Origin of the sequence: Gramella sp. AN32 (assembly GCF_023718305.1) — a bacterium.
Taxonomy (GTDB): domain Bacteria; phylum Bacteroidota; class Bacteroidia; order Flavobacteriales; family Flavobacteriaceae; genus Christiangramia; species Christiangramia antarctica.
This window is the reverse complement of the sequence record NZ_QEYO01000019.1, coordinates 1-57,671: the sequence shown is the minus strand read 5'-3', so window position 1 is coordinate 57,671 and position 57,671 is coordinate 1. Positions and strand designations below refer to the sequence as shown.

54 protein-coding genes and 3 tRNA genes (1 of these 57 running past the window's edge) are annotated in these 57,671 nt (G+C 38.4%); 31 read left to right on the top strand and 26 right to left on the bottom strand.

The features are described 5' to 3' along the window. From DHD80_RS16755 to DHD80_RS16745, 3 genes are all read left to right on the top strand, one after another. A protein-coding gene (locus DHD80_RS16755; protein ID WP_251742613.1) for a DUF1573 domain-containing protein crosses the window boundary here: on the top strand, window positions 1–218 show its 3' end. Its footprint begins 247 nt before the window's first position; the window shows 218 of its 465 coding nt (coding positions 248–465); the start codon falls outside the window, past its left edge; the stop codon is at window positions 216–218. 9 nt (window positions 219–227) lie between these two features. Then, complete coding sequence (yajC, locus tag DHD80_RS16750) at window positions 228–521, top strand: preprotein translocase subunit YajC (protein ID WP_251742612.1); 294 nt, start codon at window positions 228–230, stop codon at window positions 519–521. A gap of 140 nt (window positions 522–661) precedes the next feature. Beyond that, window positions 662–1,879, top strand: coding sequence for a hypothetical protein (locus tag DHD80_RS16745; RefSeq protein ID WP_251742611.1), 1,218 nt, complete (start codon window positions 662–664; stop codon window positions 1,877–1,879). A gap of 6 nt (window positions 1,880–1,885) precedes the next feature. Here the strand turns inward: DHD80_RS16745 and DHD80_RS16740 are convergent, their stop codons facing one another. Both DHD80_RS16740 and pepT read right to left on the bottom strand, forming a co-directional pair. Continuing rightward, a complete protein-coding gene (locus tag DHD80_RS16740; protein WP_251742610.1) occupies window positions 1,886–2,473 on the bottom strand; it encodes a YdeI/OmpD-associated family protein in 588 nt (195 codons plus the stop codon). Between the two features lie 15 nt (window positions 2,474–2,488). After that, entirely contained in the window at window positions 2,489–3,730 is a 1,242-nt protein-coding gene (pepT, locus tag DHD80_RS16735; protein WP_251742609.1) for a peptidase T, read from the bottom strand. 100 nt (window positions 3,731–3,830) lie between these two features. Here pepT and ggt point away from each other — a divergent pair, with 100 nt between their 5' ends. From ggt to guaB, 11 genes are all read left to right on the top strand, one after another. Then, a complete protein-coding gene (gene ggt / locus DHD80_RS16730; protein ID WP_251742608.1) occupies window positions 3,831–5,534 on the top strand; it encodes a gamma-glutamyltransferase in 1,704 nt (567 codons plus the stop codon). Between the two features lie 115 nt (window positions 5,535–5,649). Then, window positions 5,650–8,520: a TonB-dependent receptor gene (locus DHD80_RS16725; protein WP_251742607.1), complete on the top strand. Its 2,871-nt coding sequence runs from the start codon at window positions 5,650–5,652 to the stop codon at window positions 8,518–8,520. Between the two features lie 132 nt (window positions 8,521–8,652). Then, window positions 8,653–9,675 (top strand): quinone-dependent dihydroorotate dehydrogenase, encoded by a 1,023-nt coding sequence (locus tag DHD80_RS16720; RefSeq protein WP_251742606.1) that lies wholly within the window; start codon window positions 8,653–8,655, stop codon window positions 9,673–9,675. Window positions 9,676–9,689: 14 nt separating this feature from the next. After that, a complete protein-coding gene (locus DHD80_RS16715) occupies window positions 9,690–10,304 on the top strand; it encodes a LysE family translocator (RefSeq protein ID WP_251742605.1) in 615 nt (204 codons plus the stop codon). Window positions 10,305–10,725: 421 nt separating this feature from the next. After that, window positions 10,726–11,589: a hydroxymethylglutaryl-CoA lyase gene (locus tag DHD80_RS16710; RefSeq protein ID WP_251742604.1), complete on the top strand. Its 864-nt coding sequence runs from the start codon at window positions 10,726–10,728 to the stop codon at window positions 11,587–11,589. Window positions 11,590–11,720: 131 nt separating this feature from the next. After that, window positions 11,721–12,932 (top strand): DUF4856 domain-containing protein, encoded by a 1,212-nt coding sequence (locus tag DHD80_RS16705; RefSeq protein ID WP_251742603.1) that lies wholly within the window; start codon window positions 11,721–11,723, stop codon window positions 12,930–12,932. A gap of 51 nt (window positions 12,933–12,983) precedes the next feature. Next, window positions 12,984–14,114 (top strand): imelysin family protein, encoded by a 1,131-nt coding sequence (locus DHD80_RS16700; RefSeq protein WP_251742602.1) that lies wholly within the window; start codon window positions 12,984–12,986, stop codon window positions 14,112–14,114. Beyond that, entirely contained in the window at window positions 14,115–15,479 is a 1,365-nt protein-coding gene (locus DHD80_RS16695; protein WP_251742601.1) for an HTTM domain-containing protein, read from the top strand. After that, window positions 15,460–17,925, top strand: coding sequence for a TonB-dependent receptor (locus tag DHD80_RS16690; protein ID WP_251742600.1), 2,466 nt, complete (start codon window positions 15,460–15,462; stop codon window positions 17,923–17,925). Before DHD80_RS16695 ends, DHD80_RS16690 begins: the two co-directional genes overlap by 20 nt. A gap of 10 nt (window positions 17,926–17,935) precedes the next feature. Then, the gene (locus DHD80_RS16685) at window positions 17,936–18,313 is read left to right on the top strand and encodes a DUF1232 domain-containing protein (protein WP_251742599.1); all 378 of its coding nucleotides are present in this window, start codon (window positions 17,936–17,938) and stop codon (window positions 18,311–18,313) included. Between the two features lie 84 nt (window positions 18,314–18,397). Next, window positions 18,398–19,870, top strand: a complete 1,473-nt coding sequence (guaB, locus tag DHD80_RS16680; protein ID WP_251742598.1) for an IMP dehydrogenase — start codon at window positions 18,398–18,400, stop codon at window positions 19,868–19,870. A gap of 430 nt (window positions 19,871–20,300) precedes the next feature. On the opposite strand, the gene DHD80_RS16675 is transcribed toward guaB, so the two are convergent. Together DHD80_RS16675 and DHD80_RS16670 are read right to left on the bottom strand one after the other, a co-directional pair. Then, window positions 20,301–20,834, bottom strand: coding sequence for an OmpH family outer membrane protein (locus DHD80_RS16675; RefSeq protein WP_251742597.1), 534 nt, complete (start codon window positions 20,832–20,834; stop codon window positions 20,301–20,303). Between the two features lie 64 nt (window positions 20,835–20,898). Next, window positions 20,899–21,357, bottom strand: a complete 459-nt coding sequence (locus DHD80_RS16670) for an SRPBCC family protein (protein ID WP_251742596.1) — start codon at window positions 21,355–21,357, stop codon at window positions 20,899–20,901. Window positions 21,358–21,539: 182 nt separating this feature from the next. On the opposite strand from DHD80_RS16670, the gene DHD80_RS16665 reads away from it, so the two are divergent. From DHD80_RS16665 to DHD80_RS16655, 3 genes are read left to right on the top strand one after another with little or no spacing between them, the layout of a single operon-like run. After that, window positions 21,540–22,406: a peptidyl-prolyl cis-trans isomerase gene (locus DHD80_RS16665; protein WP_251742595.1), complete on the top strand. Its 867-nt coding sequence runs from the start codon at window positions 21,540–21,542 to the stop codon at window positions 22,404–22,406. Further along, window positions 22,384–23,814, top strand: a complete 1,431-nt coding sequence (locus DHD80_RS16660; RefSeq protein WP_251742594.1) for a peptidylprolyl isomerase — start codon at window positions 22,384–22,386, stop codon at window positions 23,812–23,814. The genes DHD80_RS16665 and DHD80_RS16660 overlap by 23 nt, the downstream gene beginning before the upstream one ends. A 5-nt stretch (window positions 23,815–23,819) precedes the next feature. After that, window positions 23,820–24,770, top strand: coding sequence for a MoxR family ATPase (locus DHD80_RS16655; protein WP_251742593.1), 951 nt, complete (start codon window positions 23,820–23,822; stop codon window positions 24,768–24,770). On the opposite strand, the gene DHD80_RS19935 is transcribed toward DHD80_RS16655, so the two are convergent. Then, a complete protein-coding gene (locus DHD80_RS19935) occupies window positions 24,767–24,892 on the bottom strand; it encodes a hypothetical protein (RefSeq protein ID WP_279347060.1) in 126 nt (41 codons plus the stop codon). The genes DHD80_RS16655 and DHD80_RS19935 overlap by 4 nt on opposite strands. Before the next feature lie 190 nt (window positions 24,893–25,082). On the opposite strand from DHD80_RS19935, the gene DHD80_RS16650 reads away from it, so the two are divergent. Further along, entirely contained in the window at window positions 25,083–27,350 is a 2,268-nt protein-coding gene (locus DHD80_RS16650; RefSeq protein WP_251742592.1) for an aconitate hydratase, read from the top strand. Window positions 27,351–27,462: 112 nt separating this feature from the next. Here DHD80_RS16650 and DHD80_RS16645 read toward each other — a convergent pair whose 3' ends face one another. Then, window positions 27,463–27,885: a hypothetical protein gene (locus DHD80_RS16645; protein WP_251742591.1), complete on the bottom strand. Its 423-nt coding sequence runs from the start codon at window positions 27,883–27,885 to the stop codon at window positions 27,463–27,465. A 1,103-nt stretch (window positions 27,886–28,988) separates the two neighbouring features. Here DHD80_RS16645 and DHD80_RS16640 point away from each other — a divergent pair. Continuing rightward, a complete protein-coding gene (locus DHD80_RS16640) occupies window positions 28,989–29,765 on the top strand; it encodes a LexA family transcriptional regulator (RefSeq protein ID WP_251742590.1) in 777 nt (258 codons plus the stop codon). Between the two features lie 38 nt (window positions 29,766–29,803). Continuing rightward, window positions 29,804–30,367, top strand: coding sequence for a TlpA disulfide reductase family protein (locus DHD80_RS16635; RefSeq protein ID WP_251742589.1), 564 nt, complete (start codon window positions 29,804–29,806; stop codon window positions 30,365–30,367). Here the strand turns inward: DHD80_RS16635 and DHD80_RS16630 are convergent. From DHD80_RS16630 to DHD80_RS16610, 5 genes are read right to left on the bottom strand one after another with little or no spacing between them, the layout of a single operon-like run. After that, window positions 30,364–31,500: a lycopene cyclase family protein gene (locus DHD80_RS16630; protein WP_251742588.1), complete on the bottom strand. Its 1,137-nt coding sequence runs from the start codon at window positions 31,498–31,500 to the stop codon at window positions 30,364–30,366. The genes DHD80_RS16635 and DHD80_RS16630 overlap by 4 nt on opposite strands. 14 nt (window positions 31,501–31,514) lie before the next feature. Further along, window positions 31,515–31,964, bottom strand: a complete 450-nt coding sequence (locus DHD80_RS16625) for a sterol desaturase family protein (RefSeq protein ID WP_251742587.1) — start codon at window positions 31,962–31,964, stop codon at window positions 31,515–31,517. 12 nt (window positions 31,965–31,976) lie between these two features. Continuing rightward, the gene (locus DHD80_RS16620) at window positions 31,977–32,816 is read right to left on the bottom strand and encodes a phytoene/squalene synthase family protein (RefSeq protein WP_251742586.1); all 840 of its coding nucleotides are present in this window, start codon (window positions 32,814–32,816) and stop codon (window positions 31,977–31,979) included. 38 nt (window positions 32,817–32,854) lie between these two features. Next, window positions 32,855–34,348, bottom strand: coding sequence for a phytoene desaturase family protein (gene crtI / locus DHD80_RS16615; protein ID WP_251742585.1), 1,494 nt, complete (start codon window positions 34,346–34,348; stop codon window positions 32,855–32,857). 6 nt (window positions 34,349–34,354) lie between these two features. Next, window positions 34,355–35,257: a MerR family transcriptional regulator gene (locus DHD80_RS16610; RefSeq protein WP_251742584.1), complete on the bottom strand. Its 903-nt coding sequence runs from the start codon at window positions 35,255–35,257 to the stop codon at window positions 34,355–34,357. A gap of 166 nt (window positions 35,258–35,423) precedes the next feature. Between DHD80_RS16610 and DHD80_RS16605 the strand changes: the two genes are divergently transcribed. Further along, entirely contained in the window at window positions 35,424–36,866 is a 1,443-nt protein-coding gene (locus DHD80_RS16605; RefSeq protein ID WP_251742583.1) for a M28 family peptidase, read from the top strand. 98 nt (window positions 36,867–36,964) lie between these two features. Next, a complete protein-coding gene (locus tag DHD80_RS16600) occupies window positions 36,965–37,996 on the top strand; it encodes an endonuclease/exonuclease/phosphatase family protein (protein WP_251742582.1) in 1,032 nt (343 codons plus the stop codon). Window positions 37,997–38,154: 158 nt separating this feature from the next. Here the strand turns inward: DHD80_RS16600 and DHD80_RS16595 are convergent, their stop codons facing one another. The 5 genes from DHD80_RS16595 to DHD80_RS16575 all read right to left on the bottom strand — a co-directional run bounded on the left by DHD80_RS16595 (window position 38,155) and on the right by DHD80_RS16575 (window position 39,227). Further along, on the bottom strand, window positions 38,155–38,391 hold the full coding sequence (locus DHD80_RS16595; RefSeq protein WP_251742581.1) for a GIY-YIG nuclease family protein: 237 nt from the start codon (window positions 38,389–38,391) through the stop codon (window positions 38,155–38,157). 63 nt (window positions 38,392–38,454) lie between these two features. Next, on the bottom strand, window positions 38,455–38,691 hold the full coding sequence (locus tag DHD80_RS16590) for a GIY-YIG nuclease family protein (RefSeq protein WP_251742580.1): 237 nt from the start codon (window positions 38,689–38,691) through the stop codon (window positions 38,455–38,457). A gap of 15 nt (window positions 38,692–38,706) precedes the next feature. Then, a tRNA-Leu gene (locus DHD80_RS16585) sits at window positions 38,707–38,790 on the bottom strand. 171 nt (window positions 38,791–38,961) lie between these two features. After that, a tRNA-Lys gene (locus DHD80_RS16580) sits at window positions 38,962–39,034 on the bottom strand. A gap of 120 nt (window positions 39,035–39,154) precedes the next feature. Continuing rightward, window positions 39,155–39,227: transfer RNA gene (locus DHD80_RS16575), tRNA-Lys, on the bottom strand. 176 nt (window positions 39,228–39,403) lie between these two features. Between DHD80_RS16575 and DHD80_RS16570 the strand changes: the two genes are divergently transcribed. Further along, window positions 39,404–39,925: a shikimate kinase gene (locus tag DHD80_RS16570; protein ID WP_251742579.1), complete on the top strand. Its 522-nt coding sequence runs from the start codon at window positions 39,404–39,406 to the stop codon at window positions 39,923–39,925. Here the strand turns inward: DHD80_RS16570 and DHD80_RS16565 are convergent. Genes DHD80_RS16565 through DHD80_RS16555 form a run of 3 tightly spaced genes read right to left on the bottom strand, consistent with a single transcriptional unit; the run spans window position 39,917 to window position 41,375 of the window. Continuing rightward, window positions 39,917–40,414, bottom strand: a complete 498-nt coding sequence (locus DHD80_RS16565; protein WP_251742578.1) for a phosphoribosyltransferase family protein — start codon at window positions 40,412–40,414, stop codon at window positions 39,917–39,919. The genes DHD80_RS16570 and DHD80_RS16565 overlap by 9 nt on opposite strands. Before the next feature lie 3 nt (window positions 40,415–40,417). Continuing rightward, entirely contained in the window at window positions 40,418–40,996 is a 579-nt protein-coding gene (locus tag DHD80_RS16560) for a TPMT family class I SAM-dependent methyltransferase (protein WP_251742577.1), read from the bottom strand. After that, on the bottom strand, window positions 40,986–41,375 hold the full coding sequence (locus tag DHD80_RS16555; protein WP_251742576.1) for a S4 domain-containing protein: 390 nt from the start codon (window positions 41,373–41,375) through the stop codon (window positions 40,986–40,988). Before DHD80_RS16555 ends, DHD80_RS16560 begins: the two co-directional genes overlap by 11 nt. Window positions 41,376–41,455: 80 nt before the next feature. Between DHD80_RS16555 and DHD80_RS16550 the strand changes: the two genes are divergently transcribed. Next, window positions 41,456–42,409 carry an FKBP-type peptidyl-prolyl cis-trans isomerase gene (locus DHD80_RS16550; protein ID WP_251742575.1) on the top strand — a complete coding sequence of 318 codons (954 nt, stop codon included), beginning with the start codon at window positions 41,456–41,458 and terminating at the stop codon, window positions 42,407–42,409. Between the two features lie 54 nt (window positions 42,410–42,463). On the opposite strand, the gene DHD80_RS16545 is transcribed toward DHD80_RS16550, so the two are convergent. The 3 genes from DHD80_RS16545 to DHD80_RS16535 all read right to left on the bottom strand — a co-directional run bounded on the left by DHD80_RS16545 (window position 42,464) and on the right by DHD80_RS16535 (window position 45,020). Continuing rightward, a complete protein-coding gene (locus DHD80_RS16545; RefSeq protein WP_251742574.1) occupies window positions 42,464–43,063 on the bottom strand; it encodes a PorT family protein in 600 nt (199 codons plus the stop codon). 121 nt (window positions 43,064–43,184) lie between these two features. Further along, entirely contained in the window at window positions 43,185–44,138 is a 954-nt protein-coding gene (locus DHD80_RS16540; RefSeq protein ID WP_251742573.1) for a transketolase C-terminal domain-containing protein, read from the bottom strand. Window positions 44,139–44,153: 15 nt separating this feature from the next. Beyond that, a complete protein-coding gene (locus DHD80_RS16535; protein WP_347709978.1) occupies window positions 44,154–45,020 on the bottom strand; it encodes a transketolase in 867 nt (288 codons plus the stop codon). Between the two features lie 143 nt (window positions 45,021–45,163). On the opposite strand from DHD80_RS16535, the gene tgt reads away from it, so the two are divergent. The 7 genes from tgt (at window position 45,164) to DHD80_RS16500 (ending at window position 54,072) form a co-directional block, all read left to right on the top strand. Then, window positions 45,164–46,294: a tRNA guanosine(34) transglycosylase Tgt gene (gene tgt, locus DHD80_RS16530; RefSeq protein WP_251742571.1), complete on the top strand. Its 1,131-nt coding sequence runs from the start codon at window positions 45,164–45,166 to the stop codon at window positions 46,292–46,294. 9 nt (window positions 46,295–46,303) lie between these two features. Beyond that, on the top strand, window positions 46,304–47,380 hold the full coding sequence (locus tag DHD80_RS16525; RefSeq protein ID WP_251742570.1) for an LptF/LptG family permease: 1,077 nt from the start codon (window positions 46,304–46,306) through the stop codon (window positions 47,378–47,380). A gap of 92 nt (window positions 47,381–47,472) precedes the next feature. Beyond that, window positions 47,473–48,426 carry an acetyl-CoA carboxylase carboxyltransferase subunit alpha gene (locus tag DHD80_RS16520; protein ID WP_251742569.1) on the top strand — a complete coding sequence of 318 codons (954 nt, stop codon included), beginning with the start codon at window positions 47,473–47,475 and terminating at the stop codon, window positions 48,424–48,426. A 168-nt stretch (window positions 48,427–48,594) separates the two neighbouring features. Further along, window positions 48,595–50,151 (top strand): replicative DNA helicase, encoded by a 1,557-nt coding sequence (dnaB, locus tag DHD80_RS16515; protein WP_251742568.1) that lies wholly within the window; start codon window positions 48,595–48,597, stop codon window positions 50,149–50,151. A 61-nt stretch (window positions 50,152–50,212) separates the two neighbouring features. Beyond that, on the top strand, window positions 50,213–51,466 hold the full coding sequence (locus tag DHD80_RS16510) for an asparagine synthetase B (RefSeq protein WP_251742567.1): 1,254 nt from the start codon (window positions 50,213–50,215) through the stop codon (window positions 51,464–51,466). Window positions 51,467–51,469: 3 nt separating this feature from the next. Beyond that, a complete protein-coding gene (locus DHD80_RS16505) occupies window positions 51,470–51,901 on the top strand; it encodes a secondary thiamine-phosphate synthase enzyme YjbQ (RefSeq protein WP_251742566.1) in 432 nt (143 codons plus the stop codon). Continuing rightward, window positions 51,901–54,072: a cation:proton antiporter gene (locus tag DHD80_RS16500; RefSeq protein WP_251742565.1), complete on the top strand. Its 2,172-nt coding sequence runs from the start codon at window positions 51,901–51,903 to the stop codon at window positions 54,070–54,072. The genes DHD80_RS16505 and DHD80_RS16500 overlap by 1 nt, the downstream gene beginning before the upstream one ends. A gap of 57 nt (window positions 54,073–54,129) precedes the next feature. On the opposite strand, the gene rplT is transcribed toward DHD80_RS16500, so the two are convergent. The 4 genes from rplT to thrS all read right to left on the bottom strand — a co-directional run bounded on the left by rplT (window position 54,130) and on the right by thrS (window position 57,381). Then, window positions 54,130–54,474: a 50S ribosomal protein L20 gene (gene rplT, locus DHD80_RS16495; RefSeq protein WP_251742564.1), complete on the bottom strand. Its 345-nt coding sequence runs from the start codon at window positions 54,472–54,474 to the stop codon at window positions 54,130–54,132. Window positions 54,475–54,575: 101 nt separating this feature from the next. Then, window positions 54,576–54,773 (bottom strand): 50S ribosomal protein L35, encoded by a 198-nt coding sequence (gene rpmI, locus DHD80_RS16490; RefSeq protein WP_251742563.1) that lies wholly within the window; start codon window positions 54,771–54,773, stop codon window positions 54,576–54,578. Between the two features lie 82 nt (window positions 54,774–54,855). Continuing rightward, the gene (gene infC / locus DHD80_RS16485; protein ID WP_347709979.1) at window positions 54,856–55,407 is read right to left on the bottom strand and encodes a translation initiation factor IF-3; all 552 of its coding nucleotides are present in this window, start codon (window positions 55,405–55,407) and stop codon (window positions 54,856–54,858) included. 21 nt (window positions 55,408–55,428) lie between these two features. After that, the gene (gene thrS / locus DHD80_RS16480) at window positions 55,429–57,381 is read right to left on the bottom strand and encodes a threonine--tRNA ligase (RefSeq protein WP_251742562.1); all 1,953 of its coding nucleotides are present in this window, start codon (window positions 57,379–57,381) and stop codon (window positions 55,429–55,431) included. Window positions 57,382–57,671: the final 290 nt, after the last annotated feature.

The following is a 57,671-nucleotide window of genomic DNA, read 5'->3' as shown; positions in this document are numbered from 1 at the left end:
CAAATGCAACCAGCACCTGTGGATGTACTGTGCCAACATATCCTAAGAATGAAACTATCGCCCCTGGTGAAAAAGGTGAGATGTTAGTGAAGTTTAATGGCTCTGGGAATGGACAGGTTACAAAAACAGTTACGGTTAGTTCAAATACTGAAAACGGAAAAGATCAGATTAAAATAAAAGCTTTTATCGAAGCTGGTGAAACCGAAAACGCAAGCTAGAAAGCATTTATGGATCAATTAACACAGTTTGCACCAATTATTTTAATGTTTGTGGTAGTGTATTTTTTTATGATACGTCCACAGATGAAAAAAGCGAAACAGGAAAAATCTTTTGCCGAGTCTCTTAAAAAGGGAGATCGCGTGATCACTAAAAGTGGGATGCACGGTAAGGTTATTGATTTCAGCGAAAAAAATAATTCGGTGATTATTGAAACCGGAGCAGGAAAAATTACTTTTGACAGGTCTTCCATTTCGATGGATATGTCCAGAAAGTTAAATGAGCCTGTAAAGGAAAAGAAATAGAATTTCAAAATTTCAAATTACAAACCCTTCGTTTTTACGAGGGGTTTTTCTATTATAATAAATTGAACTTTAATGCTACGCAACCATTTTAGAATTATTGCATCTTTTTGATACAGCTAACCTTATAACACGTATTCGACATGAGAAAATTATGCTACCTTTTTTGTTTTTTAATCACAGTATTTCTTATTTCGTGCGAATCAGACTCGATTTCAGAGTCTGGTACTACCCCGGAAAATTCATTTGAACCATCGCCTGATAGTTCCGAAGGTGAATCTGGAGATTATGTCAGCGGTGATTCTGGAGAGCCTTCCGGTTCCGGCCAGGACGATGGATTCGAACCTGGAAAAATTACAGCGGGGGAATGGAATGATTTAAATAACTGGGAATTTTGGGGCGATATTACCAATAACCAGGAATTTTCTGAAATCACGAGCAGTTGGGATTTTTATACTCAAAAACGAATTTCTGTAGCGGTTAACGATGAATCTGGCAATCCTTTGAATAATGTAAAGGTTGAACTTCAGAATAAAAATAATACGACTGTATGGACTGCGATAACAGATAATTTTGGTACAGCTGAATTATGGCCTGCAATTTTCGCTCAGGATGCTGCTGAAATTTCAGAATTAAGTTTCATAGTAAACGGTGAAAAATTGAACCAATCTGTGATCGGCTTTAGTGAAGGGATCAACAAGTTAACAATAGCGACAAACCAGGAACCTGCTAATAAAATAGAAATTAGCTTTGTAGTGGACGCCACAGGTTCGATGAGCGACGAATTGGAATTTCTAAAGGAAGACCTTAAAAGTGTTATTAGCAAAGTAAAAGAAGTTGATAATTCTTTAAAAATATATACTTCAACTGTTTTTTATCGCGATGTTGATGATGAATATGTGACGAAATTTTCAAATTTCACCAGTGATATCAATACAACGGTAAATTTTATCAACGCACAAAGCGCAAATGGCGGTGGGGATTTTCCGGAAGCAGTGCATTCAGCTTTAGATATTGCGATAAACGATTTCCAGTGGTCACAGAATGCAAAATCAAGGATCGTTTTCTTATTATTGGATGCACCACCGCATGATGATGGGCAAATTATTGATCAGCTTCATCGAGATATCCGCGTGGCTGCGGGAAAAGGTATAAAACTTATCCCGGTGACGGCAAGTGGCATCAATAAAGAAACTGAATTTTTAATGAGAAATTTCGCTATTGCGACCAATGGGACTTATGTCTTTATTACGAATGACAGTGGTATAGGAAATGATCATTTAGAAGCCACTGTAGGTGATTATGAAGTTGAATTGTTAAATGAATTAATGGTGCGCCTTATCACGAAATATTCTGAATAAGAATTTTTAGCAATTTTTGTATTTATCATTGAGGCCCATTCCTGCTCTTATCATGGGGAGAATCTTTTCCAGTCTTTTTTGTTTGGTTTCTTCCCGCTTTGCATGTGAGATATAATCTGCATAGTCACGCTGCTTTCCCGGGCTTAAACCCTCAAAAGACTTTTGTAAGTCGGTATCCTTTTTTAATTCTGAATTCAATTCTTTGGGGATAATTACTTTGATGGTTGATTTTATCACTTTACCCTCCCGTTGATTTTGTGTTGCTTCCAAAATATAAGGCCTAACTTTTTCCGGATCGATGGGCTCATCTTTGGTGAATTTAATTTGCCTCATTGCTTTTGTTTTACCTTCCTGGGCATTGACCAAAAGAGTGGTATTTTCCTTTAATAAAGCTCCGTTAAAGAACATGATCCCTCCGTGGTTCTTATGTGCACCTAAACCCACCACATTTTTTCCGTTTAAGGTATAGACCAAAGTACTCCATTTAATCGATGCTTTTAATCCCGTACTAAGGATCATTTCATGAAGACCTCTTAATTCGTTTTCCCAGTATGTATGTTTGGATAAATATTCTTCGGGTGTTTTAATGGCCATGATCCAGGTTTTTAATTATTCATATTTCTTCGCAGTAAGTTCAACTAATTTAACGATAACTTCTGAAGCTTTTTGCATGCTTTCCACCGGCACATATTCATACTTCCCGTGAAAATTATGTCCGCCGGCAAAAATATTCGGGCAGGGAAGTCCCTTATAGCTAAGCTGTGCCCCATCAGTTCCACCACGAATAGCTTTAATAATAGGTTCCACGTGAACTGCCTCCATGGCATTTTTAGCCAGTTCTACAATGTGCATGACCGGTTGTACCTTTTCTTTCATATTGAAATACTGATCTTTAATTTCAATTTGAACACAATCCCGCTCATATTGTTTACAAATTTCCTCAACAAGGTCGATCATCACTTGCTTGCGGGCTTCAAAATGCTTTTTATCGTGATCCCGAATAATATACTCCAAAACAGTTTCTTCAACATCGCCTTTGATACTACTTAGGTGAAAAAACCCCTGCCTCTCTTCGGTATGTTCAGGAGTTTCTAGCCTTGGTAGTGAATTGATAAAATCCTGGGCGATATATATGCTATTGATCATTTTATCCTTGGCGTATCCGGGATGCACGCTTTTTCCCTGAACGCGCACTACTGCGCCTGCGGCATTAAAATTTTCGTATTCCAGTTCTCCAATCTGGCTTCCATCCATGGTATAAGCCCATTCAGCCCCAAATTTATCAACATCAAATTTGTGGGCCCCACGCCCAATTTCTTCATCGGGAGTAAAACAGATTCTAATTTTTCCATGAGGAATATCCGGGTTATTGACCAAATATTCCATGGCAGTAATAATTTCAGTAATTCCTGCTTTATCATCAGCTCCCAGGAGGGTATTGCCATCTGTCGTGATAAGAGTTTGCCCTTTGTATTGTTCAAGGTCATCAAAATATTCTGGAGAAAGGATTATATCTTTTTCTTTATTCAGGATAATATCTTTTCCATCATAATTTTCAATGATTTGAGGATTCACATGGGTTCCTGAAAAATCCGGAGTAGTATCAAAGTGAGAAACAAAACCAATAACGGGTACCTGATGGCCAACTGTTGAAGGAAGTGTGGCCATTATATAGGCATTTTCATCTATAATCACATCTGCCAGGCCTATTTGCTTCAGTTCTTCAACCAAAAGGTTGGCAAGATCCCATTGTTTCTCTGTGCTGGGAGTAGTTGTGCTTTTAGGATCACTTTGTGTATCAATTTTCACGTAGCGTAAAAATCGATCTATAATATGTTGTTTATTGGTCATTCTGGTTAGATTTTTTTAGAAGAAAAATATAAGCTATTTTACGAATAATAATTGCCTTCAGGCAAATATAAATTAACCCCTAATTCTTTCTCTTAAACTTATGAAAAAACTATTTCTCCTCCTTCTGCTGGTATTCATACACTCGTGCGATAAGCCTGAACAAATTGATCATACAAGAGATACTGAAAGGTTTGGACTAGTCGCCAATAAAGCAATAGTTGTTTCTGCCAGGGAAGAAGCTTCTAAAATTGGATTATCTATCCTACAAAAGGGTGGAAATGCCTTTGATGCGATGGTGGCTACAGAAATGTCCCTGGCGGTTGCCTATCCTTTTGCCGGGAACCTTGGTGGTGGTGGCTTTATGGTCTACCGTATGGAAAATGGAGAAAAAGGAAGTTTAGATTATCGAGAAAAAGCTCCCCTTGCCTCTTCCAAGAAAATGTATCAGGATGAGCAGGGAAATGTAACCCCTGAAAAAACCAAGCTGGGAGGTTTGGCTGTAGGTGTTCCCGGTACGGTTTCTGGAATTTTTGCAGTTCACAAGAAATTTGGTTCGTTACCTATGGAGGAAATATTGGCGCCCGTAATTGATTTGGCCCGTAATGGCTATGTGGTTACAGCGCACCAGGCTGAAACTCTAAAAAAATACAGTGAAAATTTTATTAGTGAGAATAACGATACCATTCTGTTTGCCAAATCTTACGCGGCGGGTGATACCCTAAAAAATCCTGCCCTGGCCAATACGCTGGAGAGGATCGTGAAAAATGGAAAAAAGGAATTTTATGAAGGTGAAACCGCCAAGCTTATGATTGAATACCTTAAAGTTCATGGTGGTATCATGACTATGCAGGACCTTAAGCTATATCAGGCCGTGTGGAGGGATCCGGTAACCTTTAATTATAAAGATCTCGGGATTATCTCTATGCCGCCACCTTCCAGCGGGGGTATTGTCATGGGGCAAATCCTGAAAATGGCAGAGCCATATCCTTTAGAAAAGTATGGGCATAATTCAATAAAAACTATCCAGGTTCTTACCGAAGCGGAACGCAGGGCTTATGCTGATAGGAGTTTTTATCTTGGGGATCCTGATTTTGTTAAAATTCCATCTGATACTTTACTGAGTGATTCTTATTTAAAAGGACGCATGGATAATTTCAGTTTTTCAAAAGCTACTTCTTCTAAAGAAATTGAGCATGGAGAGATTGCTGGTTATGAAAGCATGGAAACAACACATTATTCTATCATAGATCAATTTGGAAATGCGATCGCTGCCACGACTACGCTTAATGGTGCTTATGGTTCTAAACTTTATGTAGATGAACTGGGTTTTTTCCTGAATAATGAGATGGATGATTTTAGCGCAAAACCCGGGTCTCCTAATATGTTTGGTCTAATAGGGGCAGAGGCAAATTCTATAGCTCCAGGTAAGAGAATGCTTAGTTCCATGACTCCTACCATTGTGGAAAAGAATGGTGAGCTCTGGCTTACTTTGGGCTCTCCCGGAGGATCTACAATAATTACCTCGGTGCTTCAAACCATCCTGAATGTTTCAGAATTTGGGATGACCATGCAGGAAGCGGTCAACGCCCCTCGTTTTCATCACCAGTGGTTGCCCGATGTTGTTCTTTTTGAAACTGATAGTTTTGATGAAAATCTGCTCGATTCGTTAAAGCTCAAAGGGTATAAGGTGAATGAGGGGGAATCCATGATCATAGGAAAAGTAGATGCGATCAGGGTTCTGCCAAGTGGCAAACTGGAAGGTGGAGCAGATAAAAGAGGGGACGATACTGCTTTGGGATTTTAATCTGATTAAAAACTTAATCAAGTTAAATTATATGGTTTTTTCAAAATGACCTGTATAATTTTTGGTCTTTATTAAAACATTAAGGTATATTGGAAATGAACCAAACCAAAGAATTATGAAAAACAAGTACTTAATGTTCCTCTTTATGCTCACCGGGTGGCTAATGCAGGCACAAGTCCAGGAAGTTACCGGAACTATTGTAGATGAGCAGTCCCAGCCCCTGCCGGGAGTTACTGTCTCAATTAAAGGGACAAACCAGGGAACTATTACCGATTTTGATGGTAATTATACTATTGAAGCAGCTTTGGGACAAACGCTGGTATTCACTTTTGTAGGTTTTGACGCCCGTGAAATTGAAATAGACCGCTCGGTCATAAATGTAACCTTGACCTCTGGTATGGCTTTAGACGAAGTGGTGCTAGTAGGCTCTAGAAGTCGGGCAAGAACCGTAACCAATTCTTCGGTGCCGGTAGATGTACTGGATATGCAGGAAATATCGATCGCCGTTCCGCAGGTAAACCTCAACCAGATGCTTAATTATGTAGCACCTTCATTTTCCTCAAATACACAAACAATTTCAGATGGGACAGATCACATTGATCCTGCATCTCTTAGAGGTTTAGGGCCAGATCAGGTACTGGTGCTAATTAATGGTAAAAGAAGGCATAACTCTTCTTTAATAAATGTGAACGGTACTTTTGGCCGCGGTAGTGTGGGAACCGACTTAAATGCTATTCCTGCTGCAGCAATTGGAAGGATAGAGGTGCTTCGGGATGGTGCTGCGGCACAGTACGGTTCAGATGCTATTGCGGGAGTTATCAATATCGTTTTAAAGGATGATGTGAATAAACTAAATTTTGATGTAACAACTGGGGCAAATTTTAGCGAAAATGCAAATGAACAAACCGGGGGCGTAGATGGTGAGACTGTAAATGTCGCAGCCAGCTATGGGATTGAACTGGGTGATAATGGAGGTTTTGTAAGCTTTGCAGGGGATTTTGATTACCGTGAAGATTATAATCGAATGAAAGAATGGGAAGGCAGCATTTTTAATGCCTATAATGCCATCGAAAGAATTGCTTCTAATGCAGGTGCAGATATTGCTAATCTTACCGATGAACAGATAAAGCAGTATGCGCAGAATGTATCTTATTTTGACTCCGGTTTACAGAGTGATATTGCTAATGCTGAGGACAGAACGGCGCTGCAATCCCTCCTGGGCGCGGACGTGACTGAAAATGAACTCGATGCACGCGGCCTTGTGCGTAGCGATTTTAATATGAGGGTAGGGCAGTCTGCACTTCGTGGGGGTAGGCTCTTTGCAAATATGTCCCTGCCTTTGGGCGATGCTGGAACCGAGTTATATTCCTTTGCTGGAATGAGTTCAAGAAAAGGAAATTCTGCCGGTTTCTATAGGTTACCCAACCAAAGTAGAACATTCACTCCTATTTATAATAATGGTTTCTTGCCTGAAATAAATTCCAAGATTAACGATAAATCCATTGCCGTAGGAATACGGGGTAAAGTTTCTGAATGGGATGTCGATTTTAGCAATACCTGGGGAAAGAATGAATTCCTTTATCTTATCTCGAATACTTCTAATGCTTCCCTGTTAAAGGCGAGTCCTACAAGCTTTGATGCGGGAGGATTTTCCTTTGCCCAGAATACTGCCAACCTGGATATATCGCAATTATATGAAGATATTTTTGAAGGGTTAAACATAGCATTTGGAGCAGAATATCGACTAGAAACTTATGAAATTGTAGCCGGTGAAAAAGCGTCGTATGAACAATATACCCAGAATGGAGATGTGGTGCTTCGTGCAGATCAAATGCCTTCTACAGATTTCTTCGGAAGCGCAAGACCTGGAGGCTCCCAGGTTTTTCCTGGATTTAGTCCTAAGAATGAACTTTCCAGGCAGCGAAGTAGTATCGCAGGATATTTTGATGTAGAAGCCGATCTTACCGAAGCTTTTCTGCTCACCTTCGCCACACGTTTTGAAGATTATTCAGATTTTGGTTCAACCATAAATTTTAAAGTTTCCTCAAGATATAAACTAACAGATAATATAAATATTAGAGGGGCGGCCAATACTGGCTTCCGTGCGCCTTCGCTTCATCAGTTGTATTTTAATTCTACTTCCACCATTTTCGATAATGCCGGAAATCCACAGGAAGTTGGAACTTTTTCAAATGATAGCAGGCCGGCACAATTACTGGGCATTCCGCAGCTTAAGGAGGAAACATCCAAAAGTATAAGCTTAGGTTTTGCGGCGAAGCTTCCTGAAGCTAATATGAGCTTAACTGTAGACGGATATTTTGTTGCCATTGATGATAGGATTGTGTATACGGGGCAGTTTCAGGGCCCCGGAACCGGAACCGAGCTGGACAATTTACTAGCTCAGGCTAATGCTACCGCGGCGTCATTTTTTGCCAACGCGATAGATACCGAATCTAAGGGTCTGGATATGGTGCTTACACACAATGCTTATTTCTCTGAAAATGTGCAGCTAAAATCTGATCTTGCCGCTACGCTTTCAAAAACTAAGCAGGTAGGAGGCATTAATGCTTCTCCACAGTTAGAACGTGCAGGACTGGTAGGAACGTATTTTCCAGAAGACAGCCGCATTTATCTTGAAGAAGCGGTGCCAAGAACAAAAGTGAACCTTACCAACAATCTTACGCTTAATAAACTTAATGTCTTCCTGAGAAATGTATATTTCGGCGAAGTAACTGAAGCAGTAACACGTTTGGAGGGTCAGCAGGTTTTTGGTTCCAAACTGGTAACCGATCTTTCGTTGGGATATCAGGCGACAGACGCAGTACGACTTACCATAGGTTCTAATAATATTTTCGATGTGTATCCCGATAGGGCAGAGGAGCAGTTTGAAAACCGCAGTAGCGGGAGATTTGACTGGTCTCGCCGTGCGCAACAGTTTGGAATTGGAGGACGCTTTCTTTTTGCAAGAGTAAGTCTTTCACTTTAAACTGAATAATTAAAAAAAGACTTTACAACTAACCCATCCCGATTCTTTCGGGATGGGTTAGTTTTTTGTTATAGCTACTTCAGAAATTTTCTGAATATATAATTAACTATTTTTGCAGAAATCTGCAAGTTTATGTACAAATCTCTTATACGGCCAGTTCTTTTTAAATTTGATCCAGAAAAAGTGCATTATTTCACTTTCGATTTTTTAAGAAAATTTTGTCAAATTCCTGGTATGCCATCAGTTTTGAGATCGAGATTTTCAGTAAATGATAAAAGGCTTGAGCGGGAAGTTTTCGGGTTAAAATTTAAAAACCCGGTTGGTCTTGCCGCTGGTTTTGATAAGGATGCCAAATTATTTAAAGAACTTTCGGCTTTAGGATTTGGGTTTATTGAAGTGGGCACGGTCACTCCCAAACCCCAGGCAGGAAATGAAAAGAAAAGATTGTTCAGGTTAAAAGCTGATGCCGCTATTATCAACCGAATGGGCTTTAATAACGAAGGTGTTGAAGCCATGGTGTCCAGATTAAAGAAAAATACGAATGTTTTAATTGGCGGTAATATTGGCAAAAATAAGCTCACTCCAAATGCTGAAGCGGTTAAGGATTATGTTTTCAGTTTTGACAAACTTTTTGAGTATGTAGATTATTTCGTGGTGAATGTAAGTTCACCAAACACACCCAATCTAAGGGAACTTCAGGATAAAGAACCTTTAAAAAATCTTTTGAATACACTTCAAAATAGAAATAGGGAGCATACAGCTCCCAAACCAATATTATTAAAAATCGCTCCAGACTTAACTGAAGATCAACTATTGGATATTATTGAGATTGTTCAGGAGACTAAGATAGCTGGGGTCATTGCTACAAATACCACCATTTCCAGAGAAGGATTAAAATCTGAAGCCAAAAATGAAATGGGCGGACTCAGCGGAAAGCCACTCACAAAAAGATCTACGGAAGTGATTCGGTTTTTATCTGAAAAAAGCAACAAATCTTTCCCCATTATTGGCGTGGGCGGAATACACACGGCCGAAGATGCTATTGAAAAATTGGAAGCCGGGGCAAGTCTGGTCCAGTTGTACACCGGTTTTATTTATGAAGGCCCGGCATTGATCAAAGCGATCAATAAAAAGATCCTGGAAAAAGGTTTATAAATTAATTAAAGTGAATGCTGGATCAAATCATTCCGTTTCTAACCGCATCAATAGTACTCACATTATCACCTGGGCCAGACATTATCTATGTTTTGGTACGCTCGATCGCTTACGGATCAAAACAGGGAATAATTACAGCATTAGGTTTAGTCTCCGGAATTTTAATTCACACGAGTTTGGTGGCTTTTGGAGTTTCGGTGATCATCCAGCAATCAGGTTCGATCTTTCTAATTATTAAAATTTTGGGAGCTTCCTATTTGCTCTACCTCGCGTATCAGGTTTATAAAAGCAACCCAAAAATTGTATTTTCTTCTGAAAAAGTAGGAGATAGGAGTTTAGTCCAGCTTTATAAACAGGGATTTATCATGAATGTTTTAAATCCTAAAGTCGGGATATTTTTTCTGGCCTTTTTCCCCGGATTTCTCTGGGATCCTGAGGCCAATACTATATTGCAATTCTATATTCTTGGGTTTTTATTTATGTTCCAGGCCCTAATAATTTTTAGCCTTGTGGCTATACTGGCGCATAAAATTTCTGCCTATATAAAATCGAATCAGAATGCGGGAATCTGGTTAAAATGGATGCAGGTGTGCGTTTTTGTACTAATTGCCATTCTTATACTTCTTTAATCTCAATAATTTCCCGATGCTTTTGCGTCGGGGTTTTCCTCTTCACCTCTCCTTTGGGAGAGATCGGAACTGCTTTTTCGCAGTTCTGGGTGAGGGGAAATATAAAATTCCGGTTTTTGCCCAGAGGCCAAAATAAAACCGGTGAAACCTGCCAGCCGGCAGGCTGGTACCCCTACGGCTTGCCCCGGGCCTGCCAGCCGCAGGCAGGGATAGTCGGTTTAAGAAATTTTTTATTAGGAAGTTTCAATTATTTATAGATTTCTATGATCCACTGTATATTTATTTTCAGGATATCGATTTATTATAAGGATTTATAGGATTCAAAATTTTGAAACAAGTCCATACTCAATTGCGCTGGAATGGCGTTATTTATCACTATTTGAAACTTTAAGGACAATCAAAAAATATTATCTTTGGGCGTATGGCGAAAGTAAAACTTATAGAGTGTCCCAGGGATGCGATGCAGGGGATCAAAGATTTTATTCCAACTAAGGAAAAAACGCAGTACATACAGTCGCTTTTAAGATGTGGCTTTGATACGATAGATTTTGGAAGTTTTGTTTCGCCAAAAGCAATTCCCCAAATGCAGGATACCTCGGAAGTGCTTGCGGGCCTGGATCTTTCCACTACCCAAAGTAAATTACTGGCTATTGTTGCCAATACACGTGGCGCTGAAGATGCCAGCCAGCATCCGGAAATTGATTATTTAGGTTATCCTTTTTCGATTTCAGAAAATTTCCAGATGCGGAATACCCATAAAACCATTGCCGAATCGGTTGAGGTTTTGCAGGAGATTTTAAATATTGCCGATAGTTCGAACAAAGAGGTCGTGGCATACTTATCTATGGGATTTGGAAATCCTTATGGAGATCCCTGGAATGTTGAGATCGTAGGGGAGTGGACGGAAAAACTTTCGGCTATGGGTGTAAAAATTTTATCATTATCAGACACCGTAGGATCTTCTACCCCGGATATTATTGAATATTTATTTGAGAATTTAATTCCCCAATATCCAAATATTGAATTTGGAGCCCATCTTCATACCACCCCAACCAAATGGCATGAGAAAATAAATGCTGCTTTTAAGGCCGGCTGCTTTCGCTTCGATGGAGCTATCCAGGGTTTTGGTGGTTGCCCCATGGCAAAAGATGAACTTACAGGGAATATGCCTTCAGAAAAAATGCTTTCCTATTTCAATACAGCTAATGCCGATTGTAATATCAAAATGACCAGTTTTGAATCGGCTTATAACGAGGCTTCAAAAATGTTTAAAGCTTATCATTAAATTCTTCTATAGCTCTTAAAAAAGCCATCGTAAAAAGTTATTTAAATTTATTCTAAATAATGTTGTGAAGTTTTAATTGTCGTTTTATATTTGCCGGCGAACATTATTTTTAATAAGTCTAAATAAGGAACATGAGAAATTTACTATATGTAGCAGCGGTCACCGCCACATTTTTTACATCTTGTTCATCTGATGATGATATAAATGAGATCGAAGAAAATGAAATTATAATTCCCGCAAATTATACTTTCGAAAGGGATGGGCAGTCTACCGTAGATTATAACGGACAAACTACCAGGCTACAAATGGCTGCTGAATTAAATGCAGCATTTACAGATTTTGACAATTCTTCGGAACAATTACTGCTGGATATGTTTTCAAACACGAATAATGCATTTTCAAATGAAGAGTTAAATGCTTCAGATAAAAGCATAAAATCGAAAATTGCCTCTTCAAATTTGTATTTTTCAACAAATACGGTTGAAAGCAATGAAATTAAGGCCGATTTCGAAGGTTTTATTTCAGAACAAATGACGACTGTGCTGCAGAATAAGGAAGAGGTTGCTGAAGCGGGAGTTGCCGGGCAAATTGCTTCCGGTTCCAGCGTTCGTTATGTAAATGAAAAAGGGTTGGAATTAAACCAGGCTTTTGCCAAGGGTTTAATTGGCGGTTTGCTGGCAGATCAAATTTTAAATAATTATCTCTCTACGGCAGTATTGGATGAAGGGGATAACCGTTCCAATAATGATGATACAATTACAGAAGACGGCCAGGTTTATACGACTATGGAGCACAAATGGGATGAGGCTTACGGTTACCTGGTTGGTGATCCATCCATTCCCGGAAACGATCCGTTTTCTATGTTAAACCAGAGTAACGATCGACTGTTGTTTAGTTATTTAGGGCAGGTAGATGCCGATGAGGATTTCGCGGGTATAGCCGCCGAAACTTTAGAAGCTTTTAAAGTAGGTCGGGCTGCAATTGTTGCCGGGGATTATGAGTTACGCGATGAGCAGGTTGCCATAATTCGAGAAAATCTTTCTACAGTGATCGCTGTAAGGGCGGTACATTATTTAATGGGCGGAAAAACGTCTCTGGCGGAAGGTGAATTTGGTTCAGCATTTCATGAACTTTCTGAAGGCTACGGATTTATTTACAGTTTAAGGTTTACAAATAATCCTGATAACGATATGCCTTACTTAGAAACTGAAAGCATCAATGCCATTAAATCTGCGCTGCTTGCCGGAAATGGTTTTTGGGATGTAACGCCGGAAACATTGGATAGTTCGGCTCAGGAAATTGCATCTGAATTTGGATTTACCGTAGCAGAAGCTGCAGAATAATATCATTCGCCAGGGTGGTTATTTATAACTCTGGCTTTTAACTCTTTATATATGATCAAATTTTCAAGAATATTACTACTAGTCACGATACTTTTCGCCGCCTGTTCTAAAGGGGATGATAGTCCTGGCGGAGATGATGGCGGTGAAACCCCAAATTCTTTTGACCGTGGAGCAATGTTGGCCAATTGGGCAGATGTTATTATCGTCCCGGCATATGCTGCATTTACTGAGCAAACAAATGAACTGCAACTGGCTTCTGAAAATTTCTCGGCAAATCCAACTTCAGAAAGTTTAATTTCTCTGCAGCAATCTTTCCGCGAAGCCTATAACGGCTTCGAGACAGTTTCCATGTTTGAAATTGGTAAAGCTGATGAATTGAATTATCGCAATTATTTGAATACGTATCCGGTAAATACTTCGTCTGTAGATAGTAAAATTGAAACGGGGAGTTATAATTTAGATTTGCCCTCTTCCTATACCGAGCAGGGTTTTCCCGCACTGGATTATTTGCTTTTTGGTTTGGGCTCTACAAATGAAGATATTTTGGAGTTTTATATCAGCGACACAAATTCAGAAGCTTATAAAAAATATTTGGTTGATGTAGCTTCCAGGATCAATAACCTTACTTCCCAGGTGAATGCTTCCTGGCAGGGAAATTATCGTGATACATTTGTTAACAATACGAGTTCGTCCAGCACCGGTTCTGTAGATCGTTTCACCAATGAATATGTGATGTATTTCGAAAAGATACTAAGATCGGGGAAAATAGGCTATCCTGCAGGCGCATTTACCGGCACGCCTTCACCTCAAAATGTGGAAGCTTTTTATGCCGAAGATCTTTCCAAAGAATTATATGAGACGGCATTAAACAGTTTTTACGATTTTTATCTGGGGAATTCGATTGTTGATACGGGAAACGGATCCAGTTTTAGCGATTATTTGCAATATCTGGATAGTATGAAAGATGACGCAGACCTGGATAAATTGATTAAAGATCAGTTTGCTGTTGTTTTTTCTAAAAGTGAGACCCTTAAATCCAGTTTAAAAGCACAGGTCGAAAATGATAATTCTTTGATGTTGTCAAATTTTGATGAATTGCAAAGGTTGGTTGTATTGCTAAAGGTAGATATGATGCAGGCTTTGTCTATTTCAGTAGATTATGTAGATTCAGATGGAGATTAGATGCATCTAAGCCTGAACAAATATTTAAATACTTACGAAGAAGCCGCCCCATTGGCGGTTTTTCGTTTGTTTTTTGGTTTAATGATGTTCGGGAGTATTCTGCGATTTTGGTCTAAAGGCTGGATCGAAAAACTCTATATTTTACCTAAATTTCACTTTTCTTATGCAGGCTTTGAATGGGTAAAGCCTTTAGGGAATTTCACTTATCTTATTTTTATAATTTGTGCGATCTCAGCACTACTGGTAGCAGTAGGATTTAAATATCGCCTGGCGATCATTACATTTTTCCTGAGTTTTACGTATATCGAACTCATGGATAAGACCACCTACCTCAATCATTACTATTTCATTAGCATCCTTAGTTTTTTAATGATCTTTTTACCTGCTGCGGTCTACTTCTCTTTTGATGCGAAAAAAGATACAAAAAAAGCTTTTCAGAAGGTTCCGAAGTGGACTATCGATTCCATCAAACTTTTGCTCAGTATTGTATATATTTATGCCGGCCTGGCCAAAATAAATTCCGACTGGCTTTTGCGGGCGATGCCCTTAAAAATATGGCTGCCTTCTAAATACGATCTGCCTTTTTTAGGGGATTTGATGCAACAGGACTGGATGCATTATTTTTTCAGTTGGAGCGGCATGCTTTACGATCTTTGTATTCCTTTTTTATTACTATGGAGAAAGACCCGATTTTTTGCATTTATCCTGGTGATCATATTTCATGTTTTAACCCGGGTGCTTTTCCCTATTGGGATGTTTCCTTATGTGATGATTGTAAGCGCGTTAATTTTCTTTAGTCCGCAGGTGCATCATCAAATTTTGGAAAAAATTTCCGTATGGTTTAAGATTAAAAAAGCCCAATTTGATAATCAGCGTTTGCTTTTTTATAAACCGAAAAAAAGAAAAATCCTTCACCTGGCGGTTTCAGCTTTTTTCGTGATCCAATTATTAATGCCCTGGCGATATTTGCTATATCCTGGGGAACTCTTCTGGACAGAGGAAGGATATCGATTTAGCTGGAGGGTGATGTTAATGGAAAAATCGGGTTATGCCCAGTTTAAAGTGATCGATGCAAAAACCGGCAATAGATTTTATGTTGATAATGCCGATTTTCTTACGCCTTTTCAGGAAAAGCAGATGAGTTTCCAACCAGATTTTATTATTCAGTATGCGCATTATCTTGCGGAATATTTTAGAAAAGACGGACACAAGAATATTGAAATTTACGTAGACAGCTACGTTGCCCTAAACGGGAGAAAAAGCACCCCTTATATTGATCCCGAAAAAAACCTTTTGGAATACACCAATTCTTTTAAACACAAAACATTCATTTTACCCTTCAACGATGAAATTAAAGGCCTTTAGTCTGTTTTTTTTAATAAGTTTTTTTGCCAATGCCCAATTTACTTTCAGCGGAAAAGTGATTTCGGCAGTAAATGGAAATCCCATTTCCAGGGCGGAGATATGGAATAAAACCACGGGTAAACTTACTATGGCCGATGAAAATGGGAATTTTCAAACTTCTGAATTATCAGAAGGCACTTATGTTTTTGCCATTTTTGGTTATGCATATGAAATTTTAGAATTGGAAGTTCAGTTAGATGAAGACTATGTTCAGGAGATTACATTACAACCCCTGGCAGAAAGCTTAAATGAAGTAGTTTTAAATAATCGAAGGGAACAAATTTTTGCTCTGCGGAGTCTGAGAAAAGTAGAAGGAACTGCCATTTACGCAGGGAAAAAAACGGAAGTGGTATTAATGGATAAAGTGACGGGCAACCTCGCTGCCAATAATGCACGTCAAATTTATAGCCAGGTAGTAGGTTTGAATATTTATGATAATGGAGACGCCGGATTGCAGCTGAATATAGGCGGGCGGGGATTGGATCCCAATCGAACCCAGAATTTCAATACGCGCCAGAACGGTTACGATATTTCCGCAGATGTTTTAGGTTATCCTGAAAGTTATTATACCCCTCCACCGGAAGCTTTGGAGGAAATCCAAGTAATTCGTGGTGCCGCTTCTCTGCAATACGGGACACAGTTTGGCGGGCTCATCAACTTTAAATTCAAAAAGCCGGTAAGGGATAAAAAGATAGAATTGGTCAGTCGGCAATCTGTAGGGTCCTATGATCTTTTTACCAGTTTCAATAGTCTAAGCGGGACTGTGGGCGATTTCAGTTATTACACTTACTATAATTATAAAGGAGGAAAAGGCTTCAGGCCCAATTCTGAATACAATTCTCATAATGCTTTTGTCCATTTAGGCTGGCAAATTTCAGATAAAACAAAATTAGCTTTTGAATATACTTTTTTAGATTATCTCGCGCAGCAACCCGGTGGTTTAACCGATGCCCAGTTTTATGAAGAACCAGATTTTAGTAACCGTAAAAGGAACTGGTTTGATGTGAACTGGAATTTATTTGCCCTGAAAATGGAACACGAGTTTTCCGAAAAGACAGATTTCAGCTTAAATATTTTTGGACTGGATGCATCCAGATCGGCTGTGGGGTTTAGGGAAAATAGGGTTTCCCAGGCAGATGATCCAACTGCTCCCCGGGAACTCCTGGTAGACGATTTTTCGAACTGGGGCGCAGAAGCAAGGATTCTTACACGCTATGATTTATTTAAAGGGGAATCGGTTTTATTGCTGGGTTCAAAATTTTATAATGCCCATAATTCGCAAAGACAGGGAGCAGGAAGTGCTAATTCCGGCCCCGATTTTAATTTTGCAGATAAACAATTTCCTAATTATTCCAGGCAGGCAGCTTTTGATTTCCCGAATAAAAACCTGGCTTTCTTTGGGGAGAATATTTTCAATTTAACCGAAAGGTTTTCAGTTACTCCCGGCTTTCGATATGAGTTTATCAAAACGGAAGCAGATGGGGCTTATGAGTTTATTATTCAGGATCTGGCGGGAAATGTTCTTTCCAATGAAACCATTGAAGATGATCGCAAGTTTGATCGAAACTTCTTATTGCTGGGGATTGGAAGTAGTTATGACCTTAATGCCTCCAATGAAATCTATGCCAATTTTTCCCAAAATTACCGTTCGGTCACCTTTAATGATATTCGGGTGATCAACCCGGTTTTCCAGGTAGACCCAAATATAAATGATGAAGAGGGTTTTACTTCAGATCTGGGGATTCGTGGAAGGTATAAAAGAATATTTTCCTATGACGCGAGTATTTTCGCTTTAAAATATAATGACAGGATAGGGGAGGTTTTAAAACCTGAAGTTCGTGAAAATACCAGTGGTGATCTACAGGAAACAGGAAGAATTGTACGTTTCCGCGGAAATATTGGAGATGCTTTTATATATGGCCTGGAAACTTTTGCCGACTGGAACCTTAAAAATACCTTTTTCGAGCAGGCTGAAGATTACAAACTGAATACTTTTATCAACGCGGCATTTACCAAATCTGAATATACCCGCTCTGAAGAAACGAACGTAGAGGGAAACGAGGTTGAATTTATTCCGGCAGTTAATTTAAAAGCTGGTTTAAATGCCGGCTATAAAAATTTGCTGGTAGCATTGCAATATTCTTATCTCTCGGAACAATTTACAGATGCTACCAATGCGCCACAAGATATAACTGATAATCAACGCGGGATTGAAGGGAGTATTCCGGCCTATGGAATTATGGATGTATCGGCTTCTTATTCTTTAGGGAAATTCAGGCTGGAAGCGGGAATTAATAACCTTTTAAATAATTCCTACTTCACCAGAAGGGCTACAGGATACCCGGGACCGGGTATCATTCCGGCACAGCCCATCACCTGGTACACAACTTTACAGATAAAAATCTAGCACGGTCAACATGGGAAAGATCAGAGAATGGGCGGCAGGATTAAAGAAAGAACTGGTGGTTGCCCATTTATTAAGCAAACATCCGGGAACACCATTTTCAGCAAAAATTATTTTGTTTGGTACGCTGGCTTATGCTTTGAGTCCTATAGACCTTATTCCAGATTTTATCCCGGTATTGGGATTATTAGATGATTTATTGATCATTCCTTTAGGGATTTATCTGGCTTTTAAATTGATACCGCCCCAAATCATTGCTGAATGCAGGGAAACTGCTAGAACATTTACCTGGAATAAGAAGAAGAATATCTGGGCAGCAGTTTTGATCCTGATATTCTGGATCAGTATTTTTGTGTTTGTCTACTTAAAATATTTCCGGGAAAAGATTTAAATCTTCAGTTTACCTTAAACTTGTTTCCGTGGAAATTCTCATTTATTAAGCTTACTTTTGCATGCAATTAAATCTTTAATTGCTATGACCGCACACGATTCTAAAATTCTTGGAGAAGGGCTCACTTATGACGACGTACTTCTTGTGCCTGCTTACTCTGATGTTCTACCCCGAGAAGTTAATATCCAGTCAAAATTTACCCGAAATATTACTATAAATGTGCCTATCGTTTCTGCAGCGATGGATACGGTGACCGAATCCCGTATGGCTATCGCCATGGCGCGGGAAGGTGGTATTGGTGTGCTTCATAAAAATATGAGCATTGAGGAACAGGCGCTAAAAGTTAGGAAAGTAAAACGTGCTGAAAGTGGGATGATCATAGATCCGGTAACTTTGCCCATTACCGCGAAAGTGAAAGATGCCAAGGCCAATATGAAGGAGCACAGCATTGGCGGAATTCCAATTGTTGATGAAGAAGGAAAGCTTCTTGGAATTGTTACGAACAGGGATCTAAGGTTCGAAAAAAATAATGAAAGGCCCATTGCCGAAGTAATGACTTCAGAAAATCTGGTTACCGTTTCTGAAGGGACCAGTCTGGAAGAGGCGGAAGGTATCCTTCAGGAAAATAAGATCGAGAAATTACCGGTGATCAATTCCGAAGAAAAGCTGGTTGGATTGATCACTTTTCGGGATATCACAAAGCTTACTCAAAAACCAAATGCAAATAAAGACAGCTACGGAAGACTTCGTGTAGCTGCAGCCGTTGGGGTTACTGCAGATGCAGTTTTGCGCGTGGAAGCTTTGGTAAATGCTGGTGTTGATGCCGTAATCATCGATACCGCGCATGGGCACACTAAAGGTGTCGTGGAAATTCTTAAAGAAGTAAAAAACAAATTTAGCGATCTGGATGTAGTTGTTGGGAATATCGCTACCGGCGAAGCAGCAAAATATTTAGTAGAAGCGGGCGCAGATGCCGTAAAGGTTGGAATTGGTCCAGGATCTATTTGTACCACACGAGTTGTGGCAGGAGTTGGTTTTCCTCAATTTTCAGCGGTTTTGGAAGTAGCTGCAGCCATAAAAGGCAGCGGAGTTCCGGTTATTGCCGATGGAGGAATTCGTTATACGGGAGATATTCCAAAAGCGATCGCTGCGGGAGCTGATACGGTGATGTTGGGATCTTTGCTGGCAGGAACAAAAGAATCTCCGGGAGAAACCATTATTTACGAAGGAAGAAAATTCAAGTCTTACCGTGGGATGGGTTCTGTGGAAGCTATGCAAAAAGGTAGTAAAGACAGGTATTTTCAGGATGTGGAAGATGATATTAAGAAACTGGTTCCGGAAGGAATTGTAGGCCGTGTCCCTTATAAGGGAGAGCTTGATGAAAGTATCCATCAGTTTGTTGGGGGATTAAAAGCCGGAATGGGTTATTGTGGCGCCAAAGACATTGCGACTTTACAGGAAAGTGGGAAATTTGTAAAGATCACCTCTTCGGGGATTCATGAAAGTCATCCTCACGATGTGACCATTACCAACGAATCACCAAATTATAGCAGATAAAAGGGGGTTGTCTAAAAAGCAGTATCGCCACCCTGGTTTCAGGGTCTCTAATACGTACCCAAATTAAAAAAACGTCATTGCGAGGAAACGAAGTGACCGAAGCAATCCCATGTAAAGACAAACAAGGAAGAGATCGCCACGCTGCGCTCGCGATGACGAATAAAACTAAAGCCTAACTTAAATAGTCATTCCGAACGAAGAGAGGAATCTCATGATCAATTAGCAATCCCCAATTTACCGAAATCCTGCTTGCACATTTCGACTCCGCTCAATGTGACAAGGAATTCCTCATTGCGAGACCCCTGAAAAAAATTATCTAGTATAGTGAATTGACGTATTTTTTAAAATATCTAATAAGAAACTGAAACAAGTTCAGTTTGACGAAAAAGTGACTTTTCAGCCAAGACTTTCCAATTTTTTAGTAAAAATATTAATTCTCTGTGGATTGCGCAGGCATTGGTTTTGCTGTGACACCTAATTCTTTCATTACTTTATCGGTAATATCATCTTCCGTTCTGGAGAAAGCCAGGGCATTTCCACCAGCGTGGAATATTTGTGTATAACCTTCAGCAGCGATTACCTTATTCATTGCTTCATCAATCCTCAAATATAGCGGGGAAGTCAGTTCATTTTTTTTCATCTGCATCATAACCGTCGCTTTTTGTCTGAAATTTTTAATGTCGTTTTCCAGTCCTATAAGTTTGGTTTCTTTTTCTTTTTTAGCTTGCTCTTCCATAGTTTCCAACGTGCTTTGATACTCCTTTACCAGAGTTTCATATTCGTTTATTGATGTTTCAAGCTGGGTTTGCAGTTCCTTGTTATACGTTTCCATACTTGTATTAATTTCTTCAGTTTCCGGCATTTGAGCAAGAATATATTCTGCGTCAATAGTTCCAATCTTACTTTGCGCGAATGCACTTAAAGAAATAAACAATACGAAAAGGCTAGTACCTAATTTTTTCATTTGGATAAATTTTTCGCAAATATAAGTGCCTCAATAGAATAATGACAGCTTAAATTTTAAAAATTTAGTCCTTTTTGTCTAATACACTTTTTCCATCTTCAGCAAATGCTTTAAAATCGGTCATAAATTCCCGCGATTGTTTTTTAAAAGCACCTGGCATGAGTGTGCCAATTAGTTTCATAAATCCGCTAAACTGAAATTGGCTGTGGGAGGTCCATTGAGTCGTTTTTTCATCAACTTTTTCAAAATGGTTTTGCTGAATGTTGTAAACACCGGCGGCTTTATAGGAAGCGTTGAATTCTTCAGGAAGGGTATTTTTCAAAATAGTTTCAGTCATCTCAATCTCCCTTTTATTTATTTTGAATTTCAACAGATTTTGGGAGCCTACTTCTCCTAAGGTCCCATTTAAAGGTTTCATGAAAATAAAACCTTTTTGCCAGTGCTTGAGATTTTTCGGCTCACTAAATTTTTCTATCACTTCCTCTCTGGGCAAATTTATAGTGATGCTCTCCTGGTATTTCATAATCTATTGAATTGAAGATACTTAAAGATACAGAGATTTTCTTAGCCATACTATAATTTACCACGATGCTTTTCGTTATCCCTTTAGCTTGCAGAACCTGAGAGAATTGTTATTTTTGCCCGATATTCAATTTGAACCTTCGGAAATTCTGAAGCTTTAAAATTGTTGTTCAAAATAGCTGTGTGAAGATTAAAGTATCATTTTTTGGGATTTTCTGCATTCTTTTCGGTTTGTTGTTTACCGCTTGTGGTTATTTTCGGCAGGAAGAAGATAGAAAGGCAATAGTTCGCGTGAACGATTCTTATTTATATGAAGAGGATATTCAGGCTTTAGTTAGTGAAGGAACTTCCCCAGAAGATAGCGCCATTATCGTTTCCAATTACATTACTCGTTGGGCCACGCAGCAATTATTCATAGACCGGGCAGAATTAAACCTTCCTGATGAAAAGCAGAAGGAGTTCGACGCACTGGTAAATAATTATCGAAACGAATTATATACCAACGCCTATACAGATGCGATCGTTTCCCGCAAGATCGATACTTCTTTAAATTCCCAGGAAATTGAAGAATATTATGAAGCCAATAAGGAAAACTTTATTCTGAATGAAGATCTGGTCAAACTGAGGTACATCAACCTGGCCCAGAATAACAACAATCTGGACGAAATAAAACGTAAATTTGTCCGGTTCAATGAAAAAGATCAGCAGGAATTGCAGAATATGGCGATTCAGTTTACAAACTATTCCATGAATGATACTGTTTGGGTGAAAACCAAAACAGTGTATGATAAGATTGGCCCACTTTCTGTTGAAGACAGGTCGAGATTACTTAAAAAATCGAATTACCTTGAATTGAAAGATTCATTGAACACTTATATGGTGTATATAAACGATATTTTAAGTCGAAATGATCAGGCTCCGCTTAATTATGCTTCGGCAACCATAAGGGAAATTCTGCTGAATAAAAGAAAGCAGAATCTTATAAAAGATTTAGAAACAGATATTACAAAAGATGCAATTAAAAATAATGAATTTGAAATCTTTAATTAAAACTTTCATTCTTAGCCTGGCTGTCTTAAGTACAGGTATTGGTTTTTCACAGGAAGTGATTGTGACCGATAGTACTTCGATCCAGCCTGATGAAGAATTATTAGTTGAAAATACGACCCAGGGAACTCAAAGAAGAAAGGTAGATGGGATCGCTGCGGTAGTTGGCGAATATATCATATTGGAAAGTGATATCGATATGGTGTACAAGGATATGCAAAGTCAGGGAATTTCTACGGAAAATGTGAGCGATTGCAATCTGGCGGGAAGTTTAATGGAAAACAAACTATATGCCCACCAGGCGATTCAGGATAGCATTATTGTAAAAGACGCCCAGGTAAACGGGCAGATAGATCAGCAAATACAGGGATTTATTCGTGAAGCTGGTGGAATGGAAAATCTTCTGAAATTTTATAATAAGGAAAGTGAAGCTGATTTGCGGGATGAACTTTTTAAAATAAACAAAGAGAGAATCCTTTCCCAGCAAATGCAGCAAAAAGTGATCGAAGCTATTGAAGTTACTCCGGAAGAAGTAAAACAATATTTTGACCAACTTGAAGAAAAGCCGGTTTTTGGAACTGAAGTGGAATTATCCCAAATCGTGGTAGAACCTGAAATTCCTGAGTCTGAAAAGAAAAAAGCGATCGATCGTTTAAATGAATTCAAGGCAGATATTCAGGAAAATGGGGCAAGCTTTGCGACAAAAGCGGTGTTGTATTCAGATGATGAGGTAACCGGGAAAGATGGCGGCAGAATTACACTGACCCGAAAAGATCCTTTTGTAAAAGAATTTAAGGATATGGCTTTTAGCTTACAGGAAGGTGAAATAAGTGCGCCATTTGAAACTGAATTTGGATATCACTTAATGCAGATTGATGAGATTCGTGGGCAAACCGTTTTAGTTCGACATATATTGATCATTCCAGATGTTACCAATAGTTCGTTGGCTGAAGCAAAAGCTGAAATTGATACACTGAGAAGTAAAATAATCAAAAACGAACTGGAATTTGCCGCTGCGGCACGGGAAGCTTCAGATGAAGAAGAAACCCGAAGTGAAGGAGGAAAACTCATAAATCCGCGAACCGGGGATACCAGGTTTGAACTGACCAAAATGGATCCGGCACTTTTCCGCCAGGTAGAAGGATTAAAAGAAGGCGAAGTTTCACAAATCCTAACCCAGCAAAGCCGAAATGGAAGACCTCAGTTTAAGATCATTAAATTGACCAAAAAGATCGAAGAACATAAAGCTGATTATGCGGTGGATTATTTGAAAATTAAGCAACTTGCTTTACGCGACAAACAATTAACCGCTATCGAAAAATGGCAAAAAGAGAAGATCGCTGATACGTATGTAAAAGTGAACGGAAAATATCGTGATTGCGAATATACCAGCAACTGGCTTAAAGATTAAGATTTATGGGGGACGTTGCACTGGTTGAAAAATTGGTAAAAAAACATGCTGAACTTAAAAGAGAGATCGCGAAGGTGATTGTTGGTCAGGATGCTGTGGTAGATCAAATCCTGCTTTCAATTTTTTCCGGTGGGCATTCTTTACTGATAGGAGTTCCCGGGCTGGCAAAAACCTTAATGGTGAACACGATCGCCCAGGCTTTGGGATTGGATTTTAAAAGAATTCAGTTCACCCCAGATTTGATGCCCAGCGATATCCTTGGTTCTGAAATTCTTGATGAGAACCGAAAATTCAAATTCATCAAAGGTCCCATTTTTACTAATATCTTATTGGCAGATGAGATTAACAGAACGCCGCCAAAAACTCAGGCTGCTTTGCTTGAAGCCATGCAGGAACGAGCTGTGACCGTTGCGGGACATCACTATAATCTAGATCTACCTTATTTCGTACTGGCCACACAAAACCCCATTGAACAGGAGGGAACCTATCCTTTACCCGAGGCGCAGTTAGACCGTTTTATGTTCGCCATTCACTTAGATTACCCAAGTTTCAAAGAGGAAGTGAATGTGGTAAAAACCACTACTTCAGATAAAGTAGAAACTATTCAGCCTTTATTTACTGCTACAGAAATTTCTGATATCCAGCATGTAATTAGACGAATTCCTGTACCAGACAATGTGGTGGAGTATGCGGTTACTTTGGTAAGTAAAACCAGACCTGGAGAGAAGGCAGGCGATCTTGTTAAAAATTATGTGGACTGGGGAGCAGGCCCACGAGCTTCGCAAAACCTTATTCTCGCTGCAAAAACACATGCCGCCGTTCATGGCAAATTTTCACCGGATATTGAAAATGTTCGAGCCGTTGCGATTGGAATTTTAAGGCATCGGATTATCAAAAACTATAAGGCAGAAGCTGAAGGTGTTACCGAGGAGCAGATTATTAGGGAATTATTTTAATAATTGATTTTTGGTAAAATATCGGTTTGCTGTCGCTTTAATTCCGTTCTTTTCACCTGTTGTATACCTCTTTCGAAGAAATAATCTTCTTCATCTTCAAAAAAACCAGTTCCGGAATTCATAATTTTATTTCCTAAAATTATCAAATTCTTATTCCTGATAGTAAATATTGAAAAAAAGATAATTATTGCTATAATTAATTTACTTTTTAGAAATTATTTCTATTAATTTTTGAGTATTACCTATAATTTTTAAAATCGGCCTAAAATTCTTATTTTTGCAAGACTTTTTAGAAACAAAATTTCAACTTATATGGCGTACGATATAGATATGATCAAGAAGGTTTATGACCAAATGGCAAATCGGGTAAATAAAGCCCGTGAAGTTGTTGGAAAACCTCTAACCCTTTCAGAAAAAATTCTTTATTCTCATCTTTGGGATGGCGAAGCAACTTCTGCTTATCGACGTGGAAAAGACTATGTAGAGTTTGCTCCAGACAGGATTGCCTGCCAGGATGCAACGGCACAAATGGCTTTACTACAATTTATGCAGGCTGGGAAGAAAAAAGTTGCTGTGCCTACTACGGTTCATTGTGATCACCTTATTCAGGCAAAAATGGGCGCTGCGATCGATTTACAGTCGGCCAATAAATCGAGTAGCGAGGTTTTCGATTTTCTGGAATCAGTATCTAATAAATACGGAATAGGTTTTTGGAAGCCCGGCGCGGGAATTATTCACCAGGTAGTGCTGGAAAATTATGCTTTTCCCGGAGGAATGATGATAGGAACCGATTCCCATACGGTAAATGCCGGTGGTCTGGGAATGGTCGCTATTGGAGTTGGTGGGGCAGATGCTGTGGATGTAATGGCCGGAATGGCCTGGGAACTAAAATTTCCTAAATTGATTGGAGTTAAATTAACCGGAAAACTTTCCGGGTGGACTTCCTCTAAAGATGTGATCTTAAAAGTGGCCGGAATTCTTACCGTTAAAGGTGGAACCGGTGCTATTATTGAATATTTTGGTGAAGGTGCGACTTCTATGTCCTGTACCGGGAAAGGGACGATTTGTAATATGGGTGCTGAAGTGGGGGCGACAACCTCCACTTTTGGGTATGACGATTCTATGGAACGTTACCTCAAGGCCACAAATCGTGCTGATGTTGCTGAAGCTGCCAATGCAGTAAGGGAACATTTAACCGGAGATGATGAAGTATATGCAAACCCGGAACAATATTTTGATGAAGTGATCGAGATCAATTTATCTGAATTAAAGCCTCACTTAAACGGTCCTTTTACGCCAGATCTTGCTACACCAATTTCTGAAATGGGAGTAAAGGCCAAAGAAAATGACTGGCCCATCAATGTAGACTGGGGTTTAATTGGGAGTTGTACCAATTCCTCTTATGAAGATTTAACCAGGGCTGCGTCTATAGCCAAGCAGGCTGTGGATAAAAAAATTAAAGCAAAATCAGATTTTGGGATCAATCCCGGGTCTGAAACTATTCGCTTTACCGCGCAAAGGGACGGTTTACTTCAGATTTTTGAAGATTTGGATGCGACTATTTTCACCAATGCCTGTGGGCCCTGTATTGGCCAATGGGATCGAAGTGACAGAAAAGGTGAAGAGAAAAATACCATTGTGCATTCCTTTAATAGGAACTTTAGTAAGCGAGCTGATGGTAATCCCAATACCCACGCGTTTGTAGGTTCTCCGGAAATGGTGGCTGCGATCGCGATTTCTGGAAGGCTGGATTTTGATCCAACCCGCGATAAACTCATCAATGAAGATGGGGAAGAAGTGATGCTGGAGGAACCAAAAGGAATTGAATTGCCACCAAAAGGTTTTGACGTGGAAGATGCAGGTTATCTTGCTCCAACGGAAGATGGCAGCAGTGTTGAGGTTAAAGTTGCAGAAGATAGCGAACGTTTGGAATTACTTACTCCATTTAAACCCTGGGATGGTGAAAACATAATGGGTGCAAAACTCTTAATAAAGGCCTGGGGTAAATGTACTACAGATCATATTTCTATGGCAGGACCATGGTTGCGATATAGAGGACATTTAGATAATATTTCGAATAACTGTCTTATTGGGGCTATCAATGCTTTCAATAAAAAAACGAATTTTGTAAAAAATCAATTGACCGGGGAATATGATGGTGTTCCCAAAGTTCAAAGGGCTTATAAAGCCGAGAATATACCTACAGTAGTTGTAGGCGACCATAACTATGGTGAAGGGTCTTCCCGAGAACATGCCGCGATGGAACCAAGATTTCTTGGGGTTAAGGTTGTTCTGGTAAAATCTTTCGCCAGGATTCATGAAACGAACCTGAAAAAACAGGGAATGTTAGGTATCACTTTTGCGAATGAAGATGATTATGATCTCATCCAGGAAGACGATACTTTCAACTTTATCGATCTTAAGGATTTTGCACCAGATAAGCCTTTAACCATTGAAATCGTTCATGCAGATGGTTCAAAGGATACTATTAAAGCGAATCATACTTATAACCTTCCGCAGATTGAATGGTATAGAAAAGGTTCCGCTTTAAATCTTATAAAAGAACAGAACGCAGCATAATTCTTTAAAGACTTATTTTAAAAATTAAACCCTGGAAATTAATCCAGGGTTTTTTTGTTAACCCTAATCCCCACTTTAAGGTTAACAACAAAAATAAGTTAATGTATATATTTTATATATTGGCCAATAAATATTTTTCAACCTTATTCTTTTGTAAAAGCAATACGTCGATTACCCGACTGGAGACACCCCGTATATAAATCGTTTTATAATATTTATTTACATTGTCCAGTTCCATTTTCTTAAATAAATCTTCGCGATCTTTTCTTAACATGTTGAATAAAACAAATTCCCCTTGAAAAAGGAAATTTAAGATATCATGGCCGTTTTTGTAGTAGGTACCTTTTTCTAAATTATTTATGAGGGCGATTAGCTGGATTTTTATTTCTTCTCTTATGGATATGCGTGAATCTAAGTCAGTTTTTTTTAAGTCATACTCAACGTTTTTAAATCTATTATTTAGTAGGGCATAATAAATTTTCAAAAGGTTTTGATTAGAAACGTGAAGCTGTAGTAGTCTCATGTACAGTTTCATTAGTATTGTTTTTGGTTGAAAACTAAACCTAACTAATCAAAAAAAAGTTATACATAGACCAATTATTGTTTAACCAAATTTTAACCACTATTCGGTGTTAATACCCAATAAATATTAGAAATACTTATAATGCTATATATTATAATAAAACCCGACTTTCGCCGGGCTTCATTGGTTATTTAATCCCTATTTTAAATAACCCTTTCTTAAATCTAATGCTAATTTAAAAGCATCTATCGCTCAAGGCTGCATACGAAGGAACGATTAACACGTAATTAACGGACTCTCATGCGCCTTTATAACCAAGAATAATAAAAATATGGTATATCCTTAAACAGTCCTAAAATTAGCTTTTGTCATGCTGACCCCGAAGCATCGGGATTTCAGCATCACATCCTGATTACCTGATGGAACCCTGAAACAAGTTAAGGTGACGTTAGATTAGGAAACTTTACGGACATTCAAATAAAATACTTGTGAATCTATTGAAGTTAATAGGAGGAATTCCAATTTGTAGGCGTACTTTAACAAAAGTTACTTTTTTCTACCTGCCATTAAACTACTAATATATAGATAGTTGAAATTAGAGGTGTAAACAAAGATGAAATGCACAAATGGGTTGGTGGAGCAAAATTAATAGGAACGATTTTGCATCGCATTTGTAGATTTAATCTGATAAATTCCCCGTATGCTTTTTGCATCGGGGCTTCCGCTTCACCTCTCCTTGGGAGATGTCAGAACTGCCCTTTTTTCGGCAGTTCGGGGTGAGGTAAAATACAAAAATTCCGCTTTTTGGCCCAGAGGCCAAAATGGAACCGGAGTAATACCCCTGCGGCTTGCCCCGGGTATAGTCGATTTCAAGAATTTTTTTTATGCTCAAAAAAATTTATCGGGCCACACAAGGGTTCAGGGAAGCATAGCTTCAAAACTACATTGTACACCTTCAAGAACATGGTATTGGTATTGGAAAAAATGACTGAGGGTTTAATAAATAGGCTTTAACACCAGCTTAACTCGCTACACCCTATATTAATAGCTTAATATCATTTCTAATTATAACTATGAAGTATTAATAAACTAAGCGTTTAATTTGCACCGAATAAATGAAAATCATGTACAGCCAGGAAGAAATTGGTAAACGAATTAAAGAATTAAGGCGTAAAAAAAATTTGTCACAAAGTCGAATTGCCGAAACATTGTTTATCTCCCAGGCCGCATATTCCCTCATAGAAAATGCCCAAAATGGTATTAGCGTGGAGCATATTATTAAATTGAGCAATCTTTATCAGGTTACCACCGATTATATCCTTAAGGGCCATAAAAATTTGATCACTATGAACCGGAAGAATGGATTCATTCCATTGGTGAATGTACATGCCCATGCAGGTTTTGTTAAAAATATTTCTGATGAATATTTTTCCAATATCGAAGATTGGTACCGTATCCCGGGCTTCGATCCTTCTAAAGATCAAAGCCTTTTTGAAGTAGACGGGGATAGTATGGCCCCAACCGTATTGGAAAAGGATATATTAATTTGCCAGCTTCATAAAAACCTGGAGAATATTCTTGATGGCTCTGCCGTTGTTGCTATTGTGGAAGGAAAAATAATGGTCAAGAGGATTCGGAAGCATAGTGATGGGCAATACCTAGTGTTGGAATCTGACAATGATAATCACGAACATCATAAACCCATGCTGGTAAAAAAGGCTGCCATTGGTAAAATTTGGATTATTCGTGGTAAACTTAGCAGCGGTTTGGTACCTTTTCATGAAATGGCCTCGAAGGGAAAAATCACTAGCCTGGAAGAAAATTTGGAAATGCTTAAAAAAGAGGTTTACCAAATGAACAAGAAACTTACCGCCCTAACTTCAAAAAGATAATCATACATTTACTTTCTTTGGATTGAAAATTAAGCAAAATGGACTTTTTAAAGAAAGAATGGACCAATATCCTCCTCATTGGGTTGCTGGTGATCATGGTGATACCCCAAACCCGCAAACCGGTACAAATTTTTTTTAACCGTATCGTAGCTTTCGCCCCAGGAATTACTTCAGAAGACGATCGCGATAAAATTGAAAACTATAACTGGGTTTTAGAAGATTCAGAAAAGAATAGGATAGAATTTAAAGATTATCAGGATAAAATTATTATCGTAAATTTTTGGGCAACCTGGTGCCCACCATGTATTGCAGAAATGCCCGACTTTGAAAAATTACATACAGATTATAAAGATAAAATAAACTTTTTCTTTGTTTCAAATGAAAGGCATCAAACAGTAGCAGAATTCTTTGAGAAAAATAATTATCATCTCCCCAATTATAAAATGCTAACGCAAGCTCCAAATCCTATGCAGGGAAATACACTGCCTACCACGTTTGTGATAGATAGAAATGGGTATATAATTGTGCAAAAAGTAGGATCGGCGAATTGGAATAGTGAAAGCTTTAGAAAGACTCTGGATAAGCTTATTGCCGAGGATTAAAGTTTATTAAAAAACGATTTCACAAACTGGGGATGATATAAACTAAACATGATCTTAATATCTTCAGATAAACCAGTCTCTTCATCCAGAAATCTAAAAATCTCCTGGATTGAATTTTTTGTATAGAATTTTTCAAATAGCTGTGCCCCAAGATCATTGCGTTTAGAGAGGACGTCTAAGAATATTTTGTCGTAAAATTGAAATTTTTTATCATAAAGATCTGTTGTAAGATTTACTCCTTTTTTGATGTTTTCAATGATCTGTTTGGTTTTTTTCTCTGTGTTTTTAAAAGAATATCCTGAAGATGCCTTAACCCAACCGCCCGCCGTTCCAATTTTTGTAACGTGCTTTGAATGATCTTTTTGAAAAGGATAGTCGGTCATGGGAATAACCCCGTATTCTGTTTCTTCAACCTGGTATTTCTTTATTTTTAAAATTTCAGAAATATATTTTTCCAGATATTCATCATAAATATCTTTTTCAGAAATGAATGGTGTAAAAAAGGTAAATTCTACCAATGCCTTAGTTGCAGTTATGGGTAAAACGTAGATAAATGATGTGGAATCTTCATGTCTAATTCTGTAATCCATCATGGTAAATTCCGAAGGCTCAAAAAAAGCATCTTCTGTTTTAATGCTCCAGCCCTTAAAATGCTGAAAGATTAAATTTATTTTGTTTGATATTTTTAAATTTTGGGGTGGTCTTGAATCGAAAAAATGTGTAGCAGTATACGTGTTATTTTTTCCAATTGCCGTTCGGGTAACAGGGTCTATTTTGAGGATTTCATCTGTTATAAAATATATTTCCGAAGTTTTCTCTAATTTTTCAGATGCATCCTTATAAAAATCCAGGCTACGCAGCATTTTGTAATTGTAGGGCTGTAAGTCTAGTTTTTTCTGAACATTTTCAGAAATAAATCTAGCCTTAGACCATTTTTGGTGAATAAGGGCATCCCAATCTCCCGATCCTTTCTCCCAGAAACACCAGGTTTTATCATTTTCAGCTTTATCTGAAGGATCTATAATGGCGATCTTTTTCCCTTTAAAGAATAGGTCTTCCTGAAGTCTTAAAGCCAATTGCAGGCCTGCCAAACCACCACCAACAATCACGTAGTAATAATCCGGGACAATCATAAGCCTGTTCTTTTCTATTTTCTGAAATACTTATAAGGTACCCACAGCATTCCGAAACATTCTCCATGCTCTTTTCCTAAATGCTTGTGGTGCATTTTATGGGCTCTTCTAATACCTTTGGCGTAGCGATTCTCTGCGTTCCTAAAAATCTTAAAACGCTGATGGATAAAAATGTCGTGAACGGTGAAATAGGTAATTCCGTACGCGAGAATTCCTAACCCAATGGGCAAACCTATCCAAACATCTTCATAACGCCATAAAAGAAAACATGCTATACTTACCAGGGCATAAAAAACGAAAAAAAGATCGTTTCTTTCCCACCAGCTACTATGGTCTTTTTTGTGATGATCTTTATGGAGTTTCCATAAAAATCCGTGCATAATATATTTATGGGTAAACCAAGCCATTCCTTCCATAAAAAGGAAAGTTCCCAGAAATACCACGATCCATAAGACAATATTCATTTTTCTGAGTTTTTAAATAAGGTTCAATCTATAAGAAACATAGGACTTTGCAAGTAAACCTGCCTTTTGATAATTTGGAACCCGAATCCTTTTATTCTTAATTTCAATAGATGGAACTGCTTTTAATTTTTGTAGTAATTTTTTATAGTAAATATACGCAGTATAAACACCAAATTTAGCTTCTACAGGTAAGTTTGCAATACCATGAAGCCCTTTTTTAAAATCTTCTTCTATTTCATCTATTATTTTAGCCTTATTGATCTCATCAAGTTTCGCCAGATTTACATTTGGGAAATAACTTCTGCTAAGATCTTCATAATCGGCTTTTAGATCACGTAAAAAATTTACTTTTTGAAAAGCGGAACCAAGGCTCATCGCCGATTCCTTCAATTCCTCATATCGTTTTTGATCGCCTTTCACAAAAACTTTTAAACACATAAGGCCAACAACATCAGCGCTTCCATAAATATATTTTCTAAACTCTTCCGTCGTTAAATAGTCAGATTTATGAATATCCAGGCGCATGCTATCCATAAAAGCCTGGTATTGTTCTTTCTCGATCCTATATTTATGAACAGTTTCCTGATAAGCGTTAAGAATTGGATTTAAGCTTATCTTTTTCTTTAGCGCTTTGTAAAGATCTATTTCAAAATCATTGAAAAGGCTTTCTTTATCGTAATCATGAAAAGAATCCACAATCTCATCAGCAAAACGTACGAAGCCGTAAATATTATAAATATCCTGCCTAATGGAAGGCGCCAGCATTTTCGTCGCTAATGAAAACGACGTGCTGTAGGAGTTGGTTACAATTTTACTGCAATCATGGGAAACTGCATCAAAAATACTTTTCATTTTTCTTTAATTATCCATCACTTATGAGATTCATCTTACTATGTAGAAGTGATTGTTTTTATTTTAATTATGTTGTCCTTTTCAATCAATCCCGCTACCAGTTTTCCTGAAATTAAGGAAGGTGGTACTCCCGGGCCGGGTACGGTTAACTGACCGGTAAAAAACAGATTTTCCACTTTCCTGCTTTTTAGTTTTGGTCTCAGGAAAGCGGTTTGAAAGAGTGTATTTGCCAGGCCATAGGCATTGCCCTTATAGGAGTTATATTCCTTTTTAAAGTCTTTTACACAAAAGGACTCTTTAAATATAATATTATTTTTTACTTGGTTGCCGGTAAGTTTTTCGAATCTATGTATGATCATTTCAAAATATTTTTCCCGTAATTCATTCGTATCCTCAAGATCTGGTGCTAGCGGAATTAAAAATATTCCGGCCTCGAAACCTTCAGGAGCACAGGTTTTATCAGTAATTGAAGGAAAACTTGCGTAAAACAAAGGATCTTCCGGCCATTTTGGATCATCGTAAATTTCTTTCGCATGCTTTTGAAAACTACTGTCAAAAAATAACGTATGATGTGCTACATTCTTTATTCGTTTATTAAAACCTACGTAAAAAAGCAGGGAAGAGGGTGCGAAAATTTTCTTTTTCCAGAAACTTTCTGAATACTGGCGTTCTTTTTCCTCTAAAAGCTGTTCGGAATGGTGATAGTCTGCACCGCTTAAGACAAGATCTGCAAATTCTTCCTTTCCGTTAAATCGAATTCCTTTGGCTTTACCATTTTCAGTGATAATTTTTTCAACTTCACAATTTAAATGAAATTGGACCCCAAGTGATTCGGCTAATGATTGCATTCCCCGAATCACTTCATACATTCCACCTTTTGGGTGCCAGGTCCCTAAGCCAAAATCTGCATAATTCATAAAACTATAAAATGCCGGGGTATCACTGGGTTTCGCGCCCAGAAATAAAACCGGAAATTCCAGAATACTTCGAAGTTTCTCATTTTTAAATTCTTTGCGAACGTCTGCACTAATATTTGTGAAAAATCTACCTATTCTAATAGCAGTATCTGGGGTTATTAATTCTAATGGTGAAACCCCGGGTCTATATACCAGATCTAAAATGGCGATCTTATAATTATCCTGTGCTTTTTTGATAAACTTCTGAAGTTTTTGAGAACTTCCTTTTTCCACCTTTTCAAAGTTCTTATAGATATCATCAAGCTTTCCCGGAATTTCCACAACTTCCCCATTTTGGAAATAAACCCAATAAGCCGGATCTAATTTTTCAAGTTGATAATAATCTGAAGTTTTTTTGTCGAAGTCGGCGAAAAATCGCTCAAAAACATCGGGCATCCAATACCAGGTAGGACCAATATCAAAAGTGAAACCTTGTTTTTTTAGTTGCCTCGCTCGTCCCCCAACCGTGCTGTTTTTTTCATAAACCCCTACCTCATAACCGGCTTTTGCCAAATAGCAAGAAGCTGCCAAAGCAGAAAATCCAGAGCCTATTATTAGAATTTTTTGTTTAGACATGCAATTTTAAAGTGAGTTTAAGAATAACTTTGGAGAATCGAAGACCTTGATATTTCTTGGTTGTTTCTGAACATCCAGATCCTTAGTTTTTTGACCAAACAAGTAGAGTTTATAGGGTTCCACCGCACATACTTCCTTTTGAAAATCTTCTATGAAATCTTCAACTTTATTACCATTTGGCGAAATCGTTAAATAACTCATGAAAACAATATTATTGTGGGTTTTAGTCAAATAATGAATATTATTTAAAGGTAAACTGGGACCAAGATAAATGGCCTTTTTTCCCGAAGCAAGAATTTCATAGTTTAAGTAGAGTATTCCTATATCATGAATTTCATTGTTAGGCAGGAAAAGGACGTACAAAGGATCTGCTACAAATTTTTCAGTATTAGATTTGACCTTTTCGATATTCAGATAGACTTTCTCTTTGATCAATTCAACTATATAATGCTCATGTATAGGTTTGATGGTATCGGTTTGCCAAAGTATTCCCACCTCGTTTAATAATGGGATGAAAATATCGTGGAAGATCTCCCGAAAGGTTTTGGCTTTTTCCAGCTTATTGTAGGTAGTATGAAATAACTTCTCGTCAAAATTCATCATGGCCAGTTTAAAGTCATTCTTGGCCCGGCTTTCAACGCTGGAAGAAGCAGAAATTCTTCCCACCATATTCTGAATTTCCATATTCTCCATTTTAGAGATCCTGGAAATTTTATAACCGTGTGAATTTAAAAAAGCTATGTTTAACAGTTTCTGGAGGTTTTCCCCGTCATAGGTACGAATGTTCGTATCGGTCCTTTCCGGTTCAAGGACATTATACCGTTTTTCCCAAATGCGAATAGTGTGTGCTTTTATCCCGCTTAGATTTTCAAGATCTTTAATGCTGAAATTTTGTTTAATGTGTTCCATGTAATCTCATAAGGGTTAAACAAAACTAAATAAAAATAAAGTACTATTTCTTTAGGTTGTGTTAAATTGTTTAATATTTTTTCATAAATGATAAACAAAATAAGAAATAGTCTTTTCCATATTAATTATATCAAATTATTGTAATTTTTCGTTTCAAATAATACTTATGAAAAACCTACACCTTCTCGTTGCATTTTTATTTGCGTTCCATTCGTTAAGCCTACACGCACAACAAGCTCCAGCCTTAGATCACATTAAAAAAGAGGAATTAAAAGAAGACCTTTTTTACCTTGCCAGTGACGAAATGCGAGGTAGGAGGGCAGGCACTTTGGATGAATTAAAGGCAGCAGTCTGGATGGCAAAGCGTGCGAATGAGGCAGGTCTGGAACCCGCAGGGGATGATGGAACTTATTTTCAGTTTTTTGATCTACATAGAAAAGTAGTGGATCCTAAAAGTGAACTTAGCTTATCTGGGAAAAAATTGGAATTATGGAAGGATGTATGGCAGGTTACTCCTTTACCCACCAGAATCGACGATGAAATAGTATGGCTTAACAGTTATAAGGATACCATTGAAAATATTAGCAACAAGATAGTAGCGATGAAATTGATGCCACCTTCAAAGATCCCGGAAGAAGGAATGAGCCTTTGGGTCTATCGTTATGCCTTATCTGCTTTAAGAGAGCAAAGTACCATTCTTAAGGAGAAAGGTGCCAAAGCTGTTCTTCTGGTGGCCGATTCTACTGCTTCATCCCAGATTGGATTTTTTGGACATGGGCTCGAAGAAGGAAAGTATAGTTTGATTTCGGAAATAGAAAATGATAGTATTGGTGTATTTCTCCTGGCTGAAAAATTTGAAAAAATTTTACAGGAGGAAAATGTAAATTTTAAAGCTGATGTTCAGGTAAATGAATTCACCTATCCTTCAGCAAATGTAATAGCCAAGGCGCCGGGCACCGCTGCTCAATTAAAAAATGAATATGTATTGTTTAGCGCACATCACGATCACGATGGGATAGGTGAATCTGTTGATAATGATTCTATTTGGAACGGCGCCGATGATAATGCTTCAGTAAGTGTTGCCATTCTTGCTATTGGTAGGGCATGGGTGAAAAAACCGGGAAAGAGAAGCGCCTTGTTCGTATGGCATGGAGCCGAGGAAAGAGGGCTTATGGGTTCACGCCATTTTGCTGAAAATGCTACTGTAGAAAAAAATAATATTATTGCAGTGTTGAATGGCGATATGATAGGAAGGAATGAAAACGGTAAAGCGGCCTTGCTGGGTTCTATCGCCCCACATCGTAACTCTGTAGACCTTGTGGAAATGGCCATGAAGGCGAATGAGGAAATTACCCATTTCGAGGTGGATACATCGTGGGACGAGGAAAGTCATCCGGAATTCTGGTATTTTAGAAGCGATCATTTACCTTATGCCAGGACCAACATTCCATCTATTTTCTTTACCACCCTGCTACATCCCGATTACCACACTCCAGATGATGAAGCTGAAGACATTGATCTGGATAAACTTACCAAAATGACGAAATGGATGTATGCAACCGGCTGGAAAATTTCTGAAAATATTGAAAAGCCTCGTTTAGAAAAATAGGGTAAAAATTCCTATCCTTAAATTCTCCAAATTAAACATAACAACTAAAAATTAGTATTAGACAGTATGATCCCACCCCAATTAATTTTCAGCCACTCATGGTAAATAAGAACACCTCTTTATCATCTGTAGGTCATTATATTTTATATGCTTTAAGCAGTATTTTAATTGTGATGAGCTTGCTATCACTCCTTTATGATATTCCCAAATGGTATCTGAAAATTCTGGATTTTCCCAGGTTACAATATTTAATCGTGGGTATCCTTTTTATAGTATTGCTTCTCATCTTCCGGAGGAAATGGAATAAGCCTTTTATTTTTTTGTTAGTTGGGTTACTTTCAGTTATCGCCATCCAAACCAGATTTTTATTTCCTTATATATTTGGGAGCGTAGTGGTGCCACAAGCCAATTACGCGGAAAAAGACTCTGTTGATAAGGTGAGCATAATGATCGCGAACATTCTGATTAAAAATCGTACTTCTAAGGAGCTAAGAGAGATCATAAACAAAAGCAATCCTGATATGATCCTTGCCATGGAAGTTGATGCCTGGTGGATCGAACAGCTTGGCTTTCTAGAAAAAAAATATCCACACTCAATAAAATATCCCACCAACAATGCCTATGGAATGGCGCTTTACTCGAAATTGAAATTAGAAAATTCTGAAATTCTTTTTCTCAACCATTCTGAAGTGCCTGCCTTTAAAGCGAAGGTGCTTTTAGAATCAGGCAAAAACTTTAACTTTTATGGGGTGCATCCCGTGGCGCCATTTCCCAGCGACAAATATCCTGAGAATATTGGGGATGCAAACGGAGATGGGACTCAGGAGGAAGTGGCGCTATTGAAAGTTGGCGATATGGTTGCAAAAGACGAGAAGCCTACCATTGTTGCAGGAGATTTTAATGATGTTGCCTGGTCACAAACTTCCAGGTTATTTGGTGAAAATGGTAATTTAAAAGATGTTAGGATTGGTCGCGGACTTCATAATACTTTTAATGCGAAATCCTGGATCATGCGTTGGCCCTTAGATCATTATTATGTTTCTGATAAGATTTCTGTAGTAAAATTTAAAAGAATGGAAGATTTCAATTCAGATCATTTTCCCATGTTTGCCGAATTTGTCATTAAGTAAATAACTTTCGACTTCATATAATCCTCACTGATCTTAATAATTGTTGTGTTTGAGTAAAAAAAAGAATTTTAAAACCAATGAAATGTGCCTTTAGCAAACAATTGCATTAGTACCCGGAATGGGACTTGAACCTGCCAGCGGCAGGCAGGCCCACACGCTTATTTCATTTTCCTTAAAATATCCTTAGCTATTCCAGATTTCCAGTATTTCTCCCTATTCCTGGCGATTATGCGATTATCGCATTTTTCTGTAAAAATAAGTTTAAACGGGGCATATGGTTTTGTAGTCTTTTCCAATCCTTTATTGTGCCGCTCGATTCGAGCCTTCAAATTACTGGTAAGACCTACATAGATATAATTTCTATTTACACTGGAGATCGCATAAACTATAAACATGTTAGATAAGAATAGTACCCGGAATGGGACTTGAACCTGCCTGCGGCAGGCAGGCCCACACGCTTATTTCATTTTCCTTAAAATATCCTTGCCTATTCCAGATTTCCAGTATTTCTCCCTATTCCTGGCGATTATGCGATTATCGCATTTTTCTGTAAAAATGAGTTTAAACGGGGCATATGGTTTTGTAGTCTTTTCCAATCCTTTATTGTGCCGCTCGATTCGAGCCTTCAAATTACTGGTAAGACCTACATAGATATAATTTCTATTTACACTGGAGATCGCATAAACTATAAACATGTTAGATAAGAATAGTACCCGGAATGGGACTTGAACCCACACGCCCTAATGGACACATGGCCCTCAACCATGCCTGTCTACCAATTCCAGCACCCGGGTGAATGGTTGTTGTGATCTTTCACAAGCTGGTCCAGAGGAATCGAGAGTATTTCCCGACAGTGATCTAAAAAGAAAAGATCAAAAAAGTGATCTGGCTGGGGCCTTCCTTCGACTTCACCTTCGTTCCGCTCAGGATAAACTTCTCGCCCATTAAAATTTAGATCAAAAAAGTGATCTGGCTGGGGCTCGAACCCAGGACCCTCTCCTTAAAAGGGAGATGCTCTACCAACTGAGCTACCAGATCTTAAACAATACGTATATGAACAAAAGAGTGATCTGGCTGGGGCTTCCTTCGACTTCACATTCGTTTCGCTCAGCCCCGAAACTTCGGGGTTCTCGCCCCTTAAAATTCAGATCAATAAAGTGATCTGGCTGGGGCTCGAACCCAGGACCCTCTCCTTAAAAGGGAGATGCTCTACCAACTGAGCTACCAGATCAAAAAAAGCATCCGACTTTTGCGAATGCGGGTGCAAATATACATGCATTAATTTATTTTTCAAGGCTAAAGTGCTATATTTTTGCCATAGTTTTGTCTATGAAAAAATTGAAGTATTCTTAATATTAGAATTCAAATTTTAAAAATTAATTTAAACTCCTCATTCATAATTACTTTATGAAATTATTTTTAACAGGATATATGGGATCTGGCAAATCTCTCATTGGAAAAAAACTTTCCGAAAAGCTTAAAATACCCTTTCAGGATTTAGATTTTTTGATCGAGAAGGAGGCAAAAAAAACTATTTCCCAGATTTTTGCTGAAAGTGGGGAGATCTATTTTAGAAAACTGGAAAGAGAAATACTAAAGGGAGTTTTAAATTCAGAAGCCGATCAAATTATTGCACTTGGTGGCGGTACTCCCTGTTACTACGATAATATGGAATTGATCAATGCCTTTACTAATAGCTCCAGTTTTTATTTAAAATTGAGTGTGGAAAATCTTACTCGAAGACTTTTGAAGGAAAAGGACCACCGGCCCATGATCAGCCATTTAAATTCCCAGAAGGAACTAGATGAATTCGTTCGTAAACATTTATTTGAACGTTCCTTTTATTACAATCAAAGCAAAAATGTGATTGATTGTAACCATAAATCACCTGAAGAAATTGTGGATTTGATCCTTCAGAAATTAGGATAACTCTACACGATCTTTTCCCTTTTCAAAAATTACATTTACGGTTTCGCTTAATGAAGTTGAAAGCGACAAGCCTTTAAAATCGGCCTTTACAGGATATTTTTTATGGTTGCGATCTACCAGGACAGCAGTTTTAAATTGTTTTAGGGGAACTTCCAGGAAATGTCTAACCCCATAAATTAGGGTTGTGCCGCTATTTAAAACGTCATCTACCAGTATTAAGGATTTATTGGTATACTCATCTGCCTTTAGTGAAGTACTAATATTATTGAGAGGATTCTTTTTATTGATTTCCACTTTACAAAGTTGCGTTTTTAGCGGAGAGATTTTTTTAATTTCCTCTTCTAATTTCCTGGCAAGTTCGTAGCCGTTTTCAACGATCCCGGCAATGATAATTTCAGATTCTGATAGATTGCTTTCATAAATCTGGTAAGCGATTCGTTTAATTTTATGCTGAATTTGTTCTGAATCAAGAATGGGCGTTTTATCCATAGCTTATTTTTTACCAAAGATGAAGAATAATTCCCTACCCGCTCTTGGGGCGATTGAATTATAGCATTCTTCAAATTTTAAAATTTCATAATAGGGGCTAAAATACATCAAATATTCCTCTTTATTTCCCCCAAATGGCGGCCCATGCTTACCAAATTCGGTGTTAAATAAGACTCCGGCAAGTTTGCCCTGTTGCTTTAATAATTCTGAAGATTTTCGGGCATAGTCAGGGCGTAAGGCTGGATCGATTGCACAGAAAAAAGTTTGTTCCAGGATGAGGTCAAAATCATCATCTAAATCAAAAAAATCTCCAGGGATCAATTGGTCATCTGGAAATTCAGGAAGTCTGCTTTTTAAATTCTGTAAAGGTTTTTCAGCGATATCAATTAGAAAAACATTTTCAAATCCATTGCGGAATAAATATTCAGTTTCGTAGGAGTTCCCGCCGCCGGGAATGAGGATCTTAATTTCCTTATTCTTCAATTGATAGATATACTCTTGAATGGGCGGGCTTACCTGCCCAATATCCCAGCCGGTATCACCAGATTTGTATCGTTTTTCCCAGAAACTTTTATTTTTCATTCTCTGGATCCTTAGGAGTATCAAACCAGTCATCGATATCGCGGCGGTCTTTTTTGGTAGGTCGCCCCACACCTTTTTTTCGGTAATAATCTTTTGAATACTTCAGCAAATCAAGTTTTTCAAAAGCCTCCTTCGGCGTCTTATCGATGATATAGATATTCACCAGTTTCGCCCCTACACGACTTGGCGGGATATCCAGAATTCCAATTTGATAATTTATTTGATTCTTTCTAACCGTTAATTCCTCCTTGGGAAAAACTTCTTTTGAAGGCTTCACTATATCATTGCCAATCCTCACTTTTCCCTGCTTGCAGGCAGTTGTGGCGAGACTTCTGGTTTTAAAATAGCGCACACACCATAAAAATTTGTCGACTCTCATAATTTCAGTCGTAAATCCACGTTCATAATTCAGCAAAAATACAAGATTATTGTATCTTGCGCCTCCAAAATAAATTTCTAATGAGATTAAACAAAATATTGAGCATTTTCCTTTTGGCGATGCTTGTTTTTTCATGTAATAAGGATGATGATGCCGGAGTAGAAATTATTCCTCCTCGAGATAGAGGGGAACAGGCCATCGAAGATGATCAGGCTTTGATCGCTTACCTTTCCACACATTTTTATAATTATGAAGAATTTGCCAGTCCTGCAGAGGATTTTGATTACCTGGTAAGATTTGATACGATTGCTGGGGACAATTCAGATAAAACGCCCATTATCGATTCAGAAGATCTTATAACGAAAACCGTTAATTATGAGGGGGTAGATCAGCAATTATATGTTTTAAAAGTTAGTGAAGGTGACGGGCCTTCACCAAAATATACAGATTCGGTTTTTGTAGGTTATGAAGGAGTTACGTTGAAAGATGTAACTTTTGATAGTAATACCCAAACGCCTATCTGGTTCAATCTTTCAGGTTACCAGGCTTATAATCAGAATGGAACCGTAGGCCTGACAGGAACGGTTATTAAAGGTTTTTCCGAAGGTTTGGAAGAATTCAACGCCGGAACAGGCTTTGAAGTTCTCCCTGATAATACCATAAAATGGAATAATGATTTTGGTGTTGGCGCTATATTCATGCCTTCAGGATTGGGGTATTTTTCAGCAACCAGAACCAATATTCCGGCATATTCACCTATTATTTTTTCCGTTAGTTTATATAGGGTCAATGAGGCCGATCATGATCGCGACGGCATCCCTTCGTATTTGGAAGATATTAATGGCGACGGAGATGTTTTCGATGATGATACCGACGGAGATGGTTTAAGCAATCACTCAGATAGTGATGATGATGGTGATGGAACTTTAACCCGTGATGAAATTGAAATAAATGCAGATGGAACGATCAATTTTATTGATTCCAATTCCGATGGTATTCCGGACTATCTGGACCCCGATGTTTTTAAAGGATAAGGAAGAAAAAAAGCCGCGAAATTCGCGGCTTTTTTATGCTTAAATTCTACTATCTTAGAAATCATAGGCAACACTAAATATCCATTGTGAGGGTCTCGAATCTACAGAGAACCTTTCCTGAGCAATTTCATTCAAGCCAAAGGCAGTGTTTTCTGTAAAGGCGCCTTCATATCGAACGTCAAATCCCAGTTTGCCTAGATTTAAACCCGCACCTAACTGGTAACCTACACTAATATCATTTTCAACTTCGCCAATACTTAAATTAGACTTCTCCAGTTCATTTTTTAGAATATATTGAAAAGAAGGCCCGGCCTTAATATTTAAAGGTCCCAAAACATTAATCCCTAATAAGATTGGCGCATCTAATTTCTGAAGTGAATATTCAAAATCTGAATATTCAGTATTTAATTTAGTATAAACCAATTCCGGCTGAAGAAAAATTCCCAAAACCTGGAACTGAGCGAAAAGACCGGCATGGTAACCTGCTTTTTCTTTTCCGCTGAAAGAACTTAAAAAATCGCCTGAAGCATCGCTAAATGTTTCATAATCACCGGTAGCTCCATAATTGAGCCCGCCTTTAAGACCGAATTTTGTTTCCTGAGCCGTCATCCCGATGGCTGTGAAAAACATCGTAATAATTAGAATTTTTTTCATAATGTTCGTTTAAGTTGAGAAAACTATAACGCAGCTAACGTGCCAAATATTCTGAGGAAAATTGAAAAACCCTCTCAAATATTGGTATTGAGAGGGTTGGGAAAGTATTATTTTTTAAAAACTATTTTCTTTTGACCACTTTTTTAGCAGCTTTTATAATGGCATCAGCATTTAAACCGTATTTCTCCATAAGCTGCTCCGGAGTGCCGCTTTCTCCAAAAGTATCCTGAGTGGCAACAAACTCCTGTGGCGCAGGATGGCTCAGTGATAAAGTCCGCGCAACACTTTCACCTAAACCGCCTAAATAATTATGTTCTTCACAGGTTACCACACAACCGGTCTTTTTTACTGAATCTATAATCGCCTTTTCGTCCAGGGGTTTGATGGTATGGATGTTTATTACTTCAGCGCTAATTCCTTCATCATTCAACTGAACTGCTGCCTGGATCGCCTCCCAAACCAAATGGCCGGTTGCGATAATGGTCACATCTGTTCCCTCGTATAATTGTACCGCCTTACCAATTTCGAATTTTTGATCTTCCGCAGTGAAATTAGCCACTTTAGGCCTCCCGAATCGTAAGTAAACGGGGCCTTCATGCTCAGCGATAGCAATGGTCGCTGCTTTGGTTTGGTTGTAATCACACGTATTGATCACGGTCATTCCCGGCAACATCTTCATCAAACCGATATCTTCAAGAATTTGATGGGTGGCGCCATCTTCTCCTAAAGTCACCCCGGAATGGGAAGCACATATTTTCACATTTTTATTTGAATACGCAACACTTTGACGAATTTGGTCATAAACCCTTCCTGTTGCGAAATTTGCGAAAGTTCCCGCAAATGGAATTTTACCTCCAATCGTTAACCCGGCAGACATACCAATCATATTGGCTTCAGCAATACCCACCTGGAAAAATCGTTCAGGATTCTCATCTATAAAATCCTGCATTTTTAGGGAGCCAATTAAATCTGCACATAAAGCGACCACATTAGGATTGCTTCGTCCCAATTCAGTTAATCCGTCGCCAAAACCTGAACGTGTATCTTTTTTACCTGTATCTGTATATTTTTTCATAATATAATTTCGGTTTTAGTAATCACCCAGAGTTTCGGGATTTTGTGAAAGTGCGGTTTCCAATTGTTCATCATTTGGAGCTTTACCATGCCATGCGTGCGTATGCATCATAAAATCTACCCCGTGGCCCATAATGGTATGCAAAAGTATCACTACAGGTTTTCCTTTGCCGGTAAGTGTTTTGGCATGTTTCAATCCGTCTATAACCTTTTGCAGATCATTTCCTTCTTCAACTTCCATCACTTCCCATCCAAAAGCTTCAAATTTGGCCCTTAAATTTCCCAGCGGGAGAACAGTTTCCGTACTCCCGTCAATCTGCTGCCCATTAAGATCTATGGTGGAGATGATATTATCTACATTATTTCCTGCAGCATACATGATCGCTTCCCAATTCTGGCCTTCCTGTAATTCGCCATCACCATGAAGTGTGTAAACAAGTTTGGAATCGCCATTCAGTTTTTTTGCCTGGGCGGCACCTAAGGCGACACTCATTCCCTGGCCTAATGATCCTGAAGCCACACGAATTCCGGGAAGCCCTTCATGGGTAGTTGGATGTCCCTGTAAACGTGAATTAATAAGTCGAAATGTGCTTAATTCCTCTACGGGGAAATAACCAGTTCTGGCCAGTACACTGTAGAAAACCGGAGAAATATGTCCATTAGAAAGGAAGAAAATATCTTCATTTTCACCATCCATATTAAATTCAGGATTATGATCCATGATCTCTTTATACAGTGCTGTAAAAAATTCTGTACAGCCTAGAGATCCCCCGGGATGCCCGGAATTAACCTTATGGACCTGCCTTAAAATATCCCGGCGAACCTGGGTGGCGAAATCTTTTAATTCTTCAATGTTTGCCATTTTGATTTTATTGTTTTGCACAAAAATACTTTTTTCAAAAGGTTTCTCAAAAGCAGAGCCTTGCAGTTATTAACTTTTTCGTGGTTTTAACTAACAATATCAACTAAGATCTAATTCATCATTTGAAATATACTTCTGTATCTTTGCGCCGATTTAAAAGAGATATGAAATTTGAACTTTTAGCTACCGATCCCGGTAGCAGTGCCAGAGCAGGAAGTATTACTACAGATCACGGAACCATAGAAACACCTATTTTTATGCCTGTGGGGACCGTAGCTTCGGTAAAAGGTGTTCACCAAAGAGAACTAAAGGAAGATATAAATCCTGATATTATTTTAGGAAATACCTATCATCTGTATTTAAGGCCCCAAACCGAAATTTTAAAAAAAGCCGGCGGCCTTCATAAATTTATGAATTGGGACCGTAATATTCTTACAGATAGTGGTGGTTATCAGGTGTATTCACTTTCAGACCGTAGAAAGATAAAAGAAGAGGGTGTAAAGTTCAAATCCCATATAGATGGCTCGTATCATACTTTTACTCCTGAAAATGTTATGGAAATTCAGCGGGACATCGGGGCAGATATCATCATGGCATTCGACGAATGCACGCCTTATCCCTGTGACTATAAATACGCTAAACGTTCCATGCACATGACGCACCGTTGGCTGGACCGGTGCATTAGTCATTTTGAAAAAACCCCTGCTTTGTATGGTTATGAGCAAACCTTATTTCCAATAGTTCAGGGGAGCACTTACAAAGATCTGCGGAAACAATCTGCAGAATATATTGCGAACGCCGGAGCTGAAGGGAATGCGATTGGTGGACTTTCTGTTGGGGAACCTGCGGAAGAAATGTATGCCATGACTGAAGTGGTTACGGCAATACTTCCCAAGGAGAAGCCACGTTATCTAATGGGCGTGGGAACTCCCATCAATATTTTGGAAAATATCGCCCTGGGAATTGATATGTTCGATTGTGTGATGCCGACAAGAAACGGTAGAAATGGGATGTTGTTTACTTCTCATGGCACCATCAATATTAAAAACAAGAAATGGGAGGATGATTTTTCCCCGATTGATGAAGCTGGTCTCACCTTTGTGGATTCTGAATATTCCAAGGCCTATGTTCGACATTTGTTCACGGTGAACGAAATGCTTGGCAGGCAAATTGCAACCATCCATAACCTTGGATTTTATCTCTGGTTGGTAAGGGAAGCCAGAAAACATATCTTAGCCGGGGATTTTGCCGACTGGAAAAGCAAGATGGTCAAACAAATGGATAAGCGATTATAATTTCGGAAATTGAAAATATTAGACTGGTACATACTTAAACGATACCTGGGCACTTTTTTCATGATGCTCCTCCTGTTTATTCCTATTGGAATTACCGTGAATTTGGCCGAGAAGATCGATAAGATATTAGAAAATCAGGTTCCATTTATAGAGGTTGCGAATTATTACCTCGATTTTACCATTTATTTCGCCAATCTCTTATTTCCTATTTTCCTTTTTCTATCAGTTATTTGGTTTACTTCCAAACTGGCCATGAATACCGAGATCATCGCTATTTTAAGTAGTGGCGTATCATTTTACAGGTTTTTAAGGCCTTATTTGATAGGCGCGAGTATTGTTTGTGTCCTGGCCTTGATTTTAGCCATGTATTTGGCGCCAAGCGCGAGTCGTGGTTTTAATGAGTTTAAATATCAGTATTTAAAGAAAGGTCAGGAGGTACAGGAAACCAATGATGTTTACAGGCAGATCAATGATAACGAATACATTTATGCCAGTCATTTTCAGCCCAAATCCAAAACCGCCAGGAATTTTACCCTAGAGCATTTCGAGGGAAATCAATTGAAGTTTAAGATTAGTGCATCCACGTTGAAGTTTAATGAGCAGGATTCTACATATACTTTGACCAGGGTGGATAAGAGGATAGTAGGCGCGGATAATGACGACATCCCATCTGTTCAAAAACTAGATACTATTTTACCTTTCGAATTTGATGAATTGACCCCGGAATCTTATATCGCGGAAACCTTGAACTTTACAGATCTCAATGAATTTATAGAGAAAGAGAAGAGAAGGGGAAGTGGTAATATTAATAGATATTTAGTGGTTGCATATAAACGTTTCAGTATACCAATTTCAGCATTTATCCTTACCATTATTGCCGTAGCCGTTGCATCGTTCAAGAGAAGGGGTGGAATGGGGCTAAATCTTGCGGTAGGGATTACCCTGGCGTTCATATTTATCTTCTTCGATAAAGTCTTTGGAACCATGGCCGAGCAATCTACATTCTCACCCTTAATCGCGGTTTGGTTTCCCAATATAGTTTTTGGAGTCTTGGCTGTTGTGCTGCTTATCAGGGCGAAAAGATAAAATTTTCTGCTTTCCTAAAAATTAAAATCCTCAACCGAACTCATCCTATTTAAGTTCTTATATTTGTAAGCTATTAAATATGTAAAACCTGTATGGAGTATTTAGATTTTGAACAACCCATAAAAGAACTTGAAGATCAATTTACCAAAGCCTGCAATATTGGAGAGGAAAGTGACGTAGATGTTACCGCAACCTGTAAGCAAATCGAAAAGAAGCTTATTGCAAAAAAGAAAGAGATTTACCAAAATTTAACTCCGTGGCAACGGGTTCAAATTTCAAGGCATCCCAACAGGCCATATACGTTAGATTACATAAATGCTTTATGTGGCGATACTTTTCTTGAGCTTCACGGGGACAGGAATGTAAAGGATGATAAGGCGATGATTGGAGGTTTGGGAAAGATCGATGACCAGAGTTTTATGTTTGTTGGTCAGCAAAAAGGTTATAATACCAAAACCCGTCAATTCCGAAATTTTGGAATGGCAAATCCAGAAGGTTACCGTAAGGCTTTGCGCCTAATGAAATCTGCTGAAAAATTTAATATTCCTGTAGTATGTCTTGTAGACACTCCCGGGGCTTATCCAGGCCTTGAAGCTGAAGAACGAGGGCAGGGTGAGGCGATTGCTAGAAACATTATGGAAATGACCCGCTTAAAAGTGCCGATTATCGTGGTCATTATTGGAGAAGGCGCAAGCGGTGGAGCTTTAGGTATAGGTGTGGGGGATAAAGTAATGATGTTGGAAAATACCTGGTATTCTGTAATATCCCCGGAAAGCTGCTCTTCTATTCTTTGGAGAAGCTGGGAGTATAAAGAAATTGCTGCGGAAGCATTAAAGCTTACCGCACCAGATATGAAGAAACAAAAATTGATTGATGAAATCATTAAAGAACCCGTTGGAGGCGCGCATAGTAACCGGAATGAGACTTTTGATACAGTAAAAAAGGCAATTACACAAGCCTTCGAAGAACTTAAAAACTTATCAGCATCAGAACGTGTAGAAAAAAGGATGAATAAATATTTAGACATGGGAGTGTTTAAAAGTTAATTCCAATAGCTATACAAGTTGAGCGAAATTCCGGGAAAATAATCTCGGTTTTTTTTTGTTTATTAACAGAGAAATGAACTTGTTAACAATGCGATTGTTCATTACCTGTGGATGAACTAGCACTCGTTTTCTTAAGAATGTCTTAACAATTTTTTTACTTTCGTAACTATGGAAAAAATGACAGCCCCTCAGAACGTGACCTACAGAAAATCCAATGTCGTTAGCCTGGAAAAAGGAAAAATTCCACCACAAGCAGTTGATTTAGAAGAAGTTGTTCTTGGGGCAATGATGATTGATAAAAAAGGTGTGGATGAAATTATTGATATTTTGCAGCCTGAAGCGTTTTATAAAAACTCCCATAACCTTATCTATGACGCTATTAAAAAACTGTTCGATAGCTCTGAGGCGATTGACTTATTAACTGTTTCTAACCAATTAAAGAAAGACGGGAATTTTGATAAAGTAGGGGGGGACTATACGCTCATCCAGTTAACCCAAAAAGTTTCCAGTTCTGCCCATATTGAATTCCATGCGCGAATTATTCTTCAGAAGTATATCCAGCGAAGTCTTATAAGAATTTCAAATGAAATCATCGAGGAAGCTTACGATGAAGGTGTGGATGTTTTCGATCTTCTGGATAACGCGGAAGCAAAGCTATATGAAGTAACTCAGGGAAATATTAAACGATCTACGGAAACTGCGCAGAGTTTAGTGATTCAGGCGAAGAAAAAAATTCAGGAGATTTCGAATAAAGAAGGGCTTAGCGGAGTCCCTTCAGGATTTGAGAAAGTTGATGCCCTTACTTCCGGTTGGCAACCTTCAGATTTAATTATTGTGGCAGCGCGTCCAGGTATGGGTAAAACCGCCTTAACCCTTTCCATGGCGAGAAATATTGCCGTAGATCAGGGAATCCCGGTGGCTTTTTTCTCTTTAGAGATGTCTTCAGTGCAGTTGATCACTCGTTTAATTTCTTCTGAAACCGGATTGTCTTCAGAAAAGCTTAGAACGGGAAAATTAGAACAACACGAATGGGAACAATTGAATGTGAAAGTAAAAGATCTTGAAAAAGCGCCACTTTTTATTGATGATACGCCTTCCCTTTCTATTTTTGACCTTCGGGCAAAGGCAAGACGACTCGCATCTCAACATGGTATTCGTTTGATCGTTATTGATTATTTACAATTAATGACCGCCGGGGGAAGTCAGAAAGGAGGGAATCGTGAACAGGAAATTTCCACAATTTCTCGTAACCTTAAAGCCCTGGCCAAGGAACTTGGAGTGCCCGTAATTGCACTTTCCCAGCTTTCTCGTGCTGTTGAAACCCGGGGTGGAAGTAAAAGGCCATTACTTTCCGACCTTAGGGAATCTGGAGCGATCGAGCAGGATGCCGATATTGTTTCTTTTATCTACCGTCCTGAATATTATAAAATTGAAGAATGGGATGATGAAGAAAGGACACCCACCCAAGGCCAAGCCGAACTGATAGTTGCGAAACACAGAAATGGTGGTTTAGAGAATATCAGGTTAAAATTTATTGGAGAACTCGGTAAATTTGATAATTTACAGGACTTTAGTTTTCCATCAGAAATTCCATCAAGCATGAACAGTCGCAGCGATGATAATGATTTTGGTAATTTTAATTTACCAAATCCATCGGCAGATCAGGCTTTTGGAAGTTCTTTGAACAACGATCTCGACGATGATGATAACGATGTCCCATTTTAATCCAATATTTTTAAGAGAAATTTATTTCAAGATATTTACGTGCAGCATATCCAAATCCAAAATGGTTGTGCTGTTTTTTTTGGTTTTTATCTTACCACTTAAATCTATTGCCTCCAATATTCTAATTCCAATGGATGCTGAAGGCCAGAGCAACCACCTTAAGGCATACGGAATTGTTTATTATGCATTGGAAAACCAGTTGGAAGTGAAATGGCTTTTGAATTACAGGGGTGGCGCATTTTTAATTTCAGATGTGGAAGCTTTAAAAAAGGAATGTCAGATTCGCGGAGTCGATTTTGAAGTGATCAGCGATCAAATGTCATTCTCGATATTGGAAGATATTAGCAGTCCCTCGCAAAATATGGAAGCTGTAGCCTTAGAAAAAGCCCCGAAAATTGCCGTTTATAGTCCTCGCGGAAATAAACCCTGGGATGATGCCGTAACCATGGCGCTCACCTATGCTGAAATTCCTTATACTACTATTTACGATGAGGAAGTGTTGAATGATGCTTTATTACTTTATGACTGGTTGCATTTGCATCACGAAGATTTTACCGGGCAGTATGGTAAATTTTACGCGGCTTTTAGAACCTATCCCTGGTATATTCAGGATAAAAAAGATGCTGAAGCATTGGCTTCGAAATTGGGATATAGCAAAGTTTCTGAAGAGAAGCTGGATGTCGCCATCAAGATTCGAAATTATGTAATTGGGGGAGGTTTTATGTTTGCCATGTGCAGCGCTACCGATAGTTTTGATATTGCCCTTGCCGCTGAAGGTGTTGATATTGCTGAGCCTATGTTCGATGGCGATCCAAGTGAACCCGGCTATCAGGCAAAAATTGACTACAACGCCACCTTTGCTTTTACCAATTTTGAACTGGAAAGAAATCCCATGGTGTATGAATTTTCAAATATAGATATGACCTCGAAAAGGAATATCGATAAGGAAAGTGATTATTTTACTTTGATGGATTATTCCGCGAAATGGGATGTGGTGCCAACCATGCTTACTCAAAATCATACAAGACTGGTCAAGGGATTTATGGGGCAAACCACAAGTTACGATCCGGAATTGATCAAACCCGGGACTTTAATTATGGGGGAAAGTAAACTAAATGCTGAAGCTCGTTATATTCACGGTATTAAGGGCAAGGGTTTTTTTACTTTTTATGGCGGTCATGATCCCGAAGATTATACGCACCGGGTTGGCGATCCTAAAACGGAACTTGAATTGCACCCGAATTCTCCCGGATATCGATTGATCCTGAATAATGTATTATTCCCAGCTGCCAGGAAAAAAGAGCAAAAAACCTAAGCTGTGAAAATTTTTCAAAAGGAAATTCAGCTTAAACCAAGAAATAGAGGCTTTCACTTGGTAACTGGAGAAATTACTTCTCAATTCCCCGATTTTAGCCAATTAAAGACAGGTTTCCTTCAGGTATTCATCAAACATACATCGGCTGGGCTGGCACTTAATGAAAATGCAGATCCTACGGTAAGGGATGATTTTGAAAGTCATTTTAATAAAATGGTACCTGAAAATCAATCTTACTATAAACACACCTTAGAAGGTTCAGATGATATGCCGGCACATATTAAATCGGTACTCTGTGGTTCATCGGTTTCCATCCCAATTACAAACGGGAAATTGAATTTAGGAACCTGGCAGGGAATTTATTTGTGTGAATTCAGAAATCGTGGAGGTTCGAGAAGTTTAGTCATTACAGCTTTTGGCGAAGTTTCAAACTAATGGGATTTAAAATTATCACGATGATGGGATACTTTCTGAATGTTGATTTTACGCTGCCGCTGGAAAATCCGGTTTTAAAGTTTCTTATCATTCTTTTAATTATCCTCTTTATTCCGATCCTGTTTAATCGTATAAAGGTGCCATCCATTTTGGGTCTTATCTTAGCCGGAGCTATCATTGGGCCGCATGCTTTAAATTTATTACAACGGGACAGTGGAATAATTCTATCGGGTACTGCAGGACTATTGTATATTATGTTCCTGGCGGGCCTGGAGGTTGATATGGGCGACTTTAAAAAGAATAGATTGAAGAGTATTGTCTTTGGTCTATACACTTTTACGATTCCAATGATTTTTGGAGTTTTGGTGGGATTGTACATTTTGAAGTTTTCCCTAATAACTTCCACATTACTGGCAAGTATGTTCGCGTCGCATACCTTGATCGCCTACCCCATAATTAGAAAATTAGGGATCACTAGAAATCTTGCAGTTACTATTACAGTTGGCGGCACGATCATAACAGATACGCTGGCCTTGCTGGTGTTGGCAGTTATTGTGGGAATGACCAGGGGAGAAATAGATTCCGGGTTTTGGCTAAGATTAGGGGTGCAGGTGCTGCTTTTTGGTTTCACCGTACTGTTTATTTTCCCGGTCATCGCACGATGGTTTTTTAAAAGGCTAGAGGATAACGTTGCTCAGTTTATCTTTGTTTTGGTCATGGTTTTTTTGGCCTCATTCCTGGCTGAAGTTGCGGGCATTGAAGGAATAATTGGAGCTTTCCTGGCAGGACTTTCCCTTAATGGATTAATTCCCAGAAGTTCCATTTTAATGAATAGGGTAGAATTTGTGGGGAATGCTATTTTTATTCCTTTTTTCCTGATAGGAATAGGAATGCTCATTGATTATCAATTGTTCTTTGAAGATTTTGATACCCTTAAAGTTGGGGGTATTATGATCGTTGTGGCCACCATTTCAAAATATATCGCAGCACTACTTACGCAAAAAACATTCAATTTCTCAAAATCTGAGGCACAGGTGATATTTGGTTTGAGCAACGCACAAGCTGCGGCAACCCTTGCTGCAGTATTGATTGGTTATAATATTATACTTGGGGAAACTTCAGATGGAGAACCCGTAAGATTGTTAAATGAGAATGTGCTTAACGGGACGATATTAATGATACTCGTAACCTGTACGATAGCTACTTTTTCAGCATCAAAAGGTGCAAAAGCAATTCTCATCGCTGGAAGCAATTCTATTTCTACAGAAAATTTCAAATTGGTAGAGCGCATATTAATTGCTTTCAAAAATATCAATAATGTTGAAGAATTAGTGAATCTGGCAATTTTGCTCAAATCCAACATCACAACAGATCTTTACGGGCTTAGTGTGCTTAATAGTAAAATGGCAGGTGAAGAGGAGGAAAAGTACTCCAGGCGGCTATTAAGTCATGCTTCTGAAGTGGCAATTTCCAGCGATAATCACCTGAATGAAATTCTAAGATATGATTCAAATTTCACCAATGGAATACTAGGTGCAATCAGGGAAAACCAAATTACCGATGTTTTTCTGGGCTTACATGTTAAGCAAAAATTATCTGATTCCTTTCTTGGGGATTTAACTGAAGGTGTACTCAGTAAAATAAGAGCTAACACCTTTGTGTATAAATCATTTCAGCCTTTAAGTACCATTAAAAGACATTTAGTTTTCCTACCGGAGACCGTGGAGAATGAAACCGGTTTTCCTTCTTTGATAAACAGAATCTGGCAACTCGGTCGTAATTCGGGAGCAAGTTTAATGTTTTATGCTAGTGATAAATGTTTGGACATTTTGAAACAGGTAAATTCTGAATTTCCCGTTAAAATAGAATTTCAATCAACGAAACAATTTGAAAAAATTGAAAATGTTATTTTAGAATTAAGAAAAGATGATAATCTTATTTTCGTCCAAAAGAGTAAAAAAAATGGAGCAGCTTTTCGAAAAACAGAAATGTTCTCAAAAACCTTTAATGCTTTAAAACAGAATAGTTTTATCCTTTCCTATTTATATAGTGATGACTCAGTCGGTTTTAATGGAAATAATCTTATGAATGCGTCACTTATTGAACCGGTTCAGAAGTTTGATGAGGTCTTACGGCAAATAATTGCACGTTTTAAAAGATCTGATCATTAAAAATAAAAAAACCGGATCTGTAAAGACCCGGTTTTGATAAGAGAGTGTAATTATTATTTATTTTACTTTTTCAACAATAGCTTGAAAAGCTTCCGGGTGATTCATCGCCAAATCTGCAAGAACTTTTCTGTTAAGTCCAATTCCTCCGGTTTTTAGTTTTCCCATAAATTGTGAGTAAGACATTCCATTCATTCTGGCTGCCGCATTAATACGTACGATCCATAGTGAGCGGAAGTTACGCTTTTTAGCTTTACGGTCTCTGTATGCATAAAGCATAGCTTTATCAACCGCATTTTTTGCAACTGTCCAAACGTTTTTACGACGTCCAAAATATCCTTTTGCTTGTTTTAAAACTTTTTTTCTACGTGCTCTTTTCGCAACGCTGTTTACTGATCTTGGCATAAATTTGTTTTTTTTTGTAGCAGGCGATCCAATTAATTTGAATTCTTTTATTGGCCCGACTCCATGGTTAAATAATTAGTTAAAACCTCAAGTGCTTCAAATTACTTTAAACGTAATTGAAGTTTGACATTCTTCACATCAGCTTCATGTACTAAAGTGCTGTGAGTTAAAGCTAACTTACGTTTTTTAGACTTCTTTGTTAAGATATGACTTTTGTAAGCGTGCTTTCTTTTAATCTTTCCAGTACCTGTTAGCTTAAATCGCTTTTTAGCACTGGACTTTGTTTTCATTTTAGGCATTACTATCCTTTTTTATAAATTAACTCTCTTATTCTCTTTGTATCTGTAATAATGGATCCTACTCCTTATTAGAGGAAAGGCCTTATTTAGATTTCTTGGTTGGGGATAAAAACATGGTCATACGTTTACCCTCCAATTTAGGCATTTGCTCAACTTTTCCACATTCTTCAAGATCCTGAGCAAGTCTTAAAAGCAAAATTTCACCTTTATCCTTGAATACAATAGATCTTCCTTTAAAGAATACAAAAGCTTTAAGTTTTGCACCATCCTTTAAAAATTTCTCAGCATTACGTTTTTTGAATTCGTAATCATGATCATCTGTATTGGGGCCAAACCGAATTTCCTTTACAACCACCTTACTGGCTTTGGCTTTCATGGCTTTTTCCCGTTTCTTTTGTTCGTAAAGAAACTTCTTATAATCCATTACCTTAACTACCGGCGGTTTTGCGTTGGGAGAAATCTCCACAAGATCAAGCTCCTGTTCTTTTGCCATGGCCAGAGCTTCTTTGATTGGATAAACATCCATTTCTACATTCTCACCAACAAGACGTACTTCGTCCGCTTTAATCTTTTCATTGATTCGGTGCTGGTCTTCCTGTTGTCTGCCGAATCTATTCGGTTTTTTTCTTCTTATTGCTATGACTAATAATTTTAATTAAACTTCTGTTTTAAAAGGCTTTAAGGTACTGTTGATTTCTGTATTTATCAAATTAGCAAATTCTTCAACCTGCATAGTTCCCAGATCACCTTCGCTGTGTCTACGAACAGAAACCGTACCATCTTGTGCCTCTTGCTCTCCAACGATCAACATAAAAGGGTATTTGTTCATTTCAGCCTCCCTTATTTTCTTGCCAATCGTTTCGTTGCGATGATCCACAAGGGCGCGAATTTCGTATTTTTCAAGCAAACTTAAAACTTTTTGTGAGTATTTTTCATATTTCTCACTGAGCGATAAGATGATAGCCTGTTCAGGCATTAGCCACAAAGGAAAGTTTCCTCCGGTATGTTCTAACAGGATCGCTACAAATCGCTCCATACTTCCAAAAGGAGCACGGTGAATCATGACAGGAGTGTGTGACTCATTGTCACTACCTTTATAACTAAGCTCAAATCGCTGGGGTAAATTATAATCTACCTGTATGGTTCCAAGTTGCCATTGTCTTCCTAAAGCATCCTTTACCATAAAGTCCAATTTGGGGCCGTAAAAAGCGGCTTCACCTGTTTCAACTTTATAATTCAGGCCCTTTTCTTCAGCTGCGGAAATAATTGCATTTTCAGCCTTCTCCCATACATCATCAGATCCTATATATTTATCCTTATTATCCGGATCTCTTAGGGAAACCTGTGTAATAAAATCTTCAAATCCTAAAGATTGGAATACATATAAAGTAAGATCGATTACGTTTTTAAATTCCTGATCCAATTGATCTGGTGTACAGAAAATATGCGCATCATCCTGTGTAAATCCACGAACCCTGGTCAATCCATGTAATTCCCCACTTTGCTCGTATCTATACACTGTTCCGAATTCAGCAAACCGCTTCGGAAGATCGCGATAACTCCATGAAGATGCATTGAACATTTCACAGTGATGCGGGCAGTTCATTGGTTTCAGCATAAATTCTTCTCCTTCATTGGGAGTTTTAATAGGCTGAAAGCTATCCTCGCCATATTTGGCAAAATGACCTGAAGTCACATAAAGTTCTTTCAAAGCGATATGTGGGCTCACCACCATTTCATAACCTGCCTGCTTTTGTGCTTTTTTTAGAAAGTTTTCAAGCCTCTCCCTTAACGCAGCTCCTTTCGGTAACCATAAAGGTAAACCCTGGCCAACCTTTTGAGAGAAAGTGAATAATTCCAGTTCCTTACCTAGTTTTCTATGGTCCCTGCGTTTTGCTTCTTCCAGTAATTCGAGATATTCTTTTAAATCTTTTTGCTTCGGAAATGAAATTCCATAAACCCTGGTAAGCTGCGGATTTTTTTCATCACCCCTCCAGTAAGCACCTGCAACACTGGTAAGCTTCACAGCTTTAATAATGCCGGTATTGGGGATATGCCCCCCGCGACATAAATCTGTAAAAGTTGAATGATCACAAAATGTAATTTCGCCATCCCTCAGGTTTTCGATCAATTCAACTTTAAAATCATTGTTTTCTTTTTTATAAAAATCCAAAGCATCTTGCTTGGAAACCTCTCGTAACTGAAAATTATGTTTTCCGCGGGATATTTCCAGTATCTTATCTTCAATTTGTTTGAAGTCATTTTCTGAAATTTTCTGTTCGCCGAAATCTATATCATAATAAAAACCACGTTCGATGGCAGGTCCTATCGTTAATTTCACTCCCGGGTACAATTCCTGAATGGCCTGCGCCATCACATGTGAAGAAGAGTGCCAGAACGCTTTTTTGCCTTCGTCATCATTCCAGGTAAAGAGAACAAGATTACCATCAACATTTAATGGGGTGGTGGTTTCTACTGTGGAATCATTGAATTTAGCTGAAATTACATTTCTCGCCAGCCCTTCACTAATACTTTTGGCTACCTCCATGGGAGTAGTTCCTTTTTCAAATTCTTTAATACTGCCATCGGGCAGGGTAATCTTGATCATAACTGGAATTTAATTGAAGTCGCAAAGATAAGAGGTTGATTTTGGTTGTACAATAAGATATACATTATATAATAGGTAAAGAGTACCATTTGTGTGATGGCTTGACGATATATTTTTAGAATATTTTCGGGTGATTGGTTTGTGAATCAATCACTTGAATTTATTCCTCAAAAAAACATTAAAAAAGGGGAGGAATAATTTGGTTGGAGGGGAAGGGGGGTGTTATATTTGCCCCCGCTAAGCGAGTAAGGCGATGTTCATTGGGTTGTTGTGGAAAGGTTTTGGAAAAG

Coding starts and splice junctions, on each gene's coding strand:
- DHD80_RS16555 (WP_251742576.1), bottom strand. CDS start 41,375: ATGAGAGTCGACAAATTTTTATGGTGTGTGCGCTATTTTAAAACCAGA.
- DHD80_RS16740 (WP_251742610.1), bottom strand. CDS start 2,473: ATGGCCATTAAAACACCCGAAGAATATTTATCCAAACATACATACTGG.
- DHD80_RS16745 (WP_251742611.1), top strand. CDS start 662: ATGAGAAAATTATGCTACCTTTTTTGTTTTTTAATCACAGTATTTCTT.
- DHD80_RS16635 (WP_251742589.1), top strand. CDS start 29,804: ATGGACTTTTTAAAGAAAGAATGGACCAATATCCTCCTCATTGGGTTG.
- DHD80_RS16605 (WP_251742583.1), top strand. CDS start 35,424: ATGAAAAACCTACACCTTCTCGTTGCATTTTTATTTGCGTTCCATTCG.
- DHD80_RS16565 (WP_251742578.1), bottom strand. CDS start 40,414: ATGGATAAAACGCCCATTCTTGATTCAGAACAAATTCAGCATAAAATT.
- DHD80_RS16690 (WP_251742600.1), top strand. CDS start 15,460: ATGAAATTAAAGGCCTTTAGTCTGTTTTTTTTAATAAGTTTTTTTGCC.
- ggt (WP_251742608.1), top strand. CDS start 3,831: ATGAAAAAACTATTTCTCCTCCTTCTGCTGGTATTCATACACTCGTGC.
- yajC (WP_251742612.1), top strand. CDS start 228: ATGGATCAATTAACACAGTTTGCACCAATTATTTTAATGTTTGTGGTA.
- DHD80_RS16650 (WP_251742592.1), top strand. CDS start 25,083: ATGGCGTACGATATAGATATGATCAAGAAGGTTTATGACCAAATGGCA.
- DHD80_RS16630 (WP_251742588.1), bottom strand. CDS start 31,500: ATGATTGTCCCGGATTATTACTACGTGATTGTTGGTGGTGGTTTGGCA.
- DHD80_RS16595 (WP_251742581.1), bottom strand. CDS start 38,391: ATGTTTATAGTTTATGCGATCTCCAGTGTAAATAGAAATTATATCTAT.
- DHD80_RS16655 (WP_251742593.1), top strand. CDS start 23,820: ATGGGGGACGTTGCACTGGTTGAAAAATTGGTAAAAAAACATGCTGAA.
- DHD80_RS16625 (WP_251742587.1), bottom strand. CDS start 31,964: ATGAATATTGTCTTATGGATCGTGGTATTTCTGGGAACTTTCCTTTTT.
- DHD80_RS16700 (WP_251742602.1), top strand. CDS start 12,984: ATGATCAAATTTTCAAGAATATTACTACTAGTCACGATACTTTTCGCC.
- DHD80_RS16645 (WP_251742591.1), bottom strand. CDS start 27,885: ATGAAACTGTACATGAGACTACTACAGCTTCACGTTTCTAATCAAAAC.
- DHD80_RS16705 (WP_251742603.1), top strand. CDS start 11,721: ATGAGAAATTTACTATATGTAGCAGCGGTCACCGCCACATTTTTTACA.
- DHD80_RS16620 (WP_251742586.1), bottom strand. CDS start 32,816: ATGAAAAGTATTTTTGATGCAGTTTCCCATGATTGCAGTAAAATTGTA.
- DHD80_RS19935 (WP_279347060.1), bottom strand. CDS start 24,892: ATGAATTCCGGAACTGGTTTTTTTGAAGATGAAGAAGATTATTTCTTC.
- DHD80_RS16695 (WP_251742601.1), top strand. CDS start 14,115: ATGCATCTAAGCCTGAACAAATATTTAAATACTTACGAAGAAGCCGCC.
- DHD80_RS16640 (WP_251742590.1), top strand. CDS start 28,989: ATGAAAATCATGTACAGCCAGGAAGAAATTGGTAAACGAATTAAAGAA.
- DHD80_RS16570 (WP_251742579.1), top strand. CDS start 39,404: ATGAAATTATTTTTAACAGGATATATGGGATCTGGCAAATCTCTCATT.
- guaB (WP_251742598.1), top strand. CDS start 18,398: ATGACCGCACACGATTCTAAAATTCTTGGAGAAGGGCTCACTTATGAC.
- DHD80_RS16545 (WP_251742574.1), bottom strand. CDS start 43,063: ATGAAAAAAATTCTAATTATTACGATGTTTTTCACAGCCATCGGGATG.
- DHD80_RS16670 (WP_251742596.1), bottom strand. CDS start 21,357: ATGAAATACCAGGAGAGCATCACTATAAATTTGCCCAGAGAGGAAGTG.
- DHD80_RS16560 (WP_251742577.1), bottom strand. CDS start 40,996: ATGAAAAATAAAAGTTTCTGGGAAAAACGATACAAATCTGGTGATACC.
- DHD80_RS16520 (WP_251742569.1), top strand. CDS start 47,473: ATGGAGTATTTAGATTTTGAACAACCCATAAAAGAACTTGAAGATCAA.
- DHD80_RS16590 (WP_251742580.1), bottom strand. CDS start 38,691: ATGTTTATAGTTTATGCGATCTCCAGTGTAAATAGAAATTATATCTAT.
- pepT (WP_251742609.1), bottom strand. CDS start 3,730: ATGACCAATAAACAACATATTATAGATCGATTTTTACGCTACGTGAAA.
- tgt (WP_251742571.1), top strand. CDS start 45,164: ATGAAATTTGAACTTTTAGCTACCGATCCCGGTAGCAGTGCCAGAGCA.
- DHD80_RS16710 (WP_251742604.1), top strand. CDS start 10,726: ATGGCGAAAGTAAAACTTATAGAGTGTCCCAGGGATGCGATGCAGGGG.
- dnaB (WP_251742568.1), top strand. CDS start 48,595: ATGGAAAAAATGACAGCCCCTCAGAACGTGACCTACAGAAAATCCAAT.
- DHD80_RS16600 (WP_251742582.1), top strand. CDS start 36,965: ATGGTAAATAAGAACACCTCTTTATCATCTGTAGGTCATTATATTTTA.
- DHD80_RS16500 (WP_251742565.1), top strand. CDS start 51,901: ATGGGATTTAAAATTATCACGATGATGGGATACTTTCTGAATGTTGAT.
- DHD80_RS16540 (WP_251742573.1), bottom strand. CDS start 44,138: ATGAAAAAATATACAGATACAGGTAAAAAAGATACACGTTCAGGTTTT.
- DHD80_RS16715 (WP_251742605.1), top strand. CDS start 9,690: ATGCTGGATCAAATCATTCCGTTTCTAACCGCATCAATAGTACTCACA.
- DHD80_RS16725 (WP_251742607.1), top strand. CDS start 5,650: ATGAAAAACAAGTACTTAATGTTCCTCTTTATGCTCACCGGGTGGCTA.
- DHD80_RS16685 (WP_251742599.1), top strand. CDS start 17,936: ATGGGAAAGATCAGAGAATGGGCGGCAGGATTAAAGAAAGAACTGGTG.
- DHD80_RS16510 (WP_251742567.1), top strand. CDS start 50,213: ATGGTTGTGCTGTTTTTTTTGGTTTTTATCTTACCACTTAAATCTATT.
- DHD80_RS16675 (WP_251742597.1), bottom strand. CDS start 20,834: ATGAAAAAATTAGGTACTAGCCTTTTCGTATTGTTTATTTCTTTAAGT.
- DHD80_RS16720 (WP_251742606.1), top strand. CDS start 8,653: ATGTACAAATCTCTTATACGGCCAGTTCTTTTTAAATTTGATCCAGAA.
- thrS (WP_251742562.1), bottom strand. CDS start 57,381: ATGATCAAGATTACCCTGCCCGATGGCAGTATTAAAGAATTTGAAAAA.
- rpmI (WP_251742563.1), bottom strand. CDS start 54,773: ATGCCTAAAATGAAAACAAAGTCCAGTGCTAAAAAGCGATTTAAGCTA.
- crtI (WP_251742585.1), bottom strand. CDS start 34,348: ATGTCTAAACAAAAAATTCTAATAATAGGCTCTGGATTTTCTGCTTTG.
- rplT (WP_251742564.1), bottom strand. CDS start 54,474: ATGCCAAGATCAGTAAACAGCGTTGCGAAAAGAGCACGTAGAAAAAAA.
- DHD80_RS16550 (WP_251742575.1), top strand. CDS start 41,456: ATGAGATTAAACAAAATATTGAGCATTTTCCTTTTGGCGATGCTTGTT.
- DHD80_RS16660 (WP_251742594.1), top strand. CDS start 22,384: ATGAATTTGAAATCTTTAATTAAAACTTTCATTCTTAGCCTGGCTGTC.
- DHD80_RS16610 (WP_251742584.1), bottom strand. CDS start 35,257: ATGGAACACATTAAACAAAATTTCAGCATTAAAGATCTTGAAAATCTA.